This is a genomic window from Spirillospora sp. NPDC052242, from assembly GCF_040679555.1.
Taxonomy (GTDB): Bacteria; Actinomycetota; Actinomycetes; order Streptosporangiales; family Streptosporangiaceae; genus Spirillospora.
The window spans coordinates 113,341-168,612 of sequence record NZ_JBFAUZ010000010.1 but is presented as its reverse complement, the minus strand read 5'-3'; the positions used below and the strand labels follow the sequence as shown (position 1 = coordinate 168,612).

Below are 55,272 nucleotides of genomic sequence, written 5' to 3'. Positions count from 1 at the left end.
GGCGTGGCGACTGTGGCCCATGGCGCGGTCACCGGGCGTCATCGCTCCAGCTCGCAGAACTACAGCCTGTCATGTTTTGCGAAAACAAGGGAGAAATCGGTCTTGACCCGCCACACTGTAAACAGTCCACCCGCGCCGAGAGCGGGACAAAGGGGGAGAGAAAACGTGGAGAGCACGAGCGAGCGCCTGCTGACCCCAGGAGAGGTCGCCGCCCTCTTCCGGGTCGATCCGAAGACGGTCACCCGCTGGGCCGCGGCGGGCCGGATCAGCAGCATCCGGACCCCCGGGGGGCACCGCCGCTTCCGGGAGTCCGAGGTCCACGCGCTGCTGCGGGGCGAGGAGCCGGTGGGGAGCCACCCCGCGCACTGATCCGGCCTCCGGCCAGGTCCGTTTCGACCAGGAAAGTCCGCGCGGGGGACGGCGGTCCGCGCCCGTCGCCCCTCCCGCCGCACGACACGCGACGCCGGTTCTCGGGGGAACCGGTTCCGGCGCCGGCCCGGTCCGGCCCGCGCACGTCCGGCCCGGTCCGTCCCGCTCACGGCACCGTTCCGGCCCGCTCCGCCCGGCGGGCGCCCTACTCCTCCGCCTCGCCCGCCTTCCACTGCTCGAACCGGCGGAGCAGCTCCGCGTCGCCCTCCCGCCAGCCGCGCCGCCGCTCCGCCAGCTCCTCCTCGGTCAGCGACTGCGCCCGCAGGCGGTCGTAGTCGGGATCGTCCGGGCCGACCTCCACGTAGGCGTCGGCGATGACGCGCCCCTCGTCCGTCCCGTCCGCACCGGGTTCGGCGAGCACGCTGTGCGGGACCCGCAGCGTGCCGTCGGGGAGCCGGATCACGTACATCGTCGATCACCATCGCCTGCCATCACGGGATCCTCTGGTGTGTGCCGCGGAACACACACCCTAGATCCCGAAGGTGCGGTTGAAGAAGAGCATGACCTCCAGCGCGGTGCGGATGTCGCCGCCGAGCATGTCGACGAGCGCCGGCCGCTGCCGCGAGGAGATGGCCGCGAAGGCGTCCGCGAAGAACTCGCGGCGGCCCAGCGCGTCCGGCTGCCGGTGGAAGTCGCTCGCCAGGTGCGGGCGGCACTGCGCGTACAGCGCGCGGAACGCCGCCGTGTCGGACGTCCAGCCCGCGCCGCCCTCGATGTCGTCGAGGGCGTGCCCCACCTCGTGCAGCATCACGTCCGGGGTCGGGGACGGCCGGTCCCCCACGACGATCTTGCGGTCGCCGTAGGCCCCCGCGCACACGTCCCACGTCGCCCGTCCCGACGGCAGCGGACGGTCGCGCAGGTGCCCCATGTCGTCGAGCTGCGGCACGCCGCCCGGCCCCACGTACACGCCGTCCAGGCCGGCCGCGAGCCGCTCCTTCAGCGCGTCCGGCAGCCCGGCGAGGCTCTCCACCGCGCGGACCACCTCGGGCGTGGGCGGCCCGTCCCGGACGTCCCACTGCCGGTGCAGGATCCGCTCCAGGACGCCGCAGTGCCGGCGCCCGTCGGCCGCGTGCGGCGTGCCCGGCGGGTGCGGCTCCACCCGCGGCGGCGCGTCGTCGAGCTCGAAGTCCCGCCACGACAGGTCGCCCGTGCCGCGGGACCCGGCCCCCGGCCGCCGCGCGTACCGGCCGCCGAACCCCTCGGCCGTCCGGTCCGCGCCCGTGTCGAGGCCCGCGTCGAGGCCCGCGTCGGCCTCGACGGGGGCCGCGTCGCCGGGCGCGCGCGTGAAGGCGTCGTCGCGTCCGGACTTGCGGAACCGGCCGAACCGGTCGCGGGGCTGGTCGCGGCGCGGCCGTCCCGTGTCGGGCGGCGACGGCGCGTACCCCGGGTCGGCGGCGCGGTCGGCAGGGCGGGACGGCCCGCCGCGGGAGAACCCCCGGAACTCCCGGGGTTTGCGGTGGACGCCTTTGAAGCGCATCGGGCTCCTCTGTCGACGGGACCCGCGGATACCTGGGGCGGGCGGGGGTCCCCGAGGAAGCGTAAGCCGGAACCCGACACCCCGTCATCCCCGGCGGTCACGGAAACTTTCAGGGATGACGTGGGCGCAGGTGACTAATTACCGGCGAAACCGGGCGTCCGGGTCATCATGCGTAGGAGTGCAGGCCAGAGAACATGTAGTTCACGCCGAAGAAGTTGAACATCAGCGCAGCGAACGCAATGAGCGCCAGAATCGCCGCCTTGCGGCCCTTCCACCCGGCCGTGGCGCGCGCGTGCAGGTACGCGGCGTAGATGACCCAGGTGATGAACGACCAGATCTCCTTGGGGTCCCAGCCCCAGTAGCGGCCCCACGCCTGGTCCGCCCAGATCGCGCCCATGATGATCGCGGCCGTCCAGATCGGGAACGCGAACATCGTGACGCCGTTCGCGAGCCGGTCCAGGCCGTCCGCCGACGGCATGCGGGCCAGGACGCCGTGCTCGCGGAGCGTGCCGCGGCCCTCTGCGCGGGCCTTGACCAGGTACAGGATCGTGGCGGCGCCCGCCACCGTGAACGCGCCCGTCGCGATGATCGCGGCGCTGACGTGGATCGCGATCCAGTACGAGTTGAGCGCGGGGCTGACCGGGCCGACCTCGTCGTACAGCCAGATGTTCGCGACGCCCAGCGCGACGACCGCGGCGACCATCACGAACGCGCCCAGGTAGCGGGCCCGGTACCGCAGCATCACGATGAGGAACGCGGTGACGGCGGCGAACGCGATCGCGGTGAGGAACTCGTACATGTTCGCCCACGGCCAGCGGTCCGCGGCCAGGCCCCGCGACACCAGGACGCCGAGGTGCGCGCCCCACCCGAGGACGTTCAGCAGGATCGCGAGCTTCGCCGGCTCGATCTGCGTGCGCTCCGGCTCCGCGTCGTCCCCGGACGCCTCGGCCGTCCCGGCGTCCCCGGACGACTTGGCCGTCCCGGCGTCCACGGACTCGGCACCGGCCGCGCCGACCAGCACCTTCGCCTCGACCTCGGCGTCCGCGGCGAGCCTCGCCCGGCGGCGCCCGAAACCGAGATCGGCCGCGTACGCGACCATCGCGATGATGTACAGCACCACCGTGGTCAGCATGAGCTTGTCGCTCAGATTCGCGAGGTCGGCGTCGCCCACCCTCGTCACTCCTTCGATTCGTCCGCCGGACCGGTCTCCCGGCCGGCGCCGGGCTCGGCGCCCTGCCCGTCGTCGACGGGCTCCGCGTCGGGTCCGCCCTCGTCCGGGCCCGCACCGGGCCCGTCCCGCTCGGGGCCGCGCAGCGCGGCCACGATGTCATCGAACTCCGAGGTCGGGCTCCCCAGCGTGAGACCGCCGACCTCGACCACCGTACGCCCGCCCTTCCCGGCGGCCGCACGGACCCACACCCTGCGCCGGCGCACCATGAAGGACGCCACCACGCCCGCGACCGCGAGGATCGACGCGACCAGCGCGGGGATGCGGCCCGGGTCCCGGTTCACCGACAGGCTCGCCCACTCCCGGACGCCCTCGAACTTGATCGAACCGGCCCCGTTCGGCAGCTCGAACGTGTCGCCGGGCTCCAGCAGCTTCTGCCCGTCCCTGATCGGCTGCAGGGTCTCGCCGATGCCCTCCAGCTTGTAGACCGACTGCGGCGTGCCCTCGTCCAGGCCGATGTCGCCCTTGAACGAACTGATCGTCACGACCGGCCGCAGCGGCGCCGGGAACGCCGACACGATCTGCTTCCCGTCCTCCGTCGCGACCGCCGTCGGCCACAGGATCGCGTAGAACGCGAGCTGCTCCGGCTGCGCGTCCGGCGCCTTGATGACGCCCTCGGACGTGTAGTTGCGGGTCTCCATCGGCAGGAACGGCACCGCGTCCTGGAACGCCACGTTCCCGTTCGCGTCCTTGACCGTGAACACCGGCGAGTAACCGTGGTTCAGCAGGTAGACCTTCGCGCCGCCCACCATCAGCGGGTGGTTGACCTTCAGGTCGTACGCCTTCTCCGCGCCCTGCGGGTCGTCCCGGTAGTGGACCTTCGCGGTGAAGTCGGTCGCCTGCCCCCGGCTCTCGCCCTCCTGCTGGTACTCGGCCTGGAAGTCCTCCAGCCGGACGGTGAACGGCGGAAGGTCGTCCGAGCTGAACACCCGTCCCGGCTCGAACTGGTCGTAGAGGCTGAGCGAGTTCGCGAACGTGTCGTCCTCGGTCAGCAGGATGTTGCCCCGGTAGCCGAACAGGTTCCCGAGGCCTAGCGCGAACAGCAGCGCCAGCAGCGCCAGGTGGAAGACCAGGTTGCCGGTCTCCCCCAGGTAGCCCTTCTCCGCCGCCACCGCGCCGCCGTCGACGTCCACCCGGAACCGCTTGCCGCGCAGCGCCTTCCGCGCGTCCTCCAGGACGTCCTCCGCCGCGGCGTCGGTCTCGAACGACGCCGACTGCGGCAGCCGCTTCAGGTTCCGCGGCGCCGCCGGGGGACGCGCCCGCATCGACCGGTAATGCTTCGCGGCCCTCGGGACGACGCACCCCGCCAGCGACACGAACAGCAGGATGTAGATCGCGGCGAACCACGGCGCCGCGAACACGTCGAACATCGAGAACCTGTCGAGCCACGGCCCGACCGTCTTGTGCTCTTCCAGATACAGCGCGACGTCCTCGGGGGCCTGCCCGCGCTGCGGGAACACCGACCCCGGCACGGAGCCCAGCGCCACCAGGAACAGCAGGATCAGCGCCGTCCGCATCGTCGTGAGCTGCCGCCACGCCCAGCGCAGCCAGCCCAGCGGGCCGATCCCCTTCGGCCGCGGCGCGTCCTGCGCCGCCTGCCGCGCCTCCGGCGGGCGCGTACCGCTCTCGATCTCAGTGTCGCTCATGTCAGATAACCGGTTCGAAGCCGCTGATCCACGACCTCAGCTCGATGGTCATGTCCCCCCACAGGCCGCTCACCAGCAGCACCCCGAGCAGCACCAGCATGCCGCCGCCCGTCCGCATCACCAGCGGGTAGTGCCGCTTCACCGCCCCGAACGCCCCCAGCGCCCGCCGGTACGCCAGCGCCGCCGCCACGAACGGCAGCCCGAGCCCCAGACAGTACGCGAGCGACAGCAGTGCGCCGCGTCCCGCGCTCGCCTCCGTGATCGCGAGGCTCTGCACCGCGCCCAGCGTCGGCCCGATGCACGGCGTCCAGCCCAGCCCGAACAACACCCCCAGCACCGGCGCCCCCGCGAGCCCCGCCGCGGGAAGCCGTCCCGACTTCACCGTCCGCTGCAGCCCCGGGATCAGGCCCATGAACGCCAGCCCGAACACGATCGTCACGACGCCCAGCACCCGGGTGATCGTCTCCTGGTACTCCAGCAGCCACCGGCCCAGCCCCCCGAACAGCACGCCGTAGCTGACGAACACCGCCGAGAACCCCGCGATGAACAGCACCACGCCCGCGAGCAGCCGGCCCTTGCGCTCGTCCGCCAGATCCGCGCCCGACATGCCCGTCACGTACGACAGGTAGCCCGGCACCAGCGGCAGCACGCACGGCGAGACGAACGAGACCAGCCCGGCCAGCGCCGCCAGCGGCGCCGCGGCCACCAGCGACCCGCCGACGACCGTCTCGTTCACCCCGGCCGCCGCGATCACTTTTCCGCGAGCACGTCGATGACCAGCGGATTCAGCTTGCTGTACGTCGTCGCGCCGATGATCCGGGCGGCGACCCGGCCCTGCCGGTCCAGGACGAGCGTGCTCGGGATCGCGTTCGGCGGCACCTCGCGGAACGCGAGCGTCACCCGCCCGTCCGCGTCGAACACGCTCGGATACGACACCTTGAAGTTCCGCTCGAACGCCTGCGCGTTCGGCTTCGAGTCCTTGAAGTTGACGCCGACGAACGCCGCGCCCTTCGCCTCGTTCTCCTTGTGCACCTGCTCCAGCGACGGCGCCTCACCGCGGCACGGCGCGCACCACGACGCCCAGAAGTTCACCACGACGACCTTGCCGCGGTAGTCCGCCAGCTTGAACGGCTTCCCGTCCAGGAACTCCCCCGCGACCGTCCCGACCGACTCGCGGTCGCCCGGCGCGTACTCCGTCACGTTCCCGTCGCCGGACACGAACCGGTTCTCGCCCGCTCCGTCCTGCGACGCGTCCGTCCCGGCACAGCCCGCTAGCAGCCCGCACAGGGCGACGGCGGCCACCACGGCGCGCACACGGAAGACACGGGGGTTCAACGGACCCTCCTACTACTACAGGTCGTAGTACAACAATCTACCGGCGCCCTCAGGCGCCCGCGACACCGGGCTCCCCGCCCAGCCCCCCGGCGGGCTCGCAGTACGACACCTCGACGAGCCGGTTCCCCTCGAACGTCAGGCTCGTCACGCTCGCCAGCCCGCACTCGCGCTTCACCGGGTGATGCCACAACCGGCGCCGCTCCGCGTGCAGCCGCAGCACCCACACCGGCAGCTGGTGGCTCACGCACACCGCCTCGTGCCCGCGCGCCGAATCCCGCGCCCGGATCACCGCCGCCCGCATCCGCGCCGCCAGCTCCCGGTACGGCTCGCCCCACGACGGCTTGAACGGATTGACCAGGTACCGCCAGTGCTCCGGCCGCCGCAGCGACCCCGCCCCCACCCCGAACGTCAGCCCCTCGAAGTGGTTGTCGGCCTCCGTCAGCCGATCGTCCACCGTCACCGGCAGATCGAACGCGTCCGCGAGCGGCGCCGCCGTCTCGAGCGCCCGCTGCATCGGCGACGAGAACAACGCCGTGACGTCCCGATCGGAGAACCACTTCGCGGCCGCCTTGGCCATGAGGAGACCGTCCTCGCTCAGCCGGTAGCCGGGCAGCCGCCCGTAGAGGATTCCGCCCGGATTGTGCACCTCACCATGCCGCAGCAGGTGAACGATCGTCTTCTCAGTCATGGCGACGTCAGGGTACCCGTGTTTTTGCAAGCCCCTCGGCGTCAGGCCGCGAGGCGGCCTTCCTTCAACGGGCCTTGCGTGCGATTGCTGCATCGCTCCGACTCGCCCAGGGGCTCGCTGCGCGATCAGGTTCTCGCTTCGCTCGAACCTGGCTTCGCTCGCAATCGCAGTGGTTCCGGTCCGCTCTGGCTGGGGAGCTGTGGTCGGGGTGGTGGCTTTCGCTGGGGACGGGGGTGCGGTCAGCGGCGGATGGTCTCGACGAAGTTCGCGATCTGGGTCGATGCCTTCTGCAGGGCCTCGGTCGGGGGCTTGGCGTCGGCCGTCTGGCGGACGAGCCAGTACGTGAGGGCCGCGTTGCAGATGTTGCGGCGCTCCCACGGCATGACGCAGTCGATCACCATGAAGGGTTCTTCGGCGCCCGGCAGCACCGCGAGCGAGACGGCGACGTAGGGGGACGGCGGGGCGTCCGTCCCCATCGCGACCCCCGATGTCACGGCGGCCCTCGCCCCGAGGCCGGTCAACTCTTGGCGGTGCTGCACGTCCGCGTCGCACTGCGGGACGGCCGCACGGCGTGCGGCCGCGCGTTCCGTGTCCGGGAAGTAGCGGCAGTGCATGGCCCCGACCGATTCGTCCGCCCAGTTGAACGACTCGAACACGCTGCCGCCCGCGAGCGGGTCGCCGATCCGGTGGAGGCCGCTCGACGCCCCGATCTGGCCGTCGCACTCGCCGTCCGCAGGGCCGATCACGTGCCCGCCGCCTACGTAGTAGACGGCCGCGCCGTCCGGCATGTCCACCACCGCGGGCAGCTCGACGGTCGGCGCGGGCGGGGACTCGGTGAGCGGCGACATCCCGTCCGGGTCGTTGGAGTTCGGCGCCATCCGGGTGCAGCCCCGCACCGCCGCGACGGTGACCGTCCGCGAGGGGCTCGCCGTCGCCCCCGCGCCCGTCCGTCCGGAATCGTCGCCCTGCTGCATGGCGACCACCGCGCCGCCGCCGATCACGACGGCCGTCCCGCACGCCGCCGCGCCGATCCCGAGCATCGCCTTCAGCCCGCCGGTCCCCGCCTTCGCCGCGACCGCCTTCCCGGCCCCACCGGCTGCTGCCTTGCCCGCACCATGCGCGGCTGCCTGGCCCGCACCCTGGGCGCCTGCCTGGCCTGCGCCTTGGGCGGCGGCCTCTCCGGCGCCGTGCGCGATCGTCTCGGCCGCTGCTTGGCCGCCCCCTTGGGCGGCGGCCTCTCCGGCGCCGTGGGCGACGGCTTGGCCTGCGGCGCCGCTCGTGCCCTGGGCAGCGCCCGGGAGGAAGGCGGCGGCGATCGGGAAGAGGGACGCCAGTGCGGCGGCGGAGGCGGCGAGGGCGCGGACGCCGGTGTGCTCCCAGCCGGGGCCGTAGGCCGCGACGGCGACGGCCTCGAGTTCCTCGACGAACGCGGACGCGGCGGCGGGGCGGTCCGCGGGGGACTTCGCCATGCCGCGGGCGACGAGCGGGCGGAGGGGTTCGGGGACGGCGTCGAGCGGGATCTCGCCGGTGCGGTGGGCGAGCATGAGGGCGGCGCGGTCGCCCGTGTAGGGACGGCTGCCGGTGGCGCACTCGACGAACACGCAGGTCGCGGCGTACACGTCGGTGGCGGGGGTGGCCGTGTGGCGGTCCCACTGCTCGGGCGCCATGTAGTACGGGGTGCCCGCGCCGCCCGCCTCCTGCCCGGCGGGGGCGGCGATGCCGAAGTCGACGAGGCGGCTCAGGCCGTCCGCGGGGACGACCACGTTCGCGGGCTTGTAGTCGCGGTGGACGACGCCGAGGGAGTGCGCGGCGGCGAGCCCGAGGAGGGAGCCCTTGAGGACGGCGAGGGACGCCTCGGGGCCGAGCGCGCCCTCGCGGGCGAGGATCTCCTTGAGCGAGACGCCGTCGATCGCCTCCATGACGATCGCGGCGCCGTCCGGTCCCTCGACGAGGCTGTAGAGGCGGGCGATGTGCGGGCTGTCCGCCCGGCCGAGCATCCGGGCCTCGTGCCGGAGCCGTTCACGGTCGGCCTCGTCCGCGCCGATCAGGTACTTGATGGCCGCCGGGGCGCCCGACGCGTCGTGCCGCGCCAGGACGACCCGTCCCTGCGCGCCCGCGCCGAGTTCCCGAACCTCCGTGTACCCGCTGACCGTCCACTCGGACACGTGCCGCCTCCCACCAACGTGATCTTCGCTGGGTTGGGACGACCGGAACCCGCCGTCGGTTCGGCCGTGGGGGCGACGAGGTCACGGAGCGGCGCCGGGCTCCACCATTCCGTGCTCGTAGGCGTAGATGACGGCCTGCACCCGGTCCCGGCAGTCGATCTTCGCGAGCAGCCTGGCCACGTGCGTCTTCACGGTCGAGACGCTGAGGAAGAGGGTCGCGGCGATCTCGGCGTTGGACAGCCCGCGCGCGATCAGCAGCAGCATGTCCCGTTCCCGGGCGGTGAGGTCGGGCACCGGGCGCGGGGCGGGCCGGGCCGCGCGGGAGGCGCGGGCGTACTCCGCGATCAGCCGCCGGGTGACCGCCGGGGCGAGGAGCCCCTGGCCGGAGACCACGACGCGGACGGCCTGCACCAGTTCGTCCGGCTCGATGTCCTTGAGCAGGAAGCCGCAGGCCCCGCCGCGGAGGGACTCGAAGACGTACTCGTCCAGGTCGAAGGTGGTGATGACCAGGACGGCGAGCGGGTCGTCGACGCCCGGGCCGGCCAGCCGTTCGGTCGCGGCGATGCCGTCCAGCACCGGCATCCGCACGTCCATCAGCACCAGGTCCGGCCGGTCCCGCCGGGCGAGCCGGACGGCGTCGGCGCCGTCCGCCGCCTCCCCGGTGACCTCGATGTCGTCCTCGGCCTCCAGGATCGTGCGGAACCCGGCCCGGACGACGGCCTGGTCGTCAACGATCAGGACCCGGATCGTCATCGCCCGCCCGCCGGGTCGAGGGGGAAGGCCGCGGTGACCTGCCAGCCGCCGCCGGGGCGCGGGCCCGTGCGCAGGTCCCCGCCCGCGTGCTGCACGCGCTCGCGCATGCCGAGGAGTCCGTGGCCGCGCCCGGGGCCGGCCGTGGCCGGGCCGGGCGGCCGGTCGGGTTCGGCGTTGCGGACGGTGACGCACAGCGCGGCGTCGCCGAACGCCGTTTCCACGGTGACGGGCGCGCCCGGGGCGTGCTCCCGGGCGTTGGCCAGGGCTTCCTGGACGAGCCGGGAGACCGCCAGGTCGACGGTCACCGGGAGACGGCGCGGCGCGCCCGTGGTGCGGAACTCGATCGCCATCCCGGTGTCGCGGGAACGCCGGACGACCTCCTCCAGCCGGGCCGCCGTCGGCTGCGGCGCCCGGGCGTCCGCCTCTTCGTCGTGCTCGCGCATCAGGCCCACCATGGTGCGCAGGGCGGTCAGCGTGTCGCGGCCCTGCGCCCGGATGGAGCGCAGCGTGGCGCGCACGGCCTCGGGGTCGCGGTCCAGCAGCCTGTCGGCGGCGCCCGCCTGGACCACGATCGCCGACAGGTCGTGCGCGGCGATGTCGTGCAGTTCCCGGGCGATCCTGGCGCGTTCCTCGGCGACCGCGGCCGCGGCCTGCTCCTCGCGGTCGCGTTCGATGCGGGCCGCGGTCTCGGCGCGGTGGACGCGGCGGGTCCGGACGGTCAGCCCCGCCATCGCGGGCACGAGGTACACCGCGGCGGCCCCCGTCGCCATCGTCCAGGCGTCCCGGGGCGCGCCCCAGAAGGTGAGCAGCCCGTCCACCGAACCGCCCGCGGCCACGGCGGCGAGCCCGCCCGCCAGGTGGGCGGCGCAGGCGGTGCCGACGATGGTCGCGGCCCGCGGCCAGGACGTCCGGACGGCGACGGTGTAGGCGCAGAACAGGATGCCGAGACCGATCAGTGCGGGCCGTACGGGGAGGGCGGTGGTCGCCAGGGGCGCCGCCGTCGCCGCGGCCAGGGCGACGGCGGGACGGTACCGGCGCACCGCGATGGCCAGCAGGTCGACGCAGGCGAGCAGGTAGGCGAGCGCGACCGTCCAGTCCGGTTCCGCCGGGTGCAGCGACAGGACGTGGGGAATGCGCGCGAGGTTGGCGGACAGCAGCACGGCCGCGATGAGGACGTCGCCCCGCGCCGCCGAGCGGAGCGGGACCTCGCGGGCTTCCCGTCCTGTCATGCCGTCCTGAGCTCTTCCCGGTCGCGGATCGGCAGCCACCGCCGGTAGGTGACGCAGCGCCACGCCCACTCCAGCGGCCCGTAGCGGAACCTCCGGAGCCACAGGTTACTGAACGACGCCTGTGCCGCCAGGATGCCGAGCCCGAGCAGCGCCGCCGCCGTCCAGTCGGACGAGCCGCGCAGGCCCATGGCCGCTCCGATCGGGACGAACAGCAGCGCGGCGGTCACGTAGTTGGTCAGCGCCATCCGCCCCATCGGCCCCAGGACCCACGACAGCGCGGCCCCGGCGGGCGTCCGGAGCGCCAGCAGGAAGAGGAACAGGTAGCCGGTGGCCATCGACAGCGAGAACATCAGTCCGAGCCGGATCTGGGCGATGTCGGGCAGGTCCATCGCGATCAGCACCCAGGCCGACGTGCCGGTCACGACCGCGGCGAGCCCGGTCACGAGCAGCGGCCCCGCCGACCGCGTCATCTTCGCGGGGGCGTCCAGGTCCGCGAGCGCGAACCCCAGCACGAACAGCCCCGGCAGCAGCCCGAGCCCGCCGACCCCCGCCAGCACGCCGAGGACGGTCAGCACGCCGCCGGCCGCGAGCAGGGCCCGTCCCTCCAGGTAGCTGAACGGGAGGAGCACCAGTACTCCGGTCACGGCGAAGGGCAGGAGCACCTCGCCGGGCTGGATCAGGTGGAGCAGTGCGCCCGCGCACCCCAGCGCCGCGAACCTCCGCAGCAGCAGCACCCGGGGACGCGGCGAGCGCCGCCGCGCGGAGCGCAGGAAGATCCCGAACCCGATGCCGAACAGCAGGTAGAAGATCGGATAGAACCGGCCCAGGAAGAACACCCGCAGGACGTCGGGCAACTGCCCGGCGTAGTCGAACATCTCGAGCGTCTGCGGGATGTTGATGAAGATGATCCCCCAGAGGGCGAAGCCGCGCAGGTCGTCCAGCGCGGCGATCCGCCGTTCCGGCCGGACCGGCGCGGCCGCCGTGTCCGGCTGCGTGATCGTGGTCATGCGGGCCATGGTCGCCCCGCCCGCCCGCGCACCGCTTCGGCCGCAGGGACCGCCCCCGTTCCGCCCCAAGACCCAACGCACCTCCGCGAAACCAGACCGACCGACCCCGCCGACAGTCCGGACCCGCCTACCTCAGCCCCACCCCAGCCAGAGCGGACCCGAAACACTGCGATTGCGTCCGAAGGCAGGTGCGAGCGAAGCGAGAACCTGATCGCGCAGCGAGCCCCCGGGCGAGTCGGAGCGATGCAGCAATCGCCGCGTTGCCCGTTGAAGGAGGGCCGCCTAGCGGCCCGACGCCAAGGGCAACGCAGAAAGCACAGCGCGGATGGCGGGGCGGCGGGTGGCTTTCTCGCGCCAGACGGCGTAGACGCGGCGGTAGAGGGGGGCGGAGAGGGGGACGATCGCGACGCCGGGCGGGACGTCGCAGCGGCCCATCCGGGGGAGGATCGAGTTGCCGAGGCCGGCGCCGACGAGGGCGAGCTGGGTGGCGAACTCGTAGGCCATGTGGACGATGCGGGGTTCGCTGTCGACGGCGCGGAGGGTGCGCAGGAGCCAGTCGCAGCAGATGCTGTCGGGCGAGGAGCTGATCCAGGGGTCGCCCGCGAGTTCTTTGAGGTCGACGGCGTCGCGGCCGGCGAGGGGGTGGTCGGCGGGGAGGGCGACGTCGGCGACGTCCTCGCAGATCGCGGCTTTCTGGAGGCCGTCGGGGAGCGGGAGGGGCTCGTTGTTCCAGTCCTGGACGACGGCCATGTCGAGGTCGCCGCGCAGGACGAGCGGCATGCTCTGCATCGGGTCCTCCTCGCGGAGGAGGACGCGCAGGTCGGGGTGGTCGGCGCGGAGGCGGCGGAGGGCGCCCGGGACGAGGCCGCGGGCGGCGGTGGGGAAGGCGGCGAGGGTGAGCTGGCCGACGACGGAGCCGCGGTGGGCCTCGAGGTCGGCCTGGGCCTGCTCGACGAGGGAGAGGATGCGTTCGGCGTGGGCGACGAGGAGTTCGGCGGCGTCGGTGAGGCGGACGCCGCGGCCGTTGCGCTCGAGGAGTTTCTGGCCGGTCTCGCGTTCGAGCTTGGCGAGCTGCTGGGAGACGGCGGACGTGGTGACGTGCAGGACGTCGGCGGCGGCGCTGACCGAGCCGTAGGTCGCCACGGAGTGCAGGGCGCGCAGCCGTTCCAGATCGAGCATGAAGCAACCCTAAAGCGAAGGGTCGAGAACTTCTAGCTTGTGCTTAAAGATGGCGGGTGCCGATGATGCGCGTATGAGTCCGCGTCACGTCCTGCTGGCGACGCTGGTCGCCGCGATCTGGGGCTTCAACTTCGTCCCGATCAGCATAGCCCTGGACGATTTCCCGCCGTTCCTGATGGCCGCGCTGCGGTTCGCGGCGGCGGCCGTGCCCGCGGTGTTCGTCGTGCGGCGCCCGGCGGTGCCCGTCCGGTGGTTCCTGCTCGTGGGGCTGCCGCTGGGGGTCGGCCAGTTCGGGCTGCTGTTCCTCGGCATGGAGCTGGGGATGCCGGCGGGGCTCGCGTCGGTCGTGCTGCAGGCGCAGGCCATGTTCACGGCGCTGTTCGCGGTGGTCCTGCTGCGCGAGCGGCTCGGGCTCTCGCAGGTCGCGGGCATGGCGGTCGCGTTCGGCGGTGTGGCGGTCCTCGGGACGGCGCAGGGGACGGGGTCCGCGGCGGCGTTCGCCGTGTGCCTCGGCGGCGCGGCCGGGTGGGGGCTCGGCAACGTGGCGATGCGGCGGATGCGGAAGGCCGGGGACGTCGATCCGTTCGCGTTCATGGTCTGGATGTCGCTCGTCCCGGTGCCGCCGCTGCTGGGGCTCTCGCTGGTCTTCGAGGGGACGGGCGCCCTGCCCGGGGCCGTCCGGGACGCCACGTGGGGCGGTGTCGGGTCGCTGCTGTTCATCGCCTACGTGTCGACGCTGTTCTGCTTCGGCGCGTGGGGGTGGCTGATGCGCCGGTACGAGGCGGGGACGGTCGCGATGTACTCGCTGCTCGTGCCGCCGTTCGGGCTCGTCTCGGCGGCGGCGCTGCTCGGCGAGCGCGTCACGGGGGTGCAGCTGGCGGGCGCGGCTCTGGTGGTGGCGGGCGTGGCCGCCGGTTCGGTGCGGCCGCGCGGCATGCCGCAGGCCCGGCTCGAGACGAGGTGATGATCGTGTTCCGAGGAGTGTTCGCGTCGCTGGTGACGCCGTTCGCGGGCGGCGAGGTGGACGAGGGGTCGCTGGAGCGGCTGGCGGCGCGGTGCCTGGACGGCGGCGCCGCGGGGCTCGTCGCGCTGCTCGCGGCCGGTACGGGCAAGGCGGTTCTGGCGGGGGACGACGCCTACCTGTACCCGATGATGCGGCTGGGCGCGTCCGGGGGCGTGACCGCGTCCGCGTGCCTGGCGCCGGGGGCGTTCGCGGAGCTGGCGCGGGCCGGCGGCGAGCGGGGCCGGGAGCTGCACGGCGCGCTGCTGCCGCTGGTGGACGCCCTGTTCGCGGAGCCGTCGCCGAGCGTGCTGAAGGCGTGCCTCGCGGAGCTGGGCGTCATCGACGACCCGGCGGTGCGCGCGCCGCTGCGCGCGCCCCGGCCGGAGAACGTCGAACGGGCCCTGAAGGCGCTCCCCTAGGCGCGCGCCGCCGCGCGGGCGGCGTGCGGGAGGGCGTCGAGGACGCGGGAGATCGCCGCGTCGTCGTGCGCGGCGGACAGGAACCAGACCTCGAACGCGGACGGCGGCAGGTACACGCCGCGCTCCAGCATCGCGTGGAAGAACGCCGCGTAGGCCCGGGAGTCCTGGCGCTGGGCGGCGGCGAAGTCGCCGACCGGCTCGTCGGTGAAGAAGATCGAGAAGAGGTTCCCGGCGTTCTGCGGGCGGTGCGGGACGCCCTCCTTCGCGAGGGCCTCGGACGCGGCCTTCAGGACGGTCGCGGCGCTCGCGTCGATCGCGGCGTAGACGTCGTCGGTCGCGTTGCGGAGGGTGGCGAGGCCGGCGGCGGTCGCGAGCGGGTTCCCGGAGAGGGTGCCGGCCTGGTAGACGGGACCGGCGGGGGCGAGGCGGTCCATGATGTCGGCGCGGCCGCCGAACGCGGCGGCGGGCAGCCCGCCGCCCATGACCTTCCCGTACGTCACGAGGTCGCCCGCGACGCCCTCCAGCCCGTACCAGCCGGAGCGGGACGCGCGGAAGCCGGTGAGCACCTCGTCGATGACGAGGAGGGCGCCGTACCGTTCGCAGAGCCGCTTGAGGAGGGCGTTGAAGTCGGGCAGCGGCGGGACGACGCCCATGTTGCAGGGCACCGCCTCGGTGATCACGCACGCGATGTCGTGGCCGTGCTCGTCGAACGCGAGCTCCACGGCGGCGACGTCGTTGTACGGCAGGACGATCGTGTCCGCGGTCGTCGCGCCCGTCACGCCGGGCGTGTCGGGGAGGCCGAACGTGGCGACGCCGGAGCCCGCGGCGGCGAGCAGGGAGTCGACGTGCCCGTGGTAGCAGCCCGCGAACTTCACCACCTTCGGGCGGGACGTGAACCCGCGCGCCAGCCGGATCGCCGACATCGTCGCCTCGGTGCCGGAGTTCACCAGCCGCACCTTCTCCACCGGGGCGCGGGCGGTGATCTCCTCGGCGAGCTCCACCTCGCCCGGCGTGGGCGCGCCGTAGGACGTCCCGCGCGCGGCGGCCGCGCGGACGGCGTCGACGACGGCGGGGTGCGCGTGCCCGAGGATCATCGGGCCCCACGAGCAGACGAGGTCGACGTACTCGTTGCCGTCCGCGTCGGTCAGGTACGGGCCGCGCGCGGACGTCATGAAGCGCGGCGTGCCGCCGACGGCCCCGAAGGCCCGGACCGGCGAGTTCACGCCGCCCGGGACGACCCCGCCGGCACGCTCGAACAACTGCTGGGAGCGATCGGTTCCTGTCACGGATCCATCCTCTCAGTTGCAGTTCGGCGACTTGCCTTGACCTCGCCGGGCACGGGCCTATATTCCACCAAGTGACGACATCGGCGCCCGTTCCGGCGCCTTTCCCCTTTCACCGGCGATCAGCCGTATCGAGGAGTGTTTTTCAACGTGGTCGACGGCTGGACGGTCCCGGGCTTCACGCACGAACGGGAACTGGGCGGCGGCGCATCCGGCGGGGTGGCACTGGCGGTCGACGACACCACCGGCACCCGGGTCGCGATCAGGTACCTGGACCGGCGGCTCGTCGACGACCCGTCGTTCATGGCGCGGTTCAGCGAGCGGGCGCGCACGCTCACGCAGGTCGAGGACCCCAACGTCGTCGACGTCTATGACTTCGTGACCGCCGCCGAGGGGGCGGCGCTCGTGATGCAGCACGTCGAGGGCGTGAGCCTGCGCCGTGTCCTGGCCGTGCAGGGGCCCGTCGGGCCGCTCGCGGCGCTGTCCACGCTCGGCGGGATGCTGCTCGGGCTCGCGGCGGCGCACGAGCGCGAGGTCGTGCACGGCACGGTGCGCCCGTCCGACGTGCTCGTGGACGAGCGGGGCAACGCGGTGGTGGGCGACTTCGCGCTCGCGCCGCCGGGCACGGAGGCGCAGGCCGCCGCGCCGTACGCGGCGCCCGAGCTGTGGGAGGGCGCGCCCGCGACCGTCGCGACCGACGTGTACGCCGCGACCGCCGTGTTCTTCGAGTGCCTCACCGGGCGGCCGCCGTTCGCCGGGCGCAACATGGCGCGGCTGCACCGGGAGGGGCCGATCCCCGTCGAGGAGGTCCCCGGGCCGCTCCGCGGCCTCCTGCGGCAGGGCCTCGCGAAGGACCCGGCGGACCGGCCGGCGTCCGTCGCGGACTTCATCACCGCGCTCGAAGAGGCCGCGATCTCCGCGTACGGGCCGTCCTGGGAGGCGCAGGGCCGCGGGCGGCTCACCGAGCTGGCCGCCGAGGCGGCGCGGCGTCCCGAGCCGAAGAAGTCGTCCCGCGGGACGGGCCGCAACGCGATCGTGGCGGCGGCGGCCCAGCCGGGCCGCGGGTCCCGGACGCGCTGGATCGCGGCGGGCGTCGCGACCCTCGCGGTGATCGCGGGGGCGGCCGTGGCGGTGCCGATGCTGACCGGCGGCGAGGATCCCGCGCCGGTCGCCGCGCCGCCCACCCCGGCGCAGCAGAGCACCAGCCCGCAGCCGGTCCTGCCGAAGGGCGGCGTGGACCCGGCGCCGCTCGTCGCTCAGATCGAGCAGGCGACCGCGCAGGCCCCGGGCGCGAAGTTCGACTTCGCGCGGGACGGCGACGGCGCCGTCCGGGCGAAGGGGACGTTCGCGGTGGTGCCGGGCGCCCTCCCGTCCTACGCGATGACGGTCCGGGGCACGGGCGAGACGAAGAGCGCGGGCAACACCGTCGTGGTCGGCGACCGGGTCCACGGCGAGGTGTCGCGCAAGTGGCGGCCGCTGCCGGCGAACCACCCGTACGCCGCGCTGACCGAGCAGGTCCGCCGGGGCAGCTCGGTCGCGACCGTGACCTCGCTGCTGCGCACGGCGTCCGAGCTGCGCAAGGACGGGGACGTCTACAAGGGCGTGGCGCCCGCGGCGGCGCTCGCGCAGGTCCCGAACGTCGGCCCGCTGTACGCGTCCCTCACCCGGACGACCGGTGCCGCGTCCGTCGACTTCGCGATCCGGCTCGACCGGCTGAACCGGCCCGCGGCGCTGTGGCTGCGCGCCGGGGCGCCGAAGGCGAAGCACGCCGTCCTGCAGACGACGTACGCCGACTGGGGCCGCAAGGACGTGAAGGCGCCCCGCTAGGCGCCCCCGCTAGGCATGCCGCGGGCCCCCGGAATCCGGCGCGATTCCGGGGGCCCGCCGTTCGGGTACGGCTACCTGCTCAGGAGCCGCCGTCCGGGTAGTTCGGGTTGTTGGCGTCGGGGATCTGGATGCTGATCGGCAGGTCGCCGCCCGACAGGACGAGCAGGGCGCCGAGGCGGAGGATCTCGTCGAAGGCCCAGTAGACCTTCTGCAGGACGCCGGGGGCGTCCTCGAGCGAGAGCAGGCCCTCGCGGACGGCGATGAACGGCTCCCAGGCCGTCTCGAAGACCGCGTCCCAGAACGGCTCCCGGGGGATCTTCAGCCAGCCGGCGATCTCGTCGCCGAGCACGTAGCGGGTGAGCGCGCCGAGGATGGGCTTGGTGACGTACTTGAGGGGGCCGCCCGGGATGATCGTGCCGAGGTTGAGCAGCATGTCGGCGAGCTTGATGCCCTCGGGCGTCGGCGCGAGGATCGGCGTCAGGACCTGCGCGGCCTGCGAGTCGGCCTCCGCCCACGAGTTCGGGATGTACTCCTCCTTGATCCCGAGCATGTAGGCGCAGAGCTGCCACGAGTGGAGGAACGCCGCGGACTCGTTCTCCGGGATCGGCACCTTCCACTTCTTCAAATTCTGCATGACGGTCGTCGGCAGGCTGTGCCAGGTGACCATCATGTCGGCCTGGCTGATCGGCTTGTCCTCGTCGGCGACCTTCGTCCAGTGCGGGGACTGCGGCAGCAGGTGGCGCACGCCCGCGTGCGCCAGCCGCGTCTTGACGCAGGTGACGACCATCTCGCCGTCGTCCCGGTAGGCGTTCGAGGTGCCGATGTCGTATCCGAGCTTGGCGGTCTTGGTGATGCGGTCGCGCATGTCCGCGCCGCCCTTGGAGTAGTACACGGCGCGCGCCTCGCGGGGGATGACGGTGCTCATCATCCCGCTGGCGAAGCCGTAGGTGACGCCGAGGTAGAGCCCGCGCTTCTCGTTGAAGTTCGTCGCGACGTCGAGCTTGCTCTCGTCGGCCCAGGACGGCATCTGCCGGGCCCGTTCCATGAAGTTGCGCAGTTCCGACGGCAGCGCGCTGGAGAGCGACTGACCGTTCTTGGTCCACTTGCGCAGTTCCCGGTTGACCGCCGCCGTGTGCCCGCTCTGGATGATCGAGGCGACGATCCGGTCGACCTCGTCGTCCCAGACGCCCTTGGGGTCGGCGCCCTGCCCCGCGCCCGCCACCGACCCCTTGGGGGACCAGGTCCACAGTGTGCTCGCGTGCGCGGGCGTCGCGACGCTCAGCGCGCCGAGCGCACCCAGCGTCCCGCCCGCCGCCAGCATCTTCCGCCTGCTGAGTTCGTCCATGCCATCGTCCTCCTCGGGGTGAGCATCCGCTGATACGCTGATACATGGTTTGCATCTGTGTATCATCGGTGGCAGACCAATAACAGCACACGGATTCAGCCGAAACAAGACCCGATTTGATGTAATTACTGGCGAGAAGAGAACTATCAGCCCTCTTGGGAGGAAACGTGGACTCTGAGCAGGTCTCCGCCCTCGTGGCGGCCTCAGGTCCCGAGTCGTTGCTCGAACGCGCCTACACCGACGCCGTCGAACGGGTCGACGATCCCGACGAGACCCGTGCCCGCGTCCTGGACGCCGCGTGCGAGCAGTTCTCCCGGATGGGCGTCCAGCGCTCCACCATGGAGGACGTGGCGAAGCGCGCGGGAGTCTCGCGGATCACGGTGTACCGGCGGTTCGCCACGAAGGACGCGCTGGTCGAACAGGTGGTACGGCGCGAGCTGCGCCGCTACTTCGACCAGTTCCTCGTCGACATACAGCGCGCCGAGACCGCCGCCGACCGGGTCGTGCTGGGCTTCGTCAGCTCGCTGCGCGCCATCCAGCGCAACCCGCTGATCGGCGGGCTGATCAGCGCCGAACCGGACTGGCTCGTCCCGTCCATGGTCAGCGACGGCGGGCAGACGCTCGCGGTCGTCCGGCAGTTCGTCGCCGGGCAGCTCCGCCGCGAGCAGCGCGCCGGCAACGTCCCGGACGGCCTCGACATCGACCTCGTGGCCGAGATGATGGTCCGCGTCTCCGCGTCGTTCCTGGCGATCCCGAGCCTGGTCATCGACCTCGACGACGACGAGCAGCTCGCCATGGTGGCCCGCCGCTTCCTGGTGCCGATGCTCCAGGGCTGACCGTCGCGGGCCGGGCCCGTCTCGGGGGCGGGCTCAGCCCACCGCGGCTCAGCCCACCGCGTCGGAGAGGACCTCTAGCAGGCGCAGCGGGTCGGGAAGGGGGGTCTGGGGCGGCCGGACCCACGTGGTCTCGCGCCCGTAGGGCAGGACGGTCGGCGGTGCGACGACGTAGCTGTCGCGGCAGTGCCAGCGCATCCCGGGGGTCTCGGCGACGTCCTCCGGCGAGCAGTCGAGGTGGCACGACCACCACTCGTCCTCGTCGACGGGGGCGCCGCGGGTGGTGACGAAGAACAGCAGGCGCTCGGCGCCGACCGCGGCGACGGGGCCGACGGGCAGGTCGTCGCGCTCGATCCGGGCGAGGGCGCGGTACCCGGCGTCGGCGGGGATGTCGAGGACGTCGAAGACGCGGCCGGTCGGCAGGATGATCCCGGCCTGGGGGCGGTCGGCCCACCAGCGTTTCAGCACGTCGGCGTCCACGCTGGCCTGGAGGCCCCAGGTGGCGGAGACGGGATGGGCGGCGGGGTCGGGACAGCCGACGCGGTCGCAGGAGCAGGCGCGGTCGCCCCCGACGGGGGCGTGCGCCCCGGGTACGCAGGGCCAGCCGAGGCCGGCGTAGCCGAGGGCCGCCGTGAGCATCCGCTCGCGCGCCGCCTTGTTCCGCCTGTACCCCGACACCGCCAGCATGTGCGCCCCCCAAAGCGAGTTCCTGTACCGATGATGCCTCGGGGAGCACGGGCCCGGCACGGCAACCCCCGGAAAAGGCCCGAACGCGTTACGCGGTGAGGCGGCGCGCCACCTCGGTCGCCCAGTAGGTGAGCACGATGTCGGCGCCCGCACGGCGGATCGACAGCAGCGACTCCATGATCGTCCGCTCCCGGTCCAGCCAGCCCTTCTCGGCGGCGGCCTCGATCATCGCGTACTCGCCGCTGACCTGGTACGCGGCGACGGGCACGTCGACGGCGTCGCGGACCCGGCGGATGATGTCCAGGTACGCGCCCGCGGGCTTCACCATGACCATGTCGGCGCCCTCGTCGAGGTCGAGGAACACCTCGCGGAGGGACTCGTCGGCGTTCGCCGGGTCCTGCTGGTGGGTGGAGCGGTCACCGAACTGCGGCGCGCACTCGGCCGCGTCCCGGAACGGGCCGTAGAAGGCGGACGAGTACTTCACCGAGTACCCCATGATCGCGACGTCGGCGTACCCGGCGCCGTCGAGCGCCTCCCGGATCGCGCCGACCTGGCCGTCCATCATGCCGGACGGGCCGACGACGGCCGCCCCGGCGGCGGCCTGCGCGACGGCGATGGACGCGTAGCGCCGGAGGGTCGCGTCGTTGTCGATGTCGCCCGACTGGGTGAGGAGGCCGCAGTGCCCGTGGTCGGTGTACTCGTCGAGGCACAGGTCCGTCATGAGGACGGTCGAGTCGCCGAGGTCGGAGACCAGGTCGCGCAGCGCGAGCTGCACGATGCCCGCCGGGTCGTCGGCGGCCGAGCCCTCGCCGTCCTTCACGGCGGGGATCCCGAACAGGATGAGCCCGCCGACGCCCGCCTCGACGGCGTCGTGCGCCGCCTTGCGCAGGCTGTCGCGGGTGTGCTGGTACACGCCCGGCATGGACGCGACGGGCTGCGGCGCGTCGATGCCCTCCTTGACGAACATCGGCAGCACGAGGTCGGCGGGGCTCAGCCGCGTCTCGGCCACCATCCGGCGCAGCGCCGGGGTGCGGCGCAGCCGGCGGGGCCGCGCGGCGGGGAACTGTGCGGTCATCGGCCTTCTCTCCTGGCGCGTGGGCGCTACTTGCGGCGGCGGGCGCCCCGGCGCATCTGGGACGGCTTGCGCAGCGGGTCGCCGTTCTCGATCTGCGTCGCCCGGCGCTTCGCACCGTACTCGGCGAGCGCCTCCGCGAGGGCGGAAACGGACGGCTTGGGCGCCATGACGTCGACGCGCAGCCCGTACTCCTCGGCGGTCTTCGCGGTCTGCGGGCCGATCACGGCGATGACGGTCACGTTATGCGGCTTCCCGGCGATCCCGATGAGGTTCTTCACCGTGGACGACGACGTGAACAGCACGGCGTCGAACCCGCCGCCCTTGATCGCCTCGCGGATCGGCGCGGGCGGCGGCGCGGCCCGGACCGTCCGGTAGGCGGTGACGTCCTCGCACTCCCAGCCGAGGTCGGTGAGCCGGGCGATGAGGGTGTCGGTGGCGATGTCGGCGCGCGGCAGCAGCACCCGGTTGATGGGGTCGAGGTCCTCGTCGTAGGGCGGCCACACCTCGGCCAGGCCCTCCCCGGACTGCTGCCCGTCGGGCGTCAGGTCGGGCACGACGCCGAACTCGACGAGCGCGGCGGCGGTCTGCTCGCCGACGGCCGCGACCTTCAGGCCGGCGAACGCGCGGGCGTCCAGTCCGTAGTCGGTGAACTTCTCCCGGATCGCCTTGACCGCGTTGGTCGAGGTGAACACGACCCACTCGTAGCGTCCGGTGACGAGGCCCTTGACGGCGCGGTCCATCTGCTGGGGGGTGCGCGGCGGCTCGACGGAGATCGTCGGGACCTCGTCGGGGACGGCCCCGTACCCGCGGAGCTGGTCCGACAGGGACGCGGCCTGCTCCTTGGTGCGCGGCACCAGGACGCGCCAGCCGAACAGCGGCTTCGTCTCGAACCACGACAGCCGGTCGCGGTGCTTCACCACGTCCCCCACGATGATCATCGCGGGGTGCTCCATGCCCTTGGTGTCGGACGCGAGCTTGTGCAGGGTCGACACGACGGTCTCCTGCTCGGTGGTGGTGCCGAGGCTCGTCATCGCCGCGGGGGTGCGGTCGGAGCGGCCGGCGGCGACCAGGCCCTTGCAGGTGTCGGCGACGGCGCCCTCGGCGCCGAGGATCACCAGCGTCGCGGACGGGTCGGCGTAGGCCGTCCAGTCGACGCCGCCGCGGGACGCGTCGACGACGCGGACCTCGCGGTGGTCGGGGTCGGTCAGCGGGATCCCGGCGTAGCCCGGGACGCCCGTCACGGCGGACACCCCCGGCACGACCTCGAACGGCACCCCGGCCTTCGCGAGCGCGCCGCCCTCGGCGGCGAGCCCGCAGCCGAGCCCCGGGTCGCCCTGGAACAGCCGGACGACGCGGCGTCCGGCCTTCGCGGCGCGGGACGCGAGCTTGACCGGGTCGCCCTCGGCGGTGTCGACGATCTCGGCGTCGGGACGGCAGTGCGCGAGCACCTCGGCGGGACAGTGCTCCCGGCTGACGATGACGGTGTCGGCGTTCTCCAGCTCGGCGGCGGCGCGCAGGGTCAGCAGCCCCGGGTCGCCCGGGCCCATGCCGACGATCGCGACGGTGCCCGGGTCGGCGGTCCGGCGGGAGGCCGGGACGCCGGCGCCCGTCCGCGCGGGGCCCGTGCGGGCGGGGATCTGGCTAGCGGGGCTCAATCTCGCTCCCCCATCAACTGGTCGGCCCCCTGGGCGAGCAGCCGGTCCGCGAGGTCGCGTCCGAGCTGTTCGGCCGAGTCCGGGTGGCCGCTGGCGGACATCCGAATCTGCCGGGTCCCGTCGTAGGCGGCGACGGTCGCGGTCAGATGCAGCGTTTCATCAACTTCGGCAGCGTATGTTCCCACGGGTGCCGAACAACCGCCTTCGAGCACGGCCAGCACCGTCCGTTCGGCGGTGACGGCCGCGCGGGTCATCGGGTCGTCGAGCACGCCGAGCAGCTCGATGAGGTCGGCGCGGTCGGCGCGGCACTCCAGCGCCAGGGACCCCTGCCCGGGGGCGGGCAGCATCTGGTCCGGGTCGAACACCTCGGCGACCGCGTCGAGCCGCCCGATGCGCCGCAGCCCGGCGTGCGCGAGGACGACCGCGTCCAGCTCGCCGTCGGTGACCTTGCCGAGCCGGGTGGGCGCGTTGCCGCGGATCGGCACGACCTCGAGGTCGGGGCGCAGCGCGCGCAGCTGCGCGACGCGGCGCGGCGAGCCGGTGCCGACGCGGGCGCCGCGGCGCAGGTCGGCGAGCTTCGCGGGACCGCACAGCGCGTCGCGGGGGTCGTCGCGGGCGGGCGTCGCGGCGAGCACGATCCCGGGCGTCGCGGACGTCGGCAGGTCCTTCAGCGAGTGCACCGCGAAGTCCACCTCGCCGGACAGCAGCTTGTCGCGCAGTTCGTTGACGAAGACCCCGGTGCCCCCGATCTGGGCGAGCAGCGCCTTGGAGACATCACCATGCGTGGTTACCCCGACGAGCTCGACGGCATGCCCCGTACGCTGCGTCAATGCGTCGGCGACGCCCTGGGACTGCGTCATGGCCATCAGGCTCTTGCGGGTGCCGAGCCGCAGCGGGCGCGCCGCGCCCGTCCCCGTCCCGGTGCCTGCCGTAGTCAATGCCTCGCTCCGCTCACGATTCGTCTCCGTTCCCGGGCGCCGCGTCGCGGGCGCTCACCGCGCGGACGCTCGCCGCCCGTGCGGCGACGTCCTCCACGGTGGTGGTGCTGACGCAGTCGGCCTCGGCGCATTCCGCCGCCGTCGTCCCCGGTGCGGGCGCCGCCGCGGCGGCCCCGTTCCCCTCCACCGTACGCGCGGACGCGATCCAGGGGGGAGCGCCGCTCCCGGCGGCCGGGACGGTACGCGGTCCGCCGTCCCCGGCGCCGTCCCCGATGTCGGCGCGGGCGACGGCCTCGGGCGCCTTCGGGTCGAGGTCGAACAGCTCGCGGAGCGCGTCGGCGTAGGAGTCGCCGCCGGGCGCGGCCGCGAGCTCCTTCACCCGGACGGTCGGCGCGTGCAGCAGCTTGTCGACGACGCGCCGGACGGTCTGCGCGATCTCCTTGCGGTCGCGTTCGTCCAGGTCGGGGAGGCGTCCGGTGAGCCGGGCCAGTTCGGCGTCGACGACGCCCGCGGCCTTGGCGCGCAGCGCGACGACGGTCGGCGCGACGGCGGCGGCGCGGGCGGCCGACAGGTAGGCGGCGACCTCGTCGTGCACGATCCGGCGGACGGCCTCGACGGCGCGGGGCCCGACGGCGCGCGCGGCCTCCTCGGCGGTGCGCAGGTCGTCCAGCCCGGCGAGCGCGACGCCCGGCAGGTCGCGGACGGCCCGGTCGATGTCGTGCGGGAGCGCGAGGTCGAGCAGGAAGCGGGCGCGGCCGTCGGCGCCCGCGCCGGCCGCGGCGAGCCGCTCGGCGGTCAGGACCAGGCCGGTCGCGCCGGTGCAGGACACGATCAGGTCGGCGTCCGCGAGCGCGCCGTCGAGGTCGGCGAGGTCGACGGCGCGCGCGGGCACGTCCAGCGACGCGGCGAGCCGGACGGCGTTCGCGCGCGTCCGGTTCGCGATCACGACCTCGCGGGCCCCGGCGCGGCTCAGCGTCGCGGCGGCCAGCGAGCTCATCGACCCGGCGCCGACGACGAGCGCGCGGACCCCGTCGAGCGGGCCGAGGTGCCGGACGGCGACGTCGAGGCCGACGCTGACCAGCGACGCGCCCGCCTGGTCGATGCCGGTCTCGTGGTGCGCGCGCTTGCCGACGCGCAGCGCCTGCTGCATCAGGTCGTGGAGGTCGCGGCCGAGCGTCCCCTCGTCCTGCGCGAGCCGGAACGCCTGCCGCAGCTGCCCGAGGATCTGCCCCTCGCCGACGACCATGGACTCCAGCCCGCACGCCACCGCGAACGCGTGCTGGACGGCCCGCTCCTCGTAGTGGACGTACAGGTGCCGGGACAGGTCCTCCAGCGGGACGCCGGAGTGCAGCGACATCAGCTCGGAGATCGCGGAGACGCCGCCGTGGAACTTGTCCACGACCGCGTACACCTCGACCCGGTTGCAGGTCGACACGATCGCCGCCTCGGCGACGTTCGCGGACTCGTGCACCGCGTGCAGCAGCTTGGCCAGGTCGTCCCCGGTCACCGCCGCCCGTTCGAGCAGCGCCACGGGGGCGCTCCGGTGACTCAGCCCCACCACCAACACACTCATGTGAACTCCGCTGTTCGCCCTACTCGCTCCGCACCGCTCCCGACGGAGCCGCGCCCCCCTGACGGCACGCCGCGCCGAACGTCCCGCGCAACGTTCAACAACCGGCGCCCGCCTGCTCGTCCTGTTACCTCGGTCACTTCGTTCAAGCGTCCACCGCCTCCACGTACTGCGTCGTACCGGGGGGCGTCTCGTCGGCGTCGAGCGGGCCGAGGCCGTCCGGCCCGCCCGCCTTGCGCTGCTCGTGGAACGCGAGGATCTGGAGTTCTATGGAGAGGTCGACCTTGCGCACGTCGACCTCGTCGGGGACGGTCAGCACGACCGGCGCGAAGTTCAGGACGCTCGTCACGCCCGCGGCCACGACGCGGTCGCACACCCCCTGGGCGGCGGCCGCGGGGGTCGCGATCACGGCGATGGACACGCCGTGCCCCGCGATGACGTCCTCCAGCCGGTCGATGTGCTCCACGGTCATGCCGTAGATCTCCTGGCCGACGATGGACTCGTCCGCGTCGAGCAGGCCCGCCACCCGGAAGCCGCGGGACGCGAAACCGCCGTAGCCGGCCAGTGCCCGGCCCAGGTTACCGACACCGATGATGGCGACCACCCAGTCCTGGGTGAGGCCTAGCTCACGGGAGATCTGGTAGACCAGGTACTCGACCTCGTACCCGACCCCGCGCGTCCCGTAGGAGCCGAGGTGCGACAGGTCCTTGCGCAGCTTCGCGGAGTTCACCCCGGCGGCGGCGGCGAGCTCCTCCGACGACACGGTCGCCACGCCGCGCTCCTGCAGTCCGGTGAGCGCGCGCAGGTAGACGGGCAGGCGCGCCACGGTCGCTTCGGGGATGCCGCGCTCGGCGCGGTCGCGGTTCTGTCGAGATGTCACGGCCTGCTCTTCGGGGCTCGACGCTGGGGACGGGGCGGGACCCCCTGACCCCGGCTCGCGGCCGGGCCTCCCGGCCCGATGCGCGCATCGGGACCGGCCGCCCCAGGGCTGTCAACCAGGTTAAGCCTTTGTGAATACGCGCACAAAGTCACCCCCCGGTTCACGGCCGTGACCGTTTTACCGGCACTCGCTCCAAAAGCCTGCCAGCTGCGGCATTTCCGAGCTTTCAGGGTACGTCAGTAACCACTTACATGGCGAGCGGGTGTGACCGACGACATTCCCCGCGCCGGCCCCGGACGCCCGCCGCACAGGGCGATCGACGCCCGTCCGGCGGCCGCGCGGGCGGCGGGCTCAGCCCCGTTCGCGGAGTTCCGCGATCGCGGTGCGCAGGCGGTTCTCGTCGACGCGCCAGAAGTCGTGCTGGACGCCGTTGATCAGCGTGACCGGAATCTGCTCCCAGTACCGCCGCGTGTCCTCTTCCGACGCGGTGATGTCGCGTTCCTCCACCCGCACGTCCAGGTCCGCCGCGACCCGCTCGATGACCGCGCGGGCGTCGTCGCACAGATGGCAGCCGGGCTTGCCGAGCAGCGTGACCACGACGTCGCCGCGCCCCGCGGACGTCCCGTCCATCGTCACCTCCGGGGCCGTTCGGGCGCGGGCAGCGGCGGCACCTTGTGCGCGCCGAGCTTCAGCTCGATCACGTTCGTCGCCAGCACGTGCGTCCGCGACTCCGCCAGGAACCGCTTCAGGTGCGGCTGGTGCCGATGCGCGTTGAACGCGGCCTCGTCGCGGAACAGCTGGTACAGGATCCGCTGCGTGGAGCTGCCGACCACCTCGTGGACGGCGCACACCACGGTGTCGGGCTCGGCGGCGCGGGCCGCCTTCACGAGCTCCGCGGCGAGCCGGTCGAACGCGCCCTCGCGCCCGTCCAGCAGCGTGTAGACGGTGATCTGGCCACATGCGGCCGACAGGTCGCCGGCGGGACGGCCCGCGACGGCCGGCGCGGGGGCGCCCGGCGTCGCGGCGAGCGCCGCGGCGGCGGCCAGCGTGGAGTCGTCCAGCCCGTCGACGGCGGTCGCCCCCGCCGGGCTCTCCGGGAGCGGCTGCGCCCCGGACGGCTCCGGGAACCGCAGCTCCTCGGACGGCTGCTCGGGGAAGCGCAGCTCGCCGCGCCGCCCGCCCGGCGGACGGCCGTCGGCGGGCGGCGTCGGGGCCGGCACGGGCTCGGCGGCGGCCCGCCGCCGCCCCTCGTACGCGGGCCCCTCGTAGCCGGTCGCGGGTTCGTCCACGTACTCCCCGTCGAAGTCGTCGTCGTAGAAGTCGTCCTCGTCCTCGTAGACGGGGATCGTGCGCATCGCGCCGTACCAGACCAGCCCGGCCGCGCCGCCGAGCGCGATCGCCGCCAGCGGCCCGGGCAGGAACCCGCGGCTGCCGAGCAGCGCCAGCACCCCGGCGAGCGCCACCAGCGCCACCGGGATCAGCAGCTCGCCCGCCTCCCGGTCCCGCTTGCTCGCCATCCACGCGGTGAACGCCGTGCACGCCACCAGCGCCACGGTCGACACGACGTGCGCCCCGTCGATCAGCAGCAGCGGCAGCGCGTCGTAGGTGTCGCCGGGCTTCGGCAGGTCCTTGCCGAGGTCGCCCTTGAGCGGGTCGAGCAGCAGGATGACGACGGCGACGACCGTGTACGAGATGGTGAACAGCCACGCCCCGAACCGCACCTGGACGAGCCGGGCGATCAGCTCGACCATCCCGAGCATCAGCCACAGCGGGGCGAGCAGCGCCGCACCGATCTCCACGACGCGGAAGAACAGGCCGTTGAACCCCGCCAGGAAGCCCACGGCCATCGACAGCAGGGCGAGCGACAGCCCGACCTGGGTGAACGACCAGGCGATCAGGTAGAGCAGCCGGTCCTTGTATGCGCGCGAGACCAGCAGCCACGTGGCGACTAATGCGCCGCAGGCCGCGAGAAGCGCGAGAAGAGCACTGACCATCGTGGCCTAATGGTGCCCGATGCCGGCCCCAGAGGGGTAACCCACCACACCCCCACCCCCGCCCCAGCGGACGCCCTCCGCACGCGCGTGACGGCTCCGCGGCACGCGCACGCGGCCGACGGGCGGCCTCCATAGGCACGTGGCGGGGCCCGGTGCCCGCACACGGCGGGGAGGGCCTCTCCGCGCGCGGCCGGAGGGCGCGCAGCGCCCGGAGGCCGTGCGGTGGTCGGGTGGGTGGCTGATCCCGGCCATTGCTTGGTGCACCATTCGGTATCTAGAGTGACAAATCCCGCCGGAGGTCGCGTACGCCCCGAGGAGAACTGCATGAGCAGCTTGACCCTCGATGCCGGGGTCATCCCGCTTCCTCGGCGTTCCAGCGTTCCGTCCGTCCGGACCGGCGACCGGACGGACGAGCCCGCGGCCGGCCCCGCGGAGGAGCTGAAGGCGCTCGTGCTGCGCGCCCGGGACGGCGACGCGGAGGCGTTCGGGTCCCTCTACGACCACTACGTCGAGCTCGTCTACCGGTACGTGTACTACCGGGTGGGCAGCCACTCGCTGACCGAGGACCTCACGAGCGAGACGTTCCTGCGCGCGCTCCGCCGCATCCGCGACTTCCACTGGCAGGGCAAGGACTTCGGCGCCTGGCTCGTCACCATCGCGCGGAACCTGGTCGCCGACCACTTCAAGTCGGGCCGGTACCGCCTGGAGATCTGCACGGCGGAGCTGCTGGAGCCGGACCGTCCGCAGGAGGGGCCGGAACGGACGGTCCTGGACTCGATGACCAACCGGACGCTCCTCGCGGCCGTCCGCCGGCTGGGGTCCGAGCAGCAGGAGTGCGTGGTGCTGCGGTTCCTGCACGGCCTGTCGGTCGCCGAGACCGCGCTGATCATGGGCAAGAAGACGGGCGCGATCAAGGCGCTGCAGTACCGCGCCGTCCGCTCGCTGGCCCGCATGCTCCCCGACGACCTGCGCTGAGCCGTCCGCGACACGCCCGGCCGCGCGGACGTCCCGCGGCGGTGCGCGACCGTAACCGGGGGCGGGCCATGCTCGTTGTCCGGGCTGGAAGGGAGCGTCATTGCGAAGCGGGCGAGCCAAGATCGTCAGAGGTAATCCACTGGCCGACCTGCGGGCGCGCGCACCGGTTCCCGACCCGGCGTTCCGTGCGGATCTGCGGGAGCGGCTGGTGTCGGCGGCGGCGCGGAGTGAGGACGGTCGCAATCGCGCCCGGGACGACGGCGCCGGAGGCGCGGTTGACTAGGCTTCGGCCCATGCGGCGATTCTGGCAGCGCGGCAAGAACCAGGACCCGGTGAGCGCGGGGAAGGTGGCCGCCGAGGCGGCCGTCGAACTCGAACCGCTCCCCGAGCCGGATCCGGCCGCGGCGGCGTTCTTCGACGTCGACAACACGATGATGCAGGGCGCGTCGATCTACTACTTCGCGCGCGGCCTGGCCCGCCGCAAGCTGTTCACGACCCGCGACCTGCTGATGTTCGCCTGGGGGCAGGCGGCGTTCCGGTTGCGCGGCACCGAGAACCACGAGCACATCGGCAGCGCCAAGGAGGCCGCGCTGTCGTTCGTCGCCGGGCAGCGCGTCGCGGGCATCGTGCGGCTCACCGAGGAGATCTACGACGAGGTGATGGCCGACCGCATCTGGCACGGCACCCGCACCCTCGCCCTCCAGCACCTGGACGCCGGGCAGCAGGTGTGGCTCGTCACCGCGACGCCCGTCGAGGTCGCCCGGACGATCGCGCACCGGCTCGGCCTCACCGGCGCGCTCGGCACCGTCGCCGAGACCCGCGACGGCGTCTACACCGGCCGGCTGGTCGGCAACCTGCTGCACGGGCCGGCGAAGGCCGAGGCCGTCCGGGCGCTGGCGGAGCGGGAGGGCCTCGACCTGTCCCGGTGCTCGGCCTACAGCGACTCGATCAACGACCTGCCGATGCTGACGGCCGTCGGGCACCCGCACGCGGTGAACCCGGACGGCGCGCTCCGCGACCACGCGAAGGCGAACGACTGGCCCGTCCACGACTTCCGGACGGGGCGCAAGGTCACCATGGTCGCGCTCCCGGCGGCGGCGGGCGCGGGCGCCCTCGCGGGAGGCGTCGCGGCGGGCATGGCGCTGCGCAGGCACTACCGGTCGTGAAATGCCGTACCTGTCCCCCCGCGAGTGGTACGCCACGCTCCCCACGGCCCACGTCTCGGCGGGCGCGCTGCTGACGGACGAGCGCGACCGGGTCCTGCTCGTGAAGCCGAACTACCGGCCGTACTGGCACGTCCCGGGCGGCACCATGGACCCCGGCGAGGCGCCGCACCAGGTCGCCGTCCGGGAGATCGCCGAGGAACTCGGGATCCGGATCCGGGCGCGGCGGCTGCTCGTCGTCGACGTCGTCCCGCCCGACGCCGACATGGAGCGCCCGATGCTCCACTTCACGTTCGACGGCGGCACCGTCGCCGACCCGTCCGCGATCCGCCTGGGCGAGGACGAACTAGACGCGTTCGGCTTCTTCACGTGGGAGGAGGCCGAGGCGCGGCTCGCTCCCGCGCTCGCGCCCCGCGTCCCCGCGGCGCGACGGGCACGTGAACGCGGCGAGACGATCTACCTTCCGGCGGCACCCTGACCTTCCGGCGGAATGCCCGGTGTGTTAAGGATTGCGACCATGGAAGAGCGTTTCGAGGTTCAGCGGACGATCGCCGCGCCGCCCGCGACCGTGTTCGCCGTGCTGACCGACCCGCGCGGGCACGTCGCGATCGACAGCTCCGGCATGCTCCAGTCCGCCGAGGGCGAGCGGGTCACGAAGGCCGGGGACACGTTCGTGGTCCACATGGACCGCGAGTCCCTCAACGACTACCCGTTCGGCAAGTACGACGTCACGGTCGTGATCACCGAGTTCGAGCGGGACGCGCACGTCCAGTGGACGGTCGAGGGGATCATGAAGCCGCCGATCCGGCACCTGTACGGGTACCGCGTCGAACCCGCGGAAGAGGGCAGTCTCGTCACGTCCTACTACGACTGGAGCCAGATCGACGAGGAGTACCGCGACAAGGGGATCTTTCCCGTGATCCCGGAGGCCGGGCTGCGCGCCACCCTCGGCATCCTGGCCAGGACCGTCGAACAGCCGCCGCTCGACCTCGCCGCCCTCACGTCCGGATAGCCCGGTTCGCGGGCCCGGTACCCCTCCCGTGCCCGCTCCCCTACGCTCCGTCCATGACCACCGTCCGTACGGGAACCGTCGCCCTCGCCGCCGCGCTCGCGCTCGCCCTCGCGGGCTGCTCGTCCTCCGCCGAACCGCCGCGCGCCGCGGAGTCCGCGCCGTCCAGCCCGTCCCCCAGCGCGTCCCCCAGCGCGTCCCCCTCGCCGACCTCGGCGTTCTGCCTCAACCTGAGCACCTTCCAGATGGGCGCCCTGGCGTACCGGGCCGACGTCGCGCGGGAGGCCGAGGGCGGCGGGCCGGGCATGGAGGAGCTGGAGCGCAAGGCGAAGCTGACCCTCCACGCGGCCGAGCCCATGGAGGCGAGCGCGCCGCCCGGCATCGCCGCCGACTTCCGGACCGCCGTCGAGGCGATCCGGACGTCGTCGGAGAACCTGAAGCCCGGCAAGAAGGTCGCGGACGTCTGGAAGCCCGTCTGGAACGAGAAGAGCATCGCCGCGTTCAAGGCGGTGGACGCCTACGAGTGCGCCCCGGACGGCGGCTGAGCCGTCAGAAGAACGCCGGGCCGCGCCGCAGCCGCGTCTCGTGCAGCATCTGCTGGACGTTCTCCCGGACGTGGTCGGTGATCTCGAAGACCGTCATCGGGTCGTCGGCGTCCTCGGCGTCGTAGTCGTCCAGGTACATCGGCTCCCCGAAGGCGATCATCCACTTGGACGGCAGCGGCACGAGGCCCGCGGGCCCGAGCAGCGGGAACGTCGGCGTCACCGGGAAGTACGGGAGCCCGAGCAGGCGGGCCAGCGGGCGCAGGTCGGCGATCTTCGGGTAGATCTCCTCGGCGCCGACGATGGCGCACGGGACGATCGGGACGCCCGCGCGCAGCGCCGTGCCGACGAACCCGCCGCGGCCGAAGCGCTGCAGCTTGTAGCGGTCGGCGAACGACTTCCCGACGCCCTTGTACCCCTCGGGGAACACCCCCACGAGCTCGCCCTTGCCGAGCAGCCGCGCCGCGTCCGCCTGGCAGGCGAGCGTGTGCCCCGCCTTCCGGGACAGGTGGCCGAGGACCGGCACCTGGTAGATCAGGTCCGCGCCCAGCAGCCGCACGTCCCGGCCCGCGTGGTCGTGCAGCGCGACCGTCAGCATCAGCCCGTCCAGGGGCAGCGTGCCCGAATGGTTCGCGACGACGAGCGCGCCGCCGTCCGGCGGGACGTTCTCGACGCCGGACAGCTCGACCCGGAACCAGCGCTCGTACAGCGCGCGGGCGGCCGGCAGCAGCACCCGGCCGTTGAACTCGGGGTCGAAGCCGAACTCGTCGACCTCGTAGTCGCCGGTGAGGCGCCGGCCGAGGAACTCCAGACCGGCCGCGATGCGGCGTTCGAGGGAGCGTTCGAGGGACCGCGCCCCGCCGGACGTCCCGTCCCCGTCGCCGTTCGCGGGCGCGCCCTCCCGGCGGGCGGCGAGCCCCGCGGCGCGCCCCTCGTCCCCGCCGCCGTCCCGATCCCGGGCCGCGGCGAGCGGGATGATCCGGGCGCCCTCGTCTGCCTCATGGTGGGCGTTCATCGGTGCGTCCCTCCCGTGGGGGAGCGATCCCCCACACCCCCGGTGACAACAGCGTCCATGCCCTCGCTCCACCCAAGCATGCCCCCTGCCGGGCGGCGCGACGCCCTCCCCGGGACGGGCGGTCAGCGGCGGGAGCCCAGGACGGCGGCCAGCCGGCCGAGGGGACCGTGGTCCGGTCCGCCCGCGGCGGCGAAGTCGGCGAAGGCGGCCTCGGTGCCGTACTTGGGCCGCCACGCCAGCTCGCGCGCCAGCGCGGACGTGTCGATCACCCGCCCGTAGGTGAGCCAGCGCAGCAGTTCGGGCGAGAAGCCGGACATGCCCGCGAACCGGCGGCCCATGTCGCCGAACACCGAGATCGAGGGGGCCGGGACCGGCACGAACGGCCGCCCGGCACGGCGCAGCGCCTGGGAGAGCAGCAGCACGCCGTCCCCGGCCACGTTGAAGCAGCCGGGGTGGTCCTCGACGGTCATGCGGCGCAGCACCTCGACGCCGTCGTCCTCGTGGACGAACTGCAGCCGGGGATCGAACCCGAGCACCGTCGGGACGACCGGGAGCCGCAGGTACCGGGTGAACGGGGAGTCCACGCCGGGGCCGACGAAGTTCGCGAAGCGCAGCACGGACACGGTCAGGTCGGAGCGGCGGCGCATCAGGCCGCGCACGTAGCCCTCGACCTCGACCGCGTCCTTGGCGTACCCCGAGGACGGGGCCTCGACGGGCTGGTCCAGCTCGGTGAAGACCGCCGGGTCCTTCGGCGAGGAGCCGTACACGGCCGCCGAGGACCGCACGACGAGCTTGCGCGCGTCCGGCGAGCGCTGGCACGCCGCGAGCAGCTGCATCGTGCCGATGACGTTGAGTTCCTTCACCTTCGCCCGCGGCACGGACGGGGACGTCACCAGGTTCAGGTGCACCACGGTGTCGACCCCGGCGGACGCGATCAGCTTCGCGATGCCGGGCGTCCGGATGTCCACGCGGACGAACTCGGTGCGGCCGAGCGGCGCCGTGGGCGGGACCGTGTCCGCCCCGATCACCCGCTCGATGCCCGGGTCGGCCTGCAGCGCGTGCGCGACCCGCGCCCCCAGGAAACGGGACACGCCCGTGACGAGGACGACACGGGCCGCGGGCGTGGACGACACTGTGGGCCCCATCCCCTACGGCCGGGCGGCCGGCGCGCTCACTTCTTGTTGCGGCGCTGGATGCGCGTCTTCTTCAGCAGCTTGCGGTGCTTCTTCTTCGCCATCCGCTTACGACGCTTCTTGATGACAGAGCCCACGAGACCTCGCTCCGGCGTATCGGGTGATGTGCGGTCCGGACGTGCCGCGGGCGAGGTCGCTCGTCGGCTCACTCGATGATGCGCGCACGGTCCAGTGGTCAAGAGTACCGCCGTACCGGCGCGGATCATGCGTCGGCATGGCGTGGAGGCGTCCGCGAGGTGACACGGACGCGGCGGCCGCCCGGCGCGGCCGTCCGGTGCGGGAGTCCGGCACCGCGCTCGGCACGGCACCGGACGCCGCCGTTTCCGCGGGGCGGGCGCGCGCCCGTCCCGTCCGGTGTCCTCCCGTCTCCGGCGGCCGCGCCGCCGGCGGGTCCCGTCCTCTAGTCCCCGTCGTGCGGCCGGGTGCCGGCCCGGCGGCCGCCCCGGGCGCGGTGCCCGGCGGGCCGCCGCCCCGTCATCCGGCCTCGATGTACGCTTCGCGCAGGTAGTCGTGTACGGCCTGCTCGGGGACGCGGAACGAACGGCCCACGCGGATCGCGGGCAGCTCGCCCGAGTGGACGAGGCGGTAGACGGTCATCTTGGACACCCGCATCACCGCCGCCACTTCGGCCACCGTCAGGAACCTGACCTCACTGAGAGGTCGCTCGCCTGAACTCATCGGACGCCCTCTTCCACACGTGCCGCGCACCGGCCCATCGGGTGACTTTGATCACGCACGTGTACTTCCTCCAGCGTAAATCGCGTATCGCGCGTCGCAAGAGGGGATTCCACGCATTTCCGTCTCCGGACCTTGCCCGAGCGCCACAGTGCTGATACGCGGGCCGCGGCCGTCCCGGACGCGCCGCCCGACGCGGCCGTCCGATGTGAAGCGAAACCCCGGAACGACCTGCGTCTCAGGCGTCACGGGCGGTCCCGGACGAGCGCATGCGTCACGCCCGCCCGCCACGGTGACGCAGCGTGACGAACGGGCGCGGGAACTCCCGGGACGGGAGGGCTCAGCCGGGGACGTTCAGCCCCGCGTGCCCGAGGATGTAGGCGGTCAAAGGGGCGTAATGGTGCGGGTTCACGCCGTCGTCGAGCGGGACGACCACGTCGACCTTGCCCTCGGCGGCACCGGCGAACAGCGCCGGGTCGTTACAGTCCGCGAACCCGACGGTGTCGATGCCCGCCTGTCCGGCCGCTCCGGCCCACCCGTGATCGGCGATGGCCAGATCCGGCCACAATTCCGGTTTACCGTCCGCGGCGCCGCCGGACCCGCTATCGGCGGCGAGTTCGCGGAGCATCGCCTCCATCGCGTGCGGGTCGTGCGTGTGCTGCGTGCGGCCGTCCTCGCTCTCCAGCATCGCCACGCCCGGCTCGGCGTACACCAGGCGCCGCAGGTCCGCGCCGCCGTAGTCGGTCTCGATCTCGTACGTCCACCCGCGCGCGGGCGTCAGCACCTTGCACCCGGCGTCCATGAGCGCGCGCGCGACGGCCTGGTAAAGGGGCGTGAGCGTGGCCGGGTGCCCGGTGGCGACGACCACGGTCTCCTTGCGCCGCGCCGCCTGCCCGATGCGCTCGCCCATCGCCTCCAGGGTGTCCAGGGTGATGTCGGGGTCGATGGTGTCGTCCCCGTACATGTGCCGGGGGTCCGGGTCGACGCCGCAGCGCTCGACCATCATCTCCAGCACCGACCGCTCGGTCCACGACGACTCGAGCTTCAGGCCGAACTGGTAGTACGGGTGCCCGGCGGCCATCCGCCGGTAGTGCAGCAGGTTGTTCTGCCGCGGCGTCGCGACGTCCCCGGCGATCATCGTCCGGACCAGGTGCGCCCGCAGGTCCGCGCGCGTGGGCGTGTCCATCACTCGTCCGTCATCGGGTCGAGGCCGTGTTCCGGGAAGACCGCCCGCCGCGTCGCGAGGATCGCCTGATCCACCGGATTCGCCGGGTCGTAGCCGTTCCCCCACCTGTGCACCTCCACCACGTCGGTCCCGTCCGTCATCCGGCGCGGGGCGATCTCCTCGGTCCGCAGCCGGACGAACTCGCGCCAGTCGTCCGGGGTCGCCGTCTCCGGCGGGATCGGCCCGCCCGCGGCCTCCGCGAGCAGATGCGTCCACGTGCGCGGCACCACCTGCACCAGCTCGTATCCGCCGCCCCCGGTCGCGATCCAGCGGCCGCCCGCCGTCTCGTGCGCGAGCCGGTGCAGCGCGGCCGCCGCGGTGCGCTGGCCGTCCACGCTCAGCGTCAGGTGCGCCAGCGGGTCGAGCGTGTGCGCGTCGGCGCCGTGCTGCGTGACCAGCACCTGCGGCCGGAACCGGCGCAGCAGCGGCGGGACGACCGCGTCGAACGCCCGCAGCCACAGCGCGTCCCCCGTGCCGGGCGGCAGCGCCACGTTCACCGCGGTGCCCGCGGCGCCCGTCTCGTTCGGGAACCCCGTCCCCGGGAACAGCGTGCGCGGCGTCTCGTGCAGGCTGATCGTCAGGACGCGCGGATCGTCGGCGAACGCGATCTGCACGCCGTCGCCGTGGTGCACGTCCACGTCGACGTACGCGACCCGCTCGGCGCCCTGCTCCAGCAGCCACGCGATCGCGACCGCGGGGTCGTTGTAGACGCAGAACCCGCTCGCCGCGCCGCGCAGCGCGTGGTGCAGCCCGCCCGCGATGTTCGCCGCGTGCTCGGCCGTCCCGTTCCACACCGCCTCGGCCGCCGCCACCGACGCGCCCGTGACCAGCGCGGACGCGTCGTGCATCCCGAGGAACACCGGGTTGTCGTCGGTGCCGAGCCCGTGCCGCGGCTCCGGCAGCCCGGTCGCGCCCGAATGCCGGACGGACGCGATGTACGACTCCTCGTGCACCAGCCGCAGCACCGCGTCGTCCGCGGGCTTCGGCGCGACGACCCGCACGTTCGGACGGTCGAGGACGCCCAGCTCCCGCGCGAGCCGCATCGTCAACTCCACCCGCACGGGGTTCATGGGATGCCCGGGGCCGAAATCGTAGGAAGTGAGCCGCTCGTCCCAGAGGATCTCGAGCCCGCACGGACCGGGAGCGTCGGGCGACGGAGGGGCGGAACTGCTCATGAGCTCACGCTATCGCGACGCGCCTATGGCGTGGCTCACACCGGACCCGAGTTCCGTTTCCGATGTGTGACGTGGACAACAGGCCAGATTTGGGCATATATCTACCTGACCGCAAAGGAACACTGGAGGAACGATGGACCCGAGCGTACGCAGCCGCGTGATCAGCAACGCGCTCCGCCTCGGCGTCCATCCGTTCATGGACCGCATCCCCGGCCACGCCGGCGGCATCCGCACCGCCCGCTCCACCGTGGACGCCGCGTCCCTCCTGATCCGCCACACGCAGCGCGTCCGGATCCACCCCCTCCACGACCCGGGCGTCGAATCCGGCGAACCGCCCGTCACCGGCGAATGGGTCGTCGCCCGCGACGCCGAGGCCGCACCCGGCGCGATCCTGTACCTGCACGGCGGCGGCTACGTGCTCTGCTCGCCCCGGACGCACCGGCCGATCACCGCACGCCTCACCCTCGACACGAACCTCCCCGTGCTCGTCCCCCGCTACCGCCTCGCGCCCGAGCACCCGTTCCCCGCACCCCTCGAGGACGCCGTCGCCGCCTACCGGTGGCTGCTCGCCCGCGGCGTCCCGCCGTCCGGCATCGTCCTCGCGGGCGACTCCGCCGGCGGGCACCTCGCGGCGGCCCTCACGGGCGAGATCTGCCGCACCGGCCTGCCGTCCCCCGCCGGGCTCGTCCTCTTCTCCCCGTGGGTCGACCTGACCTGCGAACTCTCCACGAAGGCCGAGGCCCGCGACCCCTACATCAGCGCCCGCTCCGCCCGCCGCGTCGCCCGTCTCGTCGTCGGCCCGGACGGCTTCGACGACCCCCGCGTCGCGCTCCTCACCTGCGCGTGGACAAACACGCCGCCCGTCCTCATCCAGGTCGGCGGCGCCGAGGTCCTGCGCCCCGAGGCCGAGGCCCTCGCCGACGCCCTCACCACCGCGGGCGCCGACTGCGAACTCCAGGTGTGGAACGGCCAGATGCACGTCTTCCAGATCCTGAACCGCGTCCTCCCGGAGGCGAGCGCCGCCATGCGCGACACGGCCCGGTTCATCACCGAGGTCACCGGCTCCGCCCGCGCCGAAGCGGCCGCCTAGACCGGCTCGGGCTCCCGCTCCCGCTCCCGCGAGGCCAGCACGAACCCGGCGACCGCGACGACCGTCGCGATGCCCTCCCCGACGAGGCTGAGCCACTTCTCCGTGTACCACATCGGGTCGTACATGTTCGGCAACGGCCCCAGCGCCCCCACGTCCACATAGTGGTACAGCAGCAGCGCCCCCACCGCGCTCCCCGCCACCACGAACGCCAGCGCGTAAGCCCACCGGCTCCCGTACACCAGCACGACCACCGCCGCCACCGCCGCCACGGCCGCCTGCACCTGGAACAGCAACTCCCCGGAGATCGACCCACCTTGCAGGTAGGCCATGTCCGGCGCGTACAACCAGTGCACGACCGCATCGACCACCAACCCGGCGGCCACGACCAAACGGATAACGAGTCCCATACCCCCATACACGAACGAACCCGCCCCCCGGCTCAACCGACCCGGTACAAATCTGAACTTTCCCCGAGCCGCCTCACCCACAAGTGAACCCGCACTCGCCCCACCCCGCGCGAACCCACACACCCCACGCCGGACGGGCGCCCCCCAGCGCGGCCGAAGGGCGCCCAGCGCCCGCAGGCCGCGCGAGCCGTGCCGGACGCGACCGCCGCACCACCGCACGTCCACGAACCAAGCGCGGAACCACACCCCCGCGCGACCCCACACACCACGTGCCGGACGGCCGATTCCGAGCGCGGCCGGAGGGCGCTCGGCGCCCGGAGGCCGTGCAAGCCGCCCCGGCCACGCGGACGCCGCACCGCTGCGCGTCCGGGGGGACATCGGGGTGGGGGGAGGGGTCAGCCGCTCGCCAGTTCGCGGCCTCGGTTGCGGGCGGCCTCGATCGCTTCGAGGACGGCCGCGCGGACGCCGTGGCGTTCGAGTTCGCGGATGGCGGCGATCGTGGTGCCGCCGGGGGAGGTGACGCCCTCGCGGAGGAGGACGGGGTGTTCGCCGGAGTCGCGGAGCATGACGGCGGCGCCGACGGCGGACTGGATGACCATCTCGAGGGCGGCGGCGCGGGGCATGCCGAGGAGGATGCCGGCGTCGACCATCGCCTCGACGAGGTAGTAGAAGTACGCGGGCCCGCTGCCGGAGAGGGCGGTCGCGCCGTCCTGGAGGGATTCGGGGATGCGGAGGACCTTGCCGACGGGGGTGAGCAGCTCCTCGGCCATGTGGAGGTGCGTCTCGTCGGCGTGCGCGCCGGCGGAGACGACGCTCATGGCCTCGTCCACGTGGACGGGCGTGTTCGACATGACGCGGACGACCGGGGTGCCCTCGGGGAGGCGGTCCTCGATGAAGGACGTCGTGATGCCCGCGGCCATCGAGATGACGAGGCGGCCGGGCGGGACGTGCGGGCCGACCTCGGCGAGGAGGGCGCCCATGTCCTGGGGCTTGACGGCGAGGACGAGCGTGTCGGCCTTCGCGGCGGCCTGCGGGTTGGACACGATGTCGATGCCGTAGCGCTCGCGGAGCAGCGTGGCGCGCTCCTCGCGGCGCGCGGTCGCCACCAGGTCGGACGGACGGCGCCCGGCCCGCAGCACTCCGGACAGGAGGGCCTCGCCCATCTTCCCGGCACCCAGAATCGCGATCATCGGCTCACCTTTCGACGCCGGTCCACCCTATCGCCGGGCCAGGGAGCGCACGACGAGGCGCAGGTTGGCGGGCCTCTCGGCGAGGCGCCGCATGAAGTAGGCGTACCAGTCACGGCCGTACGCGACGTACACGCGGACCTGGGCGCCCTCGGCGGCGAGCCGGCGCTGTTCCTGCGGGCGGACGCCGTACAGCATCTGGTACTCGAAGGTGCCGGCGTCGCGGGCGTGCAGGAGGGTGAGGGCCTCGGCGATCTCGATGAGGCGGGGGTCGTGGGTGGCGAGCATCGGGTAGCCCTTGCCGGCCATGAGGATCTTCATGCAGCGGACGAACGACTTGTCGATCTCGTCCTTCTCGATGAAGGCGATCGTCTCGGGCGCGGCGTACGCGCCCTTGCACAGGCGCACGCGGGAGCCCTCGTAGGCGAGGTCGGCGCAGTACTCCTCGGCGCGCCGCAGGTACGCCTGGACGACCGCGCCGACGGTGGGGTGGTCGCGCCGGAGTTCGTGGACGGTGCGGAGGGTGGCGTCGACCGTCTCGGGTTCCTCCATGTCGAGGGTGACGGTCGTCCCGGCGGAGGCGGCGGCCTCGCAGACGCGGCGGGCGTTGTCGAGGGCGAGTTCCTCGTCGAGGGCCTGGCCGACGGCCGTGAGCTTCAGCGAGACTTCCGCGCGCGCGCCGAGCCCCTCGGCGCCGAGGCGTTCGAGGAGTTCGCAGTACTTGCCGACGTTCGTCTCGGCGCGTTCCTTGTCGTGGACGTCTTCGCCGAGGACGTCGAGAGTGACGAGGAGGCCCTCGCCGGTGAGCCGTTCGGTGACGCGCGCGGCGTCGGCGGCGGTCTCGCCGGCGATGAAGCGGCGGGCGACGTCGCGGGCGAACGGCGCGGTCTCGACGATCCGACGCGCGCCGCCGGAGTGCGACGCGGCCAGCAACGCCCGGCGAATCACAGGGCACCCCCCTCGGACGGCCTCACGACCAGGTTACGAGACGGCCCCGAGGTTGTTCCCGCCGCCGTACCGCTGGACGTACTGGGCCATCTCGGCGGTCTTCACCGAGTCGAAGAGGACCTTCGCCTTCTGCGGGTCGAGGAAGACGACGCTCTGCTTCTGCACCATCCCGGTTCCCTTGTGCGGGGTCGTCAGGAAGGTGACGTCGGAGACGCGGACGTTGCGCATGCTCAGCGCGAGGGAGCGGAGGTCGCCGCCGGACAGGCCCTCGTCGACGCTGATCGACTTGGTGAGCGCGGACAGGAACCGGTCGAGTTTGAGCGGGTTCGTCAGGGTTCCGCTGTCGGCGGCCTTCTTGGCGAGGGCCCGCAGCAGGGCCTGCTGCCGCTTCATCCGGTCGAAGTCGCCGTTCGGCAGGTTGTACCGCTGCCGGACGAACAGGAGCGCCTCCTCGCCGTTCAGCTCCTGCGGCCCGGCCTGCCAGTTCACCTTGCGGGCGGGGTCGTACACGCTGTTCTTGATGTTGACGGTGACGCCGCCGAGCGCGTCGACCATCGACTCGAACCCGGCGAAGTCGATCGCGCCGTAGTGGTCGATGCGGACGCCCGTCAGGCCCTCGATCGTCTGGATCAGCAGCTTCGGGCCGCCGTACGAGAACGCGGCGTTGATCTTCTGCCTGCCGTAGCCGGGGACGTCCACCCAGGAGTCGCGCGGGAACGAGATCAGGTACGCCTTCTTGCGGTCGGCCGGCAGGTGCATCAGCATGATCGTGTCGGTGCGCTGCTGGCCGGGCTTCCACGCCTCGTTGCCCGCGCCCGTGGTCTGCTCGTCGGACCGCCGGTCCGAGCCGACGAGCAGCCAGTTCTCGGTGCCCGCGACGTTCGGGCCGGGCCGGTTGGCCTCCGGCATGACGCCCTGGATGCGGTCGATGTTGCCGTTGTAGGACGACTGCCGCTGCCACACCAGGCCGCCCAGCCCCGCGACGATCAGCGCGACGAACACGCCGATGGCGATGAGCACGCGCGGCCAGCGCTTCTTGCGGGGCGTCCCGTCGTTCTCCCCGGAGCCCCAGAACACGTCGTTGGCCGCGGCGCCGCCTCCCGCGGCGGCGTCGCCTCCCGCGGCGGCGTCCGTCCCGTGCTGCGGGGGCGGGCCGTCGGGGTTCGGGGACGCCGGGGTGCCGGGCACATCCTGGGGGTTCATGTCGGGAGAAGGTACCAGCCCGCGCCGGGCGAGACGGGGCACTTGAGGCCAAGTGTCCGGTTCGGACGGACGGGTCAGGCGGTGCGGCGGCGCAGGGTGACCGCGCCCAGCAGCAGCGCGACGACGGTGAACCCGGCGATGACGGCGACGTCGGCGGCGAGCGTGCCGGTGAAGCCGCTCTCCCCGGCGATCTCCTGCATGCCCTCGACGGCGTACGTCAGCGGCAGGACGGCCGAGACCGCCTCCAGCCACGACGCCATCTGCTCGCGCGGCATGATCAGCCCGCACAGCAGCGCCTGCGGCAGGACGAACGCGGGCATGAACTGGACGGCCTGGAACTCCGTACGCGCGAACGCGCTGGCGAACAGGCCGAGGGCCATGCCGAGCAGGGCGTCCAGGACGGCGACGAGAACGAGCGACCCGAGGGAGCCGGTGAGGTCGAGGCCGAGCCAGGTCAGCGAGATCGCCAGGACGACTCCTACCTGGACGAGCGCGACGAGCCCGAACGCGAGCGCGTAGCCGAGCAGCAGGTCGAGCTTGCCGACGGGCATGGTCATCAGCCGTTCGAGCGTCCCGCTGGTGCGCTCGCGGAGGGTCGCGACGCTCGTCACGATGAACATGATCGTGAACGGGAACAGCCCGAGCAGCATCGGGCCGACCCGGTCGAACAGCTCGGGACGGTCGAACACGTACCGGAGCAGGATCATCAGGACGGACGGCACGAGCACGAGCAGCGCCAGCGTGCGGCGGTCGTGGCGGAGCTGCGCGAGGATGCGGCGGGTCGTGGCCAGCGTGATCGCGATGTTCATGCCGCGCTCCCGGACGTCTCGGCGATCAGGTGCAGGAAGGCCGCCTCGAGGTCGTCGACGCCGGTGCGGGCGCGCAGGCCGTCGGGGGTGCCGTCGGCGAGGATCCGCCCCTCGCGCATGAGCAGGAGCCGGTCGGTGCGGCCCGCCTCGTCCATCACGTGGCTGGACACCAGCAGCGTCGCGCCCCGGTCGGCGAGGCCGCGGAACAGTTCCCACAGCTCCTGCCGCAGGACCGGGTCGAGGCCGACGGTCGGTTCGTCCAGCACGAGGAGGTCGGGGGAGCCGAGCAGCGCGACGGCGAGGTTGGCGCGGCTGAGCTGCCCGCCGGACAGCGTCGCGACGACCTGGTCGCGGCTGCCGGACAGCCCGACCTCGGCGATGACGCGGTCGGCGTCCGAGCGCGGCGCGCGCAGGACGGACGCGAAGTAGCGGAGGTTCTCGGCGACGGTCAGGTCCGCGTAGACGGCGGGGCTCTGCGTCGCGTACCCGACGCGCCGCCGCAGCGCGGGCGACCCGGCCGGCTCGCCGAGCACCGTGACCTCGCCGCCCGCGACGATCTGCACGCCGACGAGCGCGCGCAGCAGCGTCGTCTTGCCGCACCCGCTGGGCCCGAGGAGCCCCACCACGGACCCCGCGGGCACGTCGAACGTGAGCCCGTGCAGGACGTCCCTGCCGCCGCGCGCCACCCGGAGGCCGCGGACGCTCACCGCCGGAGTAGAACTCATCATGTGTTGAATTTAGGTCGGCGCGAAGCCCCGGTCAAGACGCTCGGGAAGTTCGGCGGTCAGCCCAGGTAGGACTGCAGGACGGGCGCGACGAGCTCGACCATCTCGTCCTCGGAGGCCGACGCCAGCGGCTCGACGCGCAGCACGTGCCGCAGGATCATCATGCCGATCATCTGCCCCGCCGCCGCCTGGAGCCGCAGCTGCGGGACGTCCGTGGCCGCGCCCGCGCGGGCGAACAGGGCGCTGCTCAGGAACTCGCGCATCAGCGCCGCCGCGCGCTCGTTCGTCATCGCGGAACGCAGCATCGCCAGGAGGGGGGCGCGGCGGTCCGGGTCCTGCCAGACGCTCAGGAACGTGCGCGCCATCGTCTCGCCGAGCCGCTCCCGCGGCGCGGCCATGATGCGCGGCAGCAGGACGCTCGGGTCCACCGGGAAGCGCATCGCCTCGACGAACACGCCCTCCTTGTTGCCGAAGAAGTGGTGGACGAGCGCGGGATCGACGCCCGCGGCCCGCGCGATCGCCCGCAGCGACGCCCCGTCGTAGCCCTTCTCGGCGAACAGCTCGCGGGCCGCGGCGAGGATCGCCTCGCGCGTCTCCGTCTGCCCCGGCCGCCGCCCCGGCCCGCGGGGGCCGCGCGGCGCGCGCGTCCCGTCCGTCCCCTGGGCGGGCGTCACCGGGCGCTCCGGCGGCTGACCTCGCCGCCGGACGTGACCTCCCAGGTGCGGTCGGCCGCGGCGAGGTGCAGGCGGGCGAACGCGAGCGCCTCGGCCAGGTCCTCGACGCGCTCGGCGCGGTTGGACGCGCGCCGCGTGTTGACCTCGAGGACGATGTGCCCGCGGAAACCGGTCTCGGCGAGCGTCTCCAGCATCGGCCCGCACGGCTGCGAGCCCCGCCCCGGGACGAGATGCTCGTCCTTGTTCGTGATGCCGACGCCGTCCGCCAGGTGGATGTGGCGGAGCCGGTCGCCGAGCCGCCCGGCCATGTCGAGGGCGTCCGAACCGGACACCGCCGTGTGCGACAGGTCGAGCGTCACGTGCGGGTAGTCCTGGTCGATCGGGTTCCAGTCGGGCAGGTACATGCCGGCCTCGGCGCCGCGCGCCTTCAGCGGGAACATGTTCTCGACCGCGAACAGGACGTCCGTCTCGTCCTGCATGCGGGCGAGGCCGCCGACGAAGTCGCGCGCGTAGTCGCGCTGCCAGCGGAACGGCGGGTGCACGACCACGACCTCGGCGCCCAGCTCCTCCGCGACCTCCTTGGAGCGGACCAGCTTGCCCCACGGCTCGCGGCCCCACACCCGCTGGGTGAGCAGCAGGCAGGGCGCGTGGATCGACTTGATCGGGACCTGGTGGTAGTCGGAGAGGCGCCGCAGGACGTTGAGGTCCTGCGAGGACGCGTCCGTCGAGACCATCACCTCGACGCCGTCGTAACCGAGCAGGGCGGCGATCTCGAACGCGCTCGGCACCTTCTCGGGATAGACCGACGCCGTGGACAGCGTGATCGGAGCGTCGGGCACCCGGAGTGCCGGAGAGAAGGCGCCGTTGTGCTGCGGGGTCAAGGCTTCCTCGCCACAGTGATCGCTCGGCAGTGTTCGTACGGAAAGCCTATGCGCCCGGAGCCGCGTTGAAACCCTCACCCCGGAGTGATCCGAATCGCCCGGCTACGCTCTGTCCCCGTGGCCGAGATCGCTCCGGGCGCCGTGCCGAGCCCCAACATCTGGAACTCCCCGCAGGTCTACGAGCTGGAGAACCGGGCGGTGGACCCCGACGGGGTCCTCCCCGCGGCGATGCGCGCGATCCGGCCGTGGACCGGCGCGACCGTCCTCGACGTCGGCTGCGGAACCGGCTACCACCTGCCGTTCTTCGCCGAGGAGGCCGCGCGCGTCGTCGGCGTCGAACCGCACGCGGGCCTCGCCGCGGCCGCCGCGCGCCGCGCGAAGGACGCGCCGAACGTCACCGTCCGTGTCGGTTCCGCGCAGGCCCTGCCGCTCCCGGACGCCTCCGTGGACGTCGTCCACGCGCGGTGGGCGTACTTCTTCGGGCCCGGCTGCGAACCGGGACTCGCCGAACTGGACCGGGTCGTCCGGCGCGGCGGGGCGATCTTCGTCATCGACAACGACGCGACCCGCTCGACGTTCGGCCGCTGGTTCCGCCGCTCCCTGCCGAAGTACGACCCGGACGCGGTCGAACGCTTCTGGACGCGCCGCGGGTTCGCGCGCGAGCCGCTGACGATCCGCTGGCTGTTCGACGACCGCCGCGACCTCGCGGCCGTCCTGCACATCGAGTTCCCGCCGGACCTCGCCGCCGACGTCCTGGCCGAGCACGAGGGGCTCGAAGTGGACTACGCGGTCAATCTATGGTGGCGTTACGCGTGAGTTACTGACTGGTCGGTCACATTCGGGGCCCGCCCCTGGCCCTACTGGACCACCTGTACAACAATCGGCGCAGGCGTTCGCGCCGCCCCGCCCGGCGTGCGCGACCTGAGGGAACGGGAGGAACCGGCCATGGGCCGAGTCGCCACGACGAGCCGCACGATCCTGACCGCCACCGCGCTCGGCGCGGCCGGAGCGGGCGCCGGACTGGCCGCGCAGCGCCGCGCCGTCCGCCGCCTGCAACTGCGCCCCGACCCCCACGCCGGCGAGCCCTTCGGCTCGCTGCGCGGCCGCCCCGCCCCGGTCCGCGCCGACGACGGCACCCGCCTCTACGCCGAGATCGACGGCGCCGACCGCACCGACCTCGCCGTCGTCTTCTCCCACGGCTGGACCCTCACCCAGGACTCCTGGCACTTCCAGCGCAAGGCCCTGCGCGGCCTCGGCCGCCTCGTCTTCTGGGACCAGCGCGGCCACGGCCGCTCCGACGGCGGCGCCCGCGACCGCCACGACTTCGACCAGCTCGCCGCCGACCTCGGCGCCGTCATCGACGCGACCGTCCCCGCCGACACCCCCGTCGTCCTCGTCGGCCACTCCATGGGCGGCATGACCACCATGCGGTTCGCCGACGCGAACCCCGGCCTCATGGGCCGCAAGGTCCTCGCCACCGGGCTGCTCTGCACGTCCTCCGGCGGCCTCGGCGAGGTCACCCTCGGCCTGCCCGCCCTCATCGCCCGCACCACCCACCGCCTCCTCCCCCGCGCCCTGTACGCCGCCGGGGCCGGCTCCGCGGCCATCGAACGCGTCCGCCACCTCGGCCGCGCCGCGTCCATGCTCGTCGAGGACCTCGTCGCCTTCGGCCCCGACGCCTCCCCCGCCGCCGTCGCGTTCGGCGAGCAGATGATGGCCGACACCCGGATGGACGCCCTCGTCGACCTCCTCCGCGCGATGATCACCACGAACGTGATCAGCGACTGCGCGGCCCTCGGCGCCGCCGACACCCTCGTCATCGGCGCCGAGAACGACATGCTCACCCCCGTCGAGCACAGCCTCAAGATCGCCGACTGCGTCCCGAACGCCCGCCTCGAGGTGATCCCCACCGCCGGCCACATGGCCATGCTCGAACGCCCCGCCATCGTCGCCGACCACCTCGCCGACCTCATCGAACGCGCCCGCAAGAACGCCTCCTGACCCCGGCGCCCCCGCCGGACTCGGCTCGTTCTCGCCGTGGAGAGGGCGGGTGTCGGTGGGGGGCTCTAGGCTTCGTCGCTATGGCTAAGGCGAAGGCGGCCAAGGCGGCGTACCGGTGCTCGGAGTGCGGGTGGCAGACGTCCAAGTGGGTCGGGCGGTGCGGCGAGTGCCAGACGTGGGGCACCGTCATCGAGGGGGCGTCGGCGACGCCCGCGCGGGTGGTGAGCGCGGGGCCGGTCAGCACGCCCGCGCGGCCGATCGGGCAGGTCGACGTGCGGTCCGCGCAGTCCCGGCCCACCGGGCTGGACGAACTCGACCGGGTGCTCGGCGGCGGGATCGTCCCCGGGGCGGTGCTGCTGCTCGCCGGTGAGCCCGGCATCGGCAAGTCGACGCTGCTGCTGGAGGTCGCGGCGCTCGCGTCCCAGAAGGGCGACGACGGCGAGGCGAAGCGCGTCCTGTACGTGACAGGCGAGGAGTCGGCCGAGCAGGTGCGGCTGCGGGCCGACCGGGTCGGCGCGATCACCGACGAGCTGTACCTCGCGGCCGAGACGGAGCTGTCGGCGGTGCTCGGGCACGTCGACGCGGTGGAGCCGACGCTGATGGTCGTCGACTCGATCCAGACGATCGGGACGTCCGAGGTCGACGGGGCGCCCGGGGGCGTCACGCAGATCCGGGAGGTCGCGGCGAACCTCATCCGGGTCGCGAAGGAGCGCGGCATCACGGTCGTGCTCGTCGGGCACGTCACGAAGGAGGGGGCGATCGCGGGCCCGCGGCTGCTCGAGCACCTCGTGGACGTCGTCCTGTACTTCGAGGGCGACCGGCACTCGCGGCTGCGGATGATCCGGGCGGTGAAGAACCGGTACGGGCCCACGGACGAACTGGGCTGCTTCGACCTCTCGGAGGTCGGCATCGTCGGGCTCCCGGACCCGAGCGGCCTGTTCCTCACCCGGCGGGACGAGCCGGTCCCGGGGACGTGCGTCACCGTGACGCTCGAGGGGCGCCGGCCGCTCGTCGCCGAGGTGCAGGCGCTCGTCGCGAAGTCGCACCTGCCGGCGCCGCGGCGGGCCAGTTCGGGGCTCGACACGTCGCGGGTGGCGATGGTGCTGGCCGTCCTCGCGCAGCGCTGCAAGATCTCGATGCACGAGCAGGACGTCTACGTGTCGACGGTCGGCGGCGTGCGGCTCACCGAGACGTCCGTCGACCTCGCGCTCGCGCTGGCGGTGGCGGGCTCGACGGTGGAGCAGTCGCTGTCGAGCAGCCTGATCGCGCTCGGGGAGGTGGGGCTGGCCGGGGAGGCGCGGGTCGTCCCGGGGGTGCAGCGGCGGCTCGCGGAGGCCGCCCGGCTCGGGTTCAAGCACGCGGTGGTGCCGCGCGGGTCGCTGGAACTCGCGGACGGTTCGCCGCTCAAGCGCGCCGACCCGCAGCTGTCCAGTTACGAGGGCATGAAGGTGATGGAGGTCGACAGCCTGCAGCAGGCTTTGCAAGTCGCCTTTACCGCGCCGTGACGCGGGTAGCGCCAGAGTATTACCCGGTGCGGCCCCCGGTTGCGACCAGGGGAGGAACCGGCGAACGGGGCCGCTCGGTAAACTGACGCCGTCCAGCGACCTCCGGGGGCCAGGTGCCAGCACACGACAAGTCCCATGACGAACGACGCCGCGCCACGCTCGCCGCGGTGGCTCCGGGCACCCAGATCCGGGACGGCCTGGAGCGCATCCTGCGGGGCCACACCGGCGCGCTGATCGTGCTCGGCTACGACGACCTCGTCGCCGAGCTGTGCTCCGGCGGCTTCGAGCTCGACGTCGAGTTCTCCGCCACCCGCCTGCGGGAACTCGCGAAGATGGACGGCGCCATCGTGCTGGGCACCGGCAACAGCCGGATCGTGCGGGCCGCCGTCCACCTCGTCCCCGACTCGACGATCCCCACCGAGGAGTCGGGCACCCGGCACCGCACCGCCGAGCGCGTCGCCCGCCAGACCGGCCACCCGGTCATCTCCGTCAGCCAGTCGATGCACATCATCGCGCTGTACCTGGACGGCATCCGCTACGTCCTCGAAGACTCCGCGGCCATCCTGTCCAAGGCCAACCAGGCCCTCGCGACGCTCGAACGGTACAAGCTGCGGCTCGACGAGGTGTCCGGGACGCTGTCCGCCCTCGAGATCGAGGACCTCGTCACCGTCCGCGACGTCAGCGCCGTCGTGCAGCGCCTCGAGATGGTGCGCCGCATCGCCGACGAGATCGAGGGCTACGTCGTCGAGCTCGGCACCGACGGCCGGCTGCTCTCCCTCCAGCTGGACGAACTGGTGTCGGGCGTCGACGTCGACCGGGAGCTGATCGTCCGCGACTACCCGTCCGACGACACCCGGGCCCGCGGCGTCGACGCGATCCTCGCCGCCCTCGACGTCCTGTCCGCCAACGAGCTCCTCGACCTGTCCACGGTCGCCGAGGTCATGGGCTTCGCGGGCCCCGACGCCCTCGACCTGCCCGTCAGCCCGAAGGGGTTCCGGCTGCTCGCGAAGGTCCCGCGGCTGCCGAGCATGGTCGTCGAGCGGCTCGTCGAGCACTTCGGCGGCCTGCAGAAGCTGCTCGCCGCCAGCATCGACGACCTGCAGGCCGTCGGCGGCGTCGGCGAGTCGCGCGCTCGCAGCGTCCGCGAGGGACTGTCCCGGCTCGCCGAGTCGTCCATCCTCGAACGCTACGTCTGATCAGCCGAGCCTGAACACCTGCCGCTTCCCCTTGCGGTCGTGCAGGTCCGCGACGTACGTCCCGGCCCCGGCGGCGTCCCCGCCGCAGCCCCGCCGCCGGTCCCACACGATCTCCCGGACGTACGGGACGCCCCGCCGCAGCGACTCCTGCGCCGCGTCCCCGTCCCGGCACTCGGCGGACGACCAGATCCGGTCGTCGCCCGACGTGATCCGCAGGTCCAGCGACCCGGTGTCGAACCGGCACGTGTTCTCCGCCGTGTTCACGACCGTCACCCGGAACGCCGGCCTCTCCCCGCCCGCGTAGCTCTTCTCCGCGGTGCCGAGCGTGACGACGACGTCGTCGTCCTCGCACGCGGCGCCGTCCTCGCCCGGCGCCGGGGTCGTCGTCACGGTCACGGTGACCGTCGGCATCGCGGTCGGCGGGGGCGGCGGCGTCGCCGCCTCGGCGACCGTGCGGCTCACCGGCTCCTCGGACGACCCCCGCATGCACCCCCAGGCCAGCACGACCACCACGCCGAGCACCCCGGCGAGCGCCAGGACGCGCCGCCGCCAGTACCGCCCGTCGTCACCGTCCGTGTCGACATCCATGCAGTCAGTATGCAACCGGCACAAGCGGGACGGGCGCCGACCCGCCGCGTGCCACAATGGCCGTCCGCCATGACCTCACACACCGACTCGACGTACACCGACTCGACGTACACCGACTCGACGTACACCGACTCGACGTACACCGACTCGACGTACACCGGCTCGATCATCGCCTGGTACGACGTCCACGCCCGCGACCTGCCGTGGCGCGCCGGCGACGCGACCCCGTGGGGCGTGCTGGTCAGCGAGATCATGCTCCAGCAGACGCCAGTCGCCCGCGTCCTGCCCGTGTGGCGCGCCTGGCTGGACCGCTGGCCGACGCCCGCCGCGCTCGCCGCCGAGCCGTCCGGCGAGGCCGTCCGCGCCTGGGGCCGGCTCGGGTACCCGCGCCGCGCGCTCCGGCTGCACGAAGCCGCCCGCGCGATCGTCGAGCGGCACGGCGGCGAGGTGCCCGCCGCGCACGCCGACCTGCTCGCCCTCCCCGGCATCGGCGCCTACACGGCCGCCGCCGTCGCGAGCTTCGCGTTCGGGCAGCGGCACGCCGTCCTCGACACGAACGTCCGCCGGGTCCTGTCCCGGCTGGTGTCGGGCGCCGAGTACCCGCCGAAGTCGCAGACGAAGGCGGAGGTGGCGCTCGCCGAGTCGCTGCTGCCGCCGGACGCGCCGACCGCCGCCCGCTGGGCCGTCGCCGTCATGGAGCTCGGCGCGCTCGTCTGCACCGCCCGCTCGCCCCGCTGCGTCGACTGCCCCGTCCTGGACCGCTGCCGCTGGCACCGCGACGGCCGCCCCGCCCACGACGGCCCGCCGCGCCGCGGCCAGACCTACGCGGGCACCGACCGCCAGTGCCGCGGGCGGCTCCTCGCCGTCCTCCGCGACGCCGACGGCCCCGTCGAGAAGCCGGCGCTGGACGTCGTCTGGTCCGACGCCGTCCAGCGGGAGCGGGCCCTCGACGCGCTCGTCGCGGACGGCCTCGTCGACCCCCTCGACGACGGCCGTTACGCCCTGCCGGCCTGAAAAATCGGTCGCGCACCGGCGGAGCCGGACCGTAGCGTGCCGCGGGTGCGCGATCTGCTGACCCTGCCGAAGGCCCACCTGCACGTCCACCTCGAGAGCACCGTGCGGTGGGACACGCTCCGCGAGATCGGCGCCGCGAACGGCGTCCGGGTACCCGACCGCGTGGGAGCGTTCGGCGGGTTCGACGCGTTCTTCGCGCAGAACGACCTGGTCCGCGCGTGCCTGCGGCGACCGGACGACTTCCGCCGCATCGCCTACGAGTTCTGCGCCGACGAGGCCGCCCAGGGCACCCGCTACGCCGAGCCGTCCTTCACCGCCGCCGCGCACGGCGAGCGCCTCGGCGACCTCGGCATGCCGCTCGCGGCCGTCTCGGAGGGCCTCGACGCCGGACGCGCCGACTTCGGCGTCGAGTGCCGCCTGCTGCTCGACCACTCCCGCCGCCGCCCCGTCGAACGCGCCTGGCGCACCCTCGACCTGGCCCGCCGCCACGACGGCGTCGCCGCGGTCGGCCTCGCGGGCGACGAGTCCCACCCGGGCGACCCGTTCACGGACGTCTTCGCCGCGGCCCGCGACGCCGGACTCCACGTCGTGCACCACGCGGGCGAGGGCGAGGGCCCCGCGAGCATCCGCCAGGCGCTCGGCCCCGGCCGCACCGAACGCCTCGGCCACGGCATCCGCGTCCTCGACGACCCCGACCTCGTCGCCGAGGTCCGCGAGCGCCGCGTCCCGCTGGAGGTGTGCCCGACGTCCAACGTCGCCCTCGGCTTCGCCCCGTCCCTCGCCGAACACCCCCTGCCCCGCCTCCGCGACGCCGGTCTCCTCGTCACCCTCAACACCGACATCCCCGCCCTGATCGACACCCCGCTGGCCGCCGAGTACGCGCACGTCCGCGACGCCTTCGGCTACGACGACCGCACCCTCGCCGACCTCGCCCGCACCGGCATCGAGGCCTCCTTCGCCCCGGCCGCCATCAAGACCCGCCTGCAAGCCGAGATCGACGCCTGGCTGTCCACCCCCTGACCACCTCACGCCCGCGGGGCGCACGTGCCCCGGCCGCCGATACCGGTGGACGCGCCATGCCGGCCGCCCACGACGCGGCAAGCCGGCCACGAGCGGAGGGCACAGGACGGGGCCGGGCCTGGGACGGGTCGGGCCCGTCCCAGGCCCGGCGGGGTCAGGTGGCGGGGACGGCGGGGCAGGTCGTGCCGCGTGCGGGGACCTTCAGGTCGATGAGGTAGCGGTCGATGGTGCCCTGCATGCAGGGGCCGCGGTCGTAGCTGCCGTGGCCCGCGCCCTCGTAGGTGAGGAGGACGCCTTCGCGGCCGAGCTGCCGGGCCGTGTTCGTCGCCCAGTTGTATCCGGACGCCGGGTCGTGCCGGGCGTTCGCGAGCAGGATCGGCGTCCGCAGGCCGCGGACGTCCAGGCGGTGCTGCGGGTTCGCGACCGGCTGCGGGGAGCCGAGGCAGGCGGCCGCGGCCTGGACGGGGCGCGTGTACGTCATGTCGGGCGCGACCTTCTCCACCTGGCGCATCAGCCGCTCCCAGTGCCGGTGGTCGCGGACGGGGAGGCTCCAGTCGGAGCAGAAGACGCCCGTGAACGGGTCCTTGGCGGTGGGGCCGGCGGCGGCCTTGACGGCGGGTGGTTCCTTGCCCGCGTCGAGGTCCGCGATGGTCTGGGCGAGCTCGCTCCAGTCGGGGCCGTAGAGGGCGCGGAAGGCGATGTGGACGAGGGCGGTTTCCTGCAGGCCGTCCAGGTCGCCTTGGCGCGCGCGCTCGCGGAGGTCTTGCCAGACGGCGCGGACGTCTCGTCCGTGCAAGGCGCAGTCGGGGGTGCGGTCACACCACTTGACGAACTCGTCGAACGAGTCCTGGGCCGCCCATGCCTGGGACGTCAGGAACGATCGGGCGTCGCGGCGGCTGTGGTCGACGACGCTCTCCAGCACCATCGCGCGGACGCGCTCGGGGTACGCCTCGGCGTACTGCTCGCCGAGGAGCGTCCCGTAGGAGCTGCCGTGGAAGGTCAGCCGGGACTCGCCGAGCGCCGTCCGGATCGCGTCGAGGTCCTTGACGGTGCTGAGCGTGTCGGCGTTGTCGTAGATCGGGCCGGAATGCTCGATGCAGTCCTCGCGGGCCCGGGCGTTGTAGGCGATCGTCCGCTCGAAGTCCGCCGCGCTCGCCATGACCGGGGACGGACGTGCCTGCAGGACTTCCGTCGAGCACGTGATGGGCGCGCTGGCGCCCACGCCGCGGGGGTCGAAGCTGACGATGTCGAATCGGCGCTGCACGTCCTCGCTGAAGCGGTCGACGCGGTCCCTGACGAGCGCGACGCCCGAGTCGCCCGGCCCGCCGGGCCCGAAGACGAGCGTGCCGATGCGGGCGCCCGGGTCGCGGGCCGTGCGGCGCGCGACGGCGAGCTCGAACGCGGGGCCGTCCGGATCGTCCCAGTCGACGGGGAGGGTGAGGGTGCCGCACTGGGCGCGGCCGTCGTCGCCGCAGGTCGTCCAGGTGATGCGGGGGGCGGGAACGGGCTCGGCGGCGGACGCCGCCGGTGCGGCGACGCCGGCGATCGCGAGCCCCGCGGCGGCCGCGGCGGTCCAGGCGGCCCGCCTGTTCTTGCGCAGCATGAACTACATGCCCTTCGCGTGGGAGAGCCGTCCGACGGGGACGGCGCCGGTCCTCAAGACTTTGATCACGCTAGGTGCGGGTTCGCCGCCGGGACAGGGCGTTCAGGGTCGAATCAGGGTGCCGTCAGGGGCATCTCAGGGACGCCGTGAATCGTGGGCGTTCGCGGGGCCGGTGTCGTCCGGGGGTGCGGCTCCGCCCCGGGGCCGTTCCCGGGACGGAGACCGATGTAGTCCGTTGTCACCTTCGCCAAGATCTGCCGGTAAAGAGGTCACTTCATCGTGATGTTCGCCAATTCCCGCGAAAGCTCGGAGCGTTGGGTTCCGTGACTCAACGGGCGTCGAGAACCCCGCGGCGGATGGCGTTCACCAGCCTCCGCCACTGCGCGGAATCGAGTTCGAGCATTCCGGCGGCGTGATCACGCGAGTCGCGGACCAGCACCGACGGACCGGCAGCCGCCACCTCGACGCACTCGTTGGCGCTCGAACTCGAACTGCCCTTGCGCCAGTTCAGCGACTCCCCCCGATACGACCGATAGACCATCCGGCAACCTCCATCCGGTGCCGGTGAGCGTCGCCTCGCCGGCGGATCGGGCGAGGGCGCCCACCATGCGCGAGCCAAGTTGGGCACGACAAACCACGACCTTGTGGAAATTTTCCCGATCACGAGTGTAAGCGGTTCCAGTTATCCCGCCTACAAGGGAACACAAGATCACTCTGTGTGTTATGACGGCCACTCGCCTTGGGAATGGATGGTCGGGGCGGTCACCTCCGCTGGGTCGGAACGGGGACGCGGGTCAGGCCATC

At 73.3% G+C, this 55,272-nt stretch carries 57 protein-coding genes (1 of these 57 only partly in view); 17 read left to right on the top strand and 40 right to left on the bottom strand.

Going from position 1 to position 55,272, the window contains the following annotated elements:
• The first annotated feature begins 165 nt into the window (after positions 1-165).
• Entirely contained in the window at positions 166-369 is a 204-nt protein-coding gene (locus AB0L25_RS11165; RefSeq protein ID WP_125614071.1) for a BldC family transcriptional regulator, read from the top strand.
• Between the two features lie 205 nt (positions 370-574).
• Here the strand turns inward: AB0L25_RS11165 and AB0L25_RS11160 are convergent, their stop codons facing one another.
• The 12 genes from AB0L25_RS11160 to AB0L25_RS11105 all read right to left on the bottom strand — a co-directional run bounded on the left by AB0L25_RS11160 (position 575) and on the right by AB0L25_RS11105 (position 13,136).
• Positions 575-838 (bottom strand): hypothetical protein, encoded by a 264-nt coding sequence (locus AB0L25_RS11160; protein ID WP_500170881.1) that lies wholly within the window; start codon positions 836-838, stop codon positions 575-577.
• A 60-nt stretch (positions 839-898) separates the two neighbouring features.
• Positions 899-1,906 carry a hypothetical protein gene (locus AB0L25_RS11155; protein WP_500170879.1) on the bottom strand — a complete coding sequence of 336 codons (1,008 nt, stop codon included), beginning with the start codon at positions 1,904-1,906 and terminating at the stop codon, positions 899-901.
• A gap of 166 nt (positions 1,907-2,072) precedes the next feature.
• Complete coding sequence (gene ccsB, locus AB0L25_RS11150) at positions 2,073-3,077, bottom strand: c-type cytochrome biogenesis protein CcsB (RefSeq protein ID WP_500170877.1); 1,005 nt, start codon at positions 3,075-3,077, stop codon at positions 2,073-2,075.
• A gap of 5 nt (positions 3,078-3,082) precedes the next feature.
• Positions 3,083-4,780 carry a cytochrome c biogenesis protein ResB gene (gene resB / locus AB0L25_RS11145; RefSeq protein WP_500170875.1) on the bottom strand — a complete coding sequence of 566 codons (1,698 nt, stop codon included), beginning with the start codon at positions 4,778-4,780 and terminating at the stop codon, positions 3,083-3,085.
• Between the two features lies 1 nt (position 4,781).
• The gene (locus tag AB0L25_RS11140; protein WP_500170873.1) at positions 4,782-5,516 is read right to left on the bottom strand and encodes a cytochrome c biogenesis CcdA family protein; all 735 of its coding nucleotides are present in this window, start codon (positions 5,514-5,516) and stop codon (positions 4,782-4,784) included.
• Positions 5,517-5,530: 14 nt separating this feature from the next.
• Complete coding sequence (locus AB0L25_RS11135; protein WP_500170871.1) at positions 5,531-6,115, bottom strand: TlpA family protein disulfide reductase; 585 nt, start codon at positions 6,113-6,115, stop codon at positions 5,531-5,533.
• Positions 6,116-6,164: 49 nt separating this feature from the next.
• Complete coding sequence (locus tag AB0L25_RS11130) at positions 6,165-6,803, bottom strand: histidine phosphatase family protein (protein ID WP_500170869.1); 639 nt, start codon at positions 6,801-6,803, stop codon at positions 6,165-6,167.
• Between the two features lie 239 nt (positions 6,804-7,042).
• Positions 7,043-8,968 (bottom strand): serine/threonine-protein kinase, encoded by a 1,926-nt coding sequence (locus AB0L25_RS11125; protein WP_500170867.1) that lies wholly within the window; start codon positions 8,966-8,968, stop codon positions 7,043-7,045.
• An 81-nt stretch (positions 8,969-9,049) separates the two neighbouring features.
• Positions 9,050-9,721 (bottom strand): response regulator, encoded by a 672-nt coding sequence (locus tag AB0L25_RS11120; RefSeq protein ID WP_500170865.1) that lies wholly within the window; start codon positions 9,719-9,721, stop codon positions 9,050-9,052.
• Positions 9,718-10,950, bottom strand: coding sequence for a sensor histidine kinase (locus AB0L25_RS11115; RefSeq protein ID WP_500170864.1), 1,233 nt, complete (start codon positions 10,948-10,950; stop codon positions 9,718-9,720). The genes AB0L25_RS11120 and AB0L25_RS11115 overlap by 4 nt, the downstream gene beginning before the upstream one ends.
• On the bottom strand, positions 10,947-11,957 hold the full coding sequence (locus AB0L25_RS11110; RefSeq protein WP_500170862.1) for a DUF418 domain-containing protein: 1,011 nt from the start codon (positions 11,955-11,957) through the stop codon (positions 10,947-10,949). Before AB0L25_RS11110 ends, AB0L25_RS11115 begins: the two co-directional genes overlap by 4 nt.
• 282 nt (positions 11,958-12,239) lie before the next feature.
• Positions 12,240-13,136, bottom strand: coding sequence for a LysR family transcriptional regulator (locus tag AB0L25_RS11105; RefSeq protein WP_500170860.1), 897 nt, complete (start codon positions 13,134-13,136; stop codon positions 12,240-12,242).
• Positions 13,137-13,209: 73 nt separating this feature from the next.
• On the opposite strand from AB0L25_RS11105, the gene AB0L25_RS11100 reads away from it, so the two are divergent.
• Positions 13,210-14,100, top strand: coding sequence for an EamA family transporter (locus AB0L25_RS11100; RefSeq protein WP_500170858.1), 891 nt, complete (start codon positions 13,210-13,212; stop codon positions 14,098-14,100).
• A gap of 5 nt (positions 14,101-14,105) precedes the next feature.
• Positions 14,106-14,558 (top strand): dihydrodipicolinate synthase family protein, encoded by a 453-nt coding sequence (locus AB0L25_RS11095; protein ID WP_500170856.1) that lies wholly within the window; start codon positions 14,106-14,108, stop codon positions 14,556-14,558.
• Here AB0L25_RS11095 and hemL read toward each other — a convergent pair.
• A complete protein-coding gene (gene hemL / locus AB0L25_RS11090) occupies positions 14,555-15,844 on the bottom strand; it encodes a glutamate-1-semialdehyde 2,1-aminomutase (RefSeq protein ID WP_500170854.1) in 1,290 nt (429 codons plus the stop codon). The genes AB0L25_RS11095 and hemL overlap by 4 nt on opposite strands.
• Positions 15,845-15,991: 147 nt before the next feature.
• Between hemL and AB0L25_RS11085 the strand changes: the two genes are divergently transcribed.
• Positions 15,992-17,668, top strand: coding sequence for a serine/threonine-protein kinase (locus tag AB0L25_RS11085; RefSeq protein ID WP_500170853.1), 1,677 nt, complete (start codon positions 15,992-15,994; stop codon positions 17,666-17,668).
• Between the two features lie 79 nt (positions 17,669-17,747).
• On the opposite strand, the gene AB0L25_RS11080 is transcribed toward AB0L25_RS11085, so the two are convergent.
• Complete coding sequence (locus AB0L25_RS11080) at positions 17,748-19,013, bottom strand: oxygenase MpaB family protein (protein ID WP_500170851.1); 1,266 nt, start codon at positions 19,011-19,013, stop codon at positions 17,748-17,750.
• 167 nt (positions 19,014-19,180) lie between these two features.
• Here AB0L25_RS11080 and AB0L25_RS11075 point away from each other — a divergent pair, with 167 nt between their 5' ends.
• Positions 19,181-19,849, top strand: a complete 669-nt coding sequence (locus AB0L25_RS11075; RefSeq protein ID WP_500170849.1) for a TetR/AcrR family transcriptional regulator — start codon at positions 19,181-19,183, stop codon at positions 19,847-19,849.
• Between the two features lie 48 nt (positions 19,850-19,897).
• Here AB0L25_RS11075 and AB0L25_RS11070 read toward each other — a convergent pair whose 3' ends face one another.
• From AB0L25_RS11070 to AB0L25_RS11035, 8 genes are all read right to left on the bottom strand, one after another.
• Positions 19,898-20,533 (bottom strand): bifunctional DNA primase/polymerase, encoded by a 636-nt coding sequence (locus tag AB0L25_RS11070; RefSeq protein WP_500170847.1) that lies wholly within the window; start codon positions 20,531-20,533, stop codon positions 19,898-19,900.
• Positions 20,534-20,621: 88 nt separating this feature from the next.
• On the bottom strand, positions 20,622-21,608 hold the full coding sequence (gene hemB, locus AB0L25_RS11065) for a porphobilinogen synthase (protein ID WP_500170845.1): 987 nt from the start codon (positions 21,606-21,608) through the stop codon (positions 20,622-20,624).
• A gap of 26 nt (positions 21,609-21,634) precedes the next feature.
• The gene (locus tag AB0L25_RS11060; RefSeq protein WP_500170920.1) at positions 21,635-23,164 is read right to left on the bottom strand and encodes a bifunctional uroporphyrinogen-III C-methyltransferase/uroporphyrinogen-III synthase; all 1,530 of its coding nucleotides are present in this window, start codon (positions 23,162-23,164) and stop codon (positions 21,635-21,637) included.
• A 95-nt stretch (positions 23,165-23,259) separates the two neighbouring features.
• Complete coding sequence (gene hemC / locus AB0L25_RS11055) at positions 23,260-24,129, bottom strand: hydroxymethylbilane synthase (protein WP_500170918.1); 870 nt, start codon at positions 24,127-24,129, stop codon at positions 23,260-23,262.
• Between the two features lie 85 nt (positions 24,130-24,214).
• Positions 24,215-25,774 carry a glutamyl-tRNA reductase gene (locus AB0L25_RS11050; protein ID WP_500170843.1) on the bottom strand — a complete coding sequence of 520 codons (1,560 nt, stop codon included), beginning with the start codon at positions 25,772-25,774 and terminating at the stop codon, positions 24,215-24,217.
• Between the two features lie 142 nt (positions 25,775-25,916).
• On the bottom strand, positions 25,917-26,651 hold the full coding sequence (locus AB0L25_RS11045) for a redox-sensing transcriptional repressor Rex (protein ID WP_500170841.1): 735 nt from the start codon (positions 26,649-26,651) through the stop codon (positions 25,917-25,919).
• Between the two features lie 351 nt (positions 26,652-27,002).
• Positions 27,003-27,281 carry a glutaredoxin family protein gene (locus tag AB0L25_RS11040; protein WP_500170839.1) on the bottom strand — a complete coding sequence of 93 codons (279 nt, stop codon included), beginning with the start codon at positions 27,279-27,281 and terminating at the stop codon, positions 27,003-27,005.
• A 2-nt stretch (positions 27,282-27,283) separates the two neighbouring features.
• Positions 27,284-28,645 carry a putative quinol monooxygenase gene (locus tag AB0L25_RS11035; RefSeq protein WP_500170837.1) on the bottom strand — a complete coding sequence of 454 codons (1,362 nt, stop codon included), beginning with the start codon at positions 28,643-28,645 and terminating at the stop codon, positions 27,284-27,286.
• A gap of 324 nt (positions 28,646-28,969) precedes the next feature.
• Here AB0L25_RS11035 and AB0L25_RS11030 point away from each other — a divergent pair, with 324 nt between their 5' ends.
• The 5 genes from AB0L25_RS11030 to AB0L25_RS11010 all read left to right on the top strand — a co-directional run bounded on the left by AB0L25_RS11030 (position 28,970) and on the right by AB0L25_RS11010 (position 32,337).
• Entirely contained in the window at positions 28,970-29,620 is a 651-nt protein-coding gene (locus AB0L25_RS11030) for a sigma-70 family RNA polymerase sigma factor (RefSeq protein ID WP_500170835.1), read from the top strand.
• Positions 29,621-29,913: 293 nt separating this feature from the next.
• Positions 29,914-30,786 (top strand): HAD family hydrolase, encoded by an 873-nt coding sequence (locus AB0L25_RS11025; RefSeq protein ID WP_500170833.1) that lies wholly within the window; start codon positions 29,914-29,916, stop codon positions 30,784-30,786.
• A 1-nt stretch (position 30,787) separates the two neighbouring features.
• Positions 30,788-31,261, top strand: a complete 474-nt coding sequence (locus AB0L25_RS11020) for an NUDIX domain-containing protein (protein WP_500170831.1) — start codon at positions 30,788-30,790, stop codon at positions 31,259-31,261.
• A 39-nt stretch (positions 31,262-31,300) separates the two neighbouring features.
• Positions 31,301-31,795 (top strand): SRPBCC family protein, encoded by a 495-nt coding sequence (locus AB0L25_RS11015; RefSeq protein ID WP_500170829.1) that lies wholly within the window; start codon positions 31,301-31,303, stop codon positions 31,793-31,795.
• Positions 31,796-31,848: 53 nt separating this feature from the next.
• Positions 31,849-32,337 (top strand): hypothetical protein, encoded by a 489-nt coding sequence (locus AB0L25_RS11010; protein ID WP_500170827.1) that lies wholly within the window; start codon positions 31,849-31,851, stop codon positions 32,335-32,337.
• A 4-nt stretch (positions 32,338-32,341) separates the two neighbouring features.
• Here AB0L25_RS11010 and AB0L25_RS11005 read toward each other — a convergent pair whose 3' ends face one another.
• The 6 genes from AB0L25_RS11005 to AB0L25_RS10980 all read right to left on the bottom strand — a co-directional run bounded on the left by AB0L25_RS11005 (position 32,342) and on the right by AB0L25_RS10980 (position 37,617).
• Positions 32,342-33,349 (bottom strand): lysophospholipid acyltransferase family protein, encoded by a 1,008-nt coding sequence (locus AB0L25_RS11005; RefSeq protein ID WP_500170825.1) that lies wholly within the window; start codon positions 33,347-33,349, stop codon positions 32,342-32,344.
• Positions 33,350-33,471: 122 nt separating this feature from the next.
• Positions 33,472-34,482, bottom strand: a complete 1,011-nt coding sequence (locus tag AB0L25_RS11000; RefSeq protein ID WP_500170823.1) for an NAD-dependent epimerase/dehydratase family protein — start codon at positions 34,480-34,482, stop codon at positions 33,472-33,474.
• A 38-nt stretch (positions 34,483-34,520) separates the two neighbouring features.
• Positions 34,521-34,619 (bottom strand): 30S ribosomal protein bS22, encoded by a 99-nt coding sequence (locus AB0L25_RS10995; RefSeq protein ID WP_018654693.1) that lies wholly within the window; start codon positions 34,617-34,619, stop codon positions 34,521-34,523.
• A gap of 397 nt (positions 34,620-35,016) precedes the next feature.
• Positions 35,017-35,220 carry a helix-turn-helix domain-containing protein gene (locus AB0L25_RS10990; RefSeq protein WP_026403281.1) on the bottom strand — a complete coding sequence of 68 codons (204 nt, stop codon included), beginning with the start codon at positions 35,218-35,220 and terminating at the stop codon, positions 35,017-35,019.
• 337 nt (positions 35,221-35,557) lie between these two features.
• On the bottom strand, positions 35,558-36,403 hold the full coding sequence (locus AB0L25_RS10985) for a phosphatase (RefSeq protein ID WP_500170821.1): 846 nt from the start codon (positions 36,401-36,403) through the stop codon (positions 35,558-35,560).
• Entirely contained in the window at positions 36,403-37,617 is a 1,215-nt protein-coding gene (locus tag AB0L25_RS10980; protein WP_500170819.1) for an acetoin utilization protein AcuC, read from the bottom strand. The genes AB0L25_RS10985 and AB0L25_RS10980 overlap by 1 nt, the downstream gene beginning before the upstream one ends.
• A 133-nt stretch (positions 37,618-37,750) precedes the next feature.
• Here AB0L25_RS10980 and AB0L25_RS10975 point away from each other — a divergent pair, with 133 nt between their 5' ends.
• Positions 37,751-38,707 carry an alpha/beta hydrolase gene (locus AB0L25_RS10975; RefSeq protein ID WP_500170818.1) on the top strand — a complete coding sequence of 319 codons (957 nt, stop codon included), beginning with the start codon at positions 37,751-37,753 and terminating at the stop codon, positions 38,705-38,707.
• On the opposite strand, the gene AB0L25_RS10970 is transcribed toward AB0L25_RS10975, so the two are convergent.
• The 8 genes from AB0L25_RS10970 to AB0L25_RS10935 all read right to left on the bottom strand — a co-directional run bounded on the left by AB0L25_RS10970 (position 38,704) and on the right by AB0L25_RS10935 (position 45,541).
• On the bottom strand, positions 38,704-39,090 hold the full coding sequence (locus AB0L25_RS10970) for a hypothetical protein (protein ID WP_500170816.1): 387 nt from the start codon (positions 39,088-39,090) through the stop codon (positions 38,704-38,706). The genes AB0L25_RS10975 and AB0L25_RS10970 overlap by 4 nt on opposite strands.
• Before the next feature lie 419 nt (positions 39,091-39,509).
• Positions 39,510-40,304, bottom strand: coding sequence for a pyrroline-5-carboxylate reductase (proC, locus tag AB0L25_RS10965; protein ID WP_500170814.1), 795 nt, complete (start codon positions 40,302-40,304; stop codon positions 39,510-39,512).
• A gap of 27 nt (positions 40,305-40,331) precedes the next feature.
• On the bottom strand, positions 40,332-41,249 hold the full coding sequence (locus tag AB0L25_RS10960; RefSeq protein ID WP_500170812.1) for a proline dehydrogenase family protein: 918 nt from the start codon (positions 41,247-41,249) through the stop codon (positions 40,332-40,334).
• A gap of 33 nt (positions 41,250-41,282) precedes the next feature.
• Entirely contained in the window at positions 41,283-42,452 is a 1,170-nt protein-coding gene (locus AB0L25_RS10955) for an LCP family protein (RefSeq protein WP_500170810.1), read from the bottom strand.
• Between the two features lie 74 nt (positions 42,453-42,526).
• Positions 42,527-43,261 (bottom strand): ABC transporter permease, encoded by a 735-nt coding sequence (locus AB0L25_RS10950; protein WP_500170808.1) that lies wholly within the window; start codon positions 43,259-43,261, stop codon positions 42,527-42,529.
• Positions 43,258-43,989 (bottom strand): ABC transporter ATP-binding protein, encoded by a 732-nt coding sequence (locus AB0L25_RS10945; RefSeq protein WP_500170806.1) that lies wholly within the window; start codon positions 43,987-43,989, stop codon positions 43,258-43,260. The genes AB0L25_RS10950 and AB0L25_RS10945 overlap by 4 nt, the downstream gene beginning before the upstream one ends.
• Before the next feature lie 56 nt (positions 43,990-44,045).
• The gene (locus AB0L25_RS10940; protein ID WP_500170804.1) at positions 44,046-44,660 is read right to left on the bottom strand and encodes a TetR/AcrR family transcriptional regulator; all 615 of its coding nucleotides are present in this window, start codon (positions 44,658-44,660) and stop codon (positions 44,046-44,048) included.
• The gene (locus AB0L25_RS10935) at positions 44,657-45,541 is read right to left on the bottom strand and encodes a sugar phosphate isomerase/epimerase family protein (protein ID WP_500170802.1); all 885 of its coding nucleotides are present in this window, start codon (positions 45,539-45,541) and stop codon (positions 44,657-44,659) included. Before AB0L25_RS10935 ends, AB0L25_RS10940 begins: the two co-directional genes overlap by 4 nt.
• A 117-nt stretch (positions 45,542-45,658) precedes the next feature.
• Between AB0L25_RS10935 and AB0L25_RS10930 the strand changes: the two genes are divergently transcribed.
• The 4 genes from AB0L25_RS10930 (at position 45,659) to disA (ending at position 50,243) form a co-directional block, all read left to right on the top strand.
• Entirely contained in the window at positions 45,659-46,357 is a 699-nt protein-coding gene (locus AB0L25_RS10930) for a class I SAM-dependent methyltransferase (protein WP_500170800.1), read from the top strand.
• Positions 46,358-46,486: 129 nt separating this feature from the next.
• Positions 46,487-47,542: an alpha/beta fold hydrolase gene (locus AB0L25_RS10925; protein ID WP_500170798.1), complete on the top strand. Its 1,056-nt coding sequence runs from the start codon at positions 46,487-46,489 to the stop codon at positions 47,540-47,542.
• 80 nt (positions 47,543-47,622) lie between these two features.
• A complete protein-coding gene (gene radA, locus AB0L25_RS10920; RefSeq protein ID WP_500170796.1) occupies positions 47,623-49,047 on the top strand; it encodes a DNA repair protein RadA in 1,425 nt (474 codons plus the stop codon).
• Positions 49,048-49,160: 113 nt separating this feature from the next.
• Positions 49,161-50,243, top strand: coding sequence for a DNA integrity scanning diadenylate cyclase DisA (gene disA, locus AB0L25_RS10915; protein ID WP_026403268.1), 1,083 nt, complete (start codon positions 49,161-49,163; stop codon positions 50,241-50,243).
• On the opposite strand, the gene AB0L25_RS10910 is transcribed toward disA, so the two are convergent.
• A complete protein-coding gene (locus tag AB0L25_RS10910; RefSeq protein ID WP_500170794.1) occupies positions 50,244-50,831 on the bottom strand; it encodes a hypothetical protein in 588 nt (195 codons plus the stop codon).
• A gap of 69 nt (positions 50,832-50,900) precedes the next feature.
• Between AB0L25_RS10910 and AB0L25_RS10905 the strand changes: the two genes are divergently transcribed.
• Together AB0L25_RS10905 and add are read left to right on the top strand one after the other, a co-directional pair.
• A complete protein-coding gene (locus tag AB0L25_RS10905; RefSeq protein WP_500170792.1) occupies positions 50,901-51,845 on the top strand; it encodes an iron-sulfur binding domain-containing protein in 945 nt (314 codons plus the stop codon).
• 45 nt (positions 51,846-51,890) lie between these two features.
• A complete protein-coding gene (add, locus tag AB0L25_RS10900) occupies positions 51,891-52,865 on the top strand; it encodes an adenosine deaminase (protein WP_500170790.1) in 975 nt (324 codons plus the stop codon).
• A gap of 154 nt (positions 52,866-53,019) precedes the next feature.
• Here add and AB0L25_RS10895 read toward each other — a convergent pair whose 3' ends face one another.
• The 3 genes from AB0L25_RS10895 to AB0L25_RS10885 all read right to left on the bottom strand — a co-directional run.
• The gene (locus AB0L25_RS10895; RefSeq protein ID WP_500170788.1) at positions 53,020-54,468 is read right to left on the bottom strand and encodes an alpha/beta hydrolase; all 1,449 of its coding nucleotides are present in this window, start codon (positions 54,466-54,468) and stop codon (positions 53,020-53,022) included.
• Positions 54,469-54,796: 328 nt separating this feature from the next.
• On the bottom strand, positions 54,797-55,009 hold the full coding sequence (locus AB0L25_RS10890; protein ID WP_500170786.1) for a DUF397 domain-containing protein: 213 nt from the start codon (positions 55,007-55,009) through the stop codon (positions 54,797-54,799).
• A 253-nt stretch (positions 55,010-55,262) separates the two neighbouring features.
• Positions 55,263-55,272 carry the end of a helix-turn-helix domain-containing protein gene (locus AB0L25_RS10885; RefSeq protein ID WP_500170784.1) on the bottom strand. It continues 863 nt past the right edge of the window, so 10 of the gene's 873 nt are visible here — the last part of the coding sequence; its start codon lies beyond the right edge, outside the window; it ends in the stop codon at positions 55,263-55,265.

What these genes read in the sequence shown, in the direction of transcription:
- radA (WP_500170796.1), top strand. Translation starts at nt 47,623, where the DNA reads ATGGCTAAGGCGAAGGCGGCCAAGGCGGCGTACCGGTGCTCGGAGTGC.
- hemC (WP_500170918.1), bottom strand. Translation starts at nt 24,129, where the DNA reads ATGGCCATGACGCAGTCCCAGGGCGTCGCCGACGCATTGACGCAGCGT.
- AB0L25_RS11115 (WP_500170864.1), bottom strand. Translation starts at nt 10,950, where the DNA reads ATGACAGGACGGGAAGCCCGCGAGGTCCCGCTCCGCTCGGCGGCGCGG.
- AB0L25_RS10895 (WP_500170788.1), bottom strand. Translation starts at nt 54,468, where the DNA reads ATGCTGCGCAAGAACAGGCGGGCCGCCTGGACCGCCGCGGCCGCCGCG.
- AB0L25_RS11160 (WP_500170881.1), bottom strand. Translation starts at nt 838, where the DNA reads ATGTACGTGATCCGGCTCCCCGACGGCACGCTGCGGGTCCCGCACAGC.
- AB0L25_RS11050 (WP_500170843.1), bottom strand. Translation starts at nt 25,774, where the DNA reads ATGAGTGTGTTGGTGGTGGGGCTGAGTCACCGGAGCGCCCCCGTGGCG.
- AB0L25_RS11040 (WP_500170839.1), bottom strand. Translation starts at nt 27,281, where the DNA reads ATGGACGGGACGTCCGCGGGGCGCGGCGACGTCGTGGTCACGCTGCTC.
- AB0L25_RS11070 (WP_500170847.1), bottom strand. Translation starts at nt 20,533, where the DNA reads ATGCTGGCGGTGTCGGGGTACAGGCGGAACAAGGCGGCGCGCGAGCGG.
- AB0L25_RS10985 (WP_500170821.1), bottom strand. Translation starts at nt 36,403, where the DNA reads ATGGACACGCCCACGCGCGCGGACCTGCGGGCGCACCTGGTCCGGACG.
- AB0L25_RS10950 (WP_500170808.1), bottom strand. Translation starts at nt 43,261, where the DNA reads ATGAACATCGCGATCACGCTGGCCACGACCCGCCGCATCCTCGCGCAG.
- AB0L25_RS10945 (WP_500170806.1), bottom strand. Translation starts at nt 43,989, where the DNA reads ATGATGAGTTCTACTCCGGCGGTGAGCGTCCGCGGCCTCCGGGTGGCG.
- AB0L25_RS11110 (WP_500170862.1), bottom strand. Translation starts at nt 11,957, where the DNA reads ATGACCACGATCACGCAGCCGGACACGGCGGCCGCGCCGGTCCGGCCG.
- AB0L25_RS11030 (WP_500170835.1), top strand. Translation starts at nt 28,970, where the DNA reads ATGAGCAGCTTGACCCTCGATGCCGGGGTCATCCCGCTTCCTCGGCGT.
- AB0L25_RS11105 (WP_500170860.1), bottom strand. Translation starts at nt 13,136, where the DNA reads ATGCTCGATCTGGAACGGCTGCGCGCCCTGCACTCCGTGGCGACCTAC.
- AB0L25_RS11120 (WP_500170865.1), bottom strand. Translation starts at nt 9,721, where the DNA reads ATGACGATCCGGGTCCTGATCGTTGACGACCAGGCCGTCGTCCGGGCC.
- AB0L25_RS10910 (WP_500170794.1), bottom strand. Translation starts at nt 50,831, where the DNA reads ATGGATGTCGACACGGACGGTGACGACGGGCGGTACTGGCGGCGGCGC.
- AB0L25_RS10890 (WP_500170786.1), bottom strand. Translation starts at nt 55,009, where the DNA reads ATGGTCTATCGGTCGTATCGGGGGGAGTCGCTGAACTGGCGCAAGGGC.
- AB0L25_RS11100 (WP_500170858.1), top strand. Translation starts at nt 13,210, where the DNA reads ATGAGTCCGCGTCACGTCCTGCTGGCGACGCTGGTCGCCGCGATCTGG.
- AB0L25_RS10955 (WP_500170810.1), bottom strand. Translation starts at nt 42,452, where the DNA reads ATGAACCCCCAGGATGTGCCCGGCACCCCGGCGTCCCCGAACCCCGAC.
- resB (WP_500170875.1), bottom strand. Translation starts at nt 4,780, where the DNA reads ATGAGCGACACTGAGATCGAGAGCGGTACGCGCCCGCCGGAGGCGCGG.
- AB0L25_RS10905 (WP_500170792.1), top strand. Translation starts at nt 50,901, where the DNA reads ATGACCTCACACACCGACTCGACGTACACCGACTCGACGTACACCGAC.
- AB0L25_RS11080 (WP_500170851.1), bottom strand. Translation starts at nt 19,013, where the DNA reads ATGGACGAACTCAGCAGGCGGAAGATGCTGGCGGCGGGCGGGACGCTG.
- AB0L25_RS11025 (WP_500170833.1), top strand. Translation starts at nt 29,914, where the DNA reads ATGCGGCGATTCTGGCAGCGCGGCAAGAACCAGGACCCGGTGAGCGCG.
- AB0L25_RS10975 (WP_500170818.1), top strand. Translation starts at nt 37,751, where the DNA reads ATGGACCCGAGCGTACGCAGCCGCGTGATCAGCAACGCGCTCCGCCTC.
- AB0L25_RS11020 (WP_500170831.1), top strand. Translation starts at nt 30,788, where the DNA reads ATGCCGTACCTGTCCCCCCGCGAGTGGTACGCCACGCTCCCCACGGCC.
- AB0L25_RS10925 (WP_500170798.1), top strand. Translation starts at nt 46,487, where the DNA reads ATGGGCCGAGTCGCCACGACGAGCCGCACGATCCTGACCGCCACCGCG.
- AB0L25_RS10990 (WP_026403281.1), bottom strand. Translation starts at nt 35,220, where the DNA reads ATGAGTTCAGGCGAGCGACCTCTCAGTGAGGTCAGGTTCCTGACGGTG.
- AB0L25_RS10980 (WP_500170819.1), bottom strand. Translation starts at nt 37,617, where the DNA reads ATGAGCAGTTCCGCCCCTCCGTCGCCCGACGCTCCCGGTCCGTGCGGG.
- AB0L25_RS11015 (WP_500170829.1), top strand. Translation starts at nt 31,301, where the DNA reads ATGGAAGAGCGTTTCGAGGTTCAGCGGACGATCGCCGCGCCGCCCGCG.
- AB0L25_RS11005 (WP_500170825.1), bottom strand. Translation starts at nt 33,349, where the DNA reads ATGAACGCCCACCATGAGGCAGACGAGGGCGCCCGGATCATCCCGCTC.
- AB0L25_RS11155 (WP_500170879.1), bottom strand. Translation starts at nt 1,906, where the DNA reads ATGCGCTTCAAAGGCGTCCACCGCAAACCCCGGGAGTTCCGGGGGTTC.
- AB0L25_RS11130 (WP_500170869.1), bottom strand. Translation starts at nt 6,803, where the DNA reads ATGACTGAGAAGACGATCGTTCACCTGCTGCGGCATGGTGAGGTGCAC.
- AB0L25_RS11035 (WP_500170837.1), bottom strand. Translation starts at nt 28,645, where the DNA reads ATGGTCAGTGCTCTTCTCGCGCTTCTCGCGGCCTGCGGCGCATTAGTC.
- AB0L25_RS11010 (WP_500170827.1), top strand. Translation starts at nt 31,849, where the DNA reads ATGACCACCGTCCGTACGGGAACCGTCGCCCTCGCCGCCGCGCTCGCG.
- hemB (WP_500170845.1), bottom strand. Translation starts at nt 21,608, where the DNA reads ATGACCGCACAGTTCCCCGCCGCGCGGCCCCGCCGGCTGCGCCGCACC.
- proC (WP_500170814.1), bottom strand. Translation starts at nt 40,304, where the DNA reads ATGATCGCGATTCTGGGTGCCGGGAAGATGGGCGAGGCCCTCCTGTCC.